At 52.7% G+C, this 57,671-nt stretch carries 48 protein-coding genes, 1 tRNA gene and 2 pseudogenes (1 of these 51 running past the window's edge); 24 read left to right on the top strand and 27 right to left on the bottom strand.

Annotated elements, in window-relative coordinates; all coding sequences use genetic code 11:
* Positions 1 to 1,894, top strand: partial view of a magnesium-translocating P-type ATPase gene (gene mgtA, locus BMI79_RS15140; protein WP_076942972.1) — the 3' portion only. 815 nt of this gene lie to the left of the window's left edge; only the last 1,894 of its 2,709 coding nucleotides appear in the window; its start codon lies off the left edge, out of view; the stop codon is at positions 1,892 to 1,894.
* Positions 1,895 to 1,918: 24 nt separating this feature from the next.
* Here the strand turns inward: mgtA and BMI79_RS15135 are convergent, their stop codons facing one another.
* Positions 1,919 to 2,848, bottom strand: a complete 930-nt coding sequence (locus tag BMI79_RS15135) for a LysR substrate-binding domain-containing protein (RefSeq protein WP_076942971.1) — start codon at positions 2,846 to 2,848, stop codon at positions 1,919 to 1,921.
* Positions 2,849 to 3,267: 419 nt separating this feature from the next.
* Here BMI79_RS15135 and BMI79_RS15130 point away from each other — a divergent pair, with 419 nt between their 5' ends.
* From BMI79_RS15130 to BMI79_RS15095, 8 genes are all read left to right on the top strand, one after another.
* Positions 3,268 to 3,873 carry an ankyrin repeat domain-containing protein gene (locus tag BMI79_RS15130; protein ID WP_076942970.1) on the top strand — a complete coding sequence of 202 codons (606 nt, stop codon included), beginning with the start codon at positions 3,268 to 3,270 and terminating at the stop codon, positions 3,871 to 3,873.
* 102 nt (positions 3,874 to 3,975) lie between these two features.
* Complete coding sequence (locus BMI79_RS15125; RefSeq protein WP_341865655.1) at positions 3,976 to 4,788, top strand: oxamate carbamoyltransferase subunit AllH family protein; 813 nt, start codon at positions 3,976 to 3,978, stop codon at positions 4,786 to 4,788.
* Positions 4,766 to 6,313: an acyl-CoA synthetase FdrA gene (gene fdrA / locus BMI79_RS15120; RefSeq protein ID WP_076942968.1), complete on the top strand. Its 1,548-nt coding sequence runs from the start codon at positions 4,766 to 4,768 to the stop codon at positions 6,311 to 6,313. The genes BMI79_RS15125 and fdrA overlap by 23 nt, the downstream gene beginning before the upstream one ends.
* Positions 6,313 to 7,731 (top strand): YlbE family protein, encoded by a 1,419-nt coding sequence (locus tag BMI79_RS15115; protein WP_076942967.1) that lies wholly within the window; start codon positions 6,313 to 6,315, stop codon positions 7,729 to 7,731. Before fdrA ends, BMI79_RS15115 begins: the two co-directional genes overlap by 1 nt.
* A gap of 135 nt (positions 7,732 to 7,866) precedes the next feature.
* A complete protein-coding gene (locus tag BMI79_RS15110) occupies positions 7,867 to 9,417 on the top strand; it encodes a xanthine permease (RefSeq protein WP_076942966.1) in 1,551 nt (516 codons plus the stop codon).
* Between the two features lie 544 nt (positions 9,418 to 9,961).
* On the top strand, positions 9,962 to 10,912 hold the full coding sequence (locus tag BMI79_RS15105) for a carbamate kinase family protein (protein WP_076942965.1): 951 nt from the start codon (positions 9,962 to 9,964) through the stop codon (positions 10,910 to 10,912).
* 13 nt (positions 10,913 to 10,925) lie between these two features.
* A complete protein-coding gene (locus BMI79_RS15100; protein WP_076942964.1) occupies positions 10,926 to 12,320 on the top strand; it encodes an amidohydrolase family protein in 1,395 nt (464 codons plus the stop codon).
* Between the two features lie 181 nt (positions 12,321 to 12,501).
* Positions 12,502 to 14,895: a beta-N-acetylhexosaminidase gene (locus BMI79_RS15095; protein ID WP_076942963.1), complete on the top strand. Its 2,394-nt coding sequence runs from the start codon at positions 12,502 to 12,504 to the stop codon at positions 14,893 to 14,895.
* 60 nt (positions 14,896 to 14,955) lie between these two features.
* On the opposite strand, the gene ridA is transcribed toward BMI79_RS15095, so the two are convergent.
* From ridA to argF, 9 genes are all read right to left on the bottom strand, one after another.
* Positions 14,956 to 15,342, bottom strand: coding sequence for a 2-iminobutanoate/2-iminopropanoate deaminase (ridA, locus tag BMI79_RS15090; RefSeq protein ID WP_076942962.1), 387 nt, complete (start codon positions 15,340 to 15,342; stop codon positions 14,956 to 14,958).
* 208 nt (positions 15,343 to 15,550) lie between these two features.
* Entirely contained in the window at positions 15,551 to 16,015 is a 465-nt protein-coding gene (gene pyrI, locus BMI79_RS15085; protein ID WP_076942961.1) for an aspartate carbamoyltransferase regulatory subunit, read from the bottom strand.
* A gap of 16 nt (positions 16,016 to 16,031) precedes the next feature.
* Positions 16,032 to 16,967, bottom strand: coding sequence for an aspartate carbamoyltransferase (gene pyrB / locus BMI79_RS15080; protein ID WP_076942960.1), 936 nt, complete (start codon positions 16,965 to 16,967; stop codon positions 16,032 to 16,034).
* Positions 16,968 to 17,256: 289 nt separating this feature from the next.
* On the bottom strand, positions 17,257 to 17,997 hold the full coding sequence (locus tag BMI79_RS15075; RefSeq protein ID WP_076943106.1) for an ABC transporter ATP-binding protein: 741 nt from the start codon (positions 17,995 to 17,997) through the stop codon (positions 17,257 to 17,259).
* Positions 17,984 to 18,820, bottom strand: coding sequence for an ABC transporter ATP-binding protein (locus tag BMI79_RS15070; protein ID WP_076942959.1), 837 nt, complete (start codon positions 18,818 to 18,820; stop codon positions 17,984 to 17,986). Before BMI79_RS15070 ends, BMI79_RS15075 begins: the two co-directional genes overlap by 14 nt.
* Positions 18,813 to 19,622 carry an ABC transporter permease gene (locus BMI79_RS15065; protein ID WP_425272358.1) on the bottom strand — a complete coding sequence of 270 codons (810 nt, stop codon included), beginning with the start codon at positions 19,620 to 19,622 and terminating at the stop codon, positions 18,813 to 18,815. The genes BMI79_RS15070 and BMI79_RS15065 overlap by 8 nt, the downstream gene beginning before the upstream one ends.
* 8 nt (positions 19,623 to 19,630) lie before the next feature.
* Complete coding sequence (locus BMI79_RS15060; RefSeq protein ID WP_076942957.1) at positions 19,631 to 20,686, bottom strand: ABC transporter permease; 1,056 nt, start codon at positions 20,684 to 20,686, stop codon at positions 19,631 to 19,633.
* Between the two features lie 11 nt (positions 20,687 to 20,697).
* Positions 20,698 to 22,266, bottom strand: coding sequence for an ABC transporter substrate-binding protein (locus BMI79_RS15055; RefSeq protein WP_076942956.1), 1,569 nt, complete (start codon positions 22,264 to 22,266; stop codon positions 20,698 to 20,700).
* A gap of 243 nt (positions 22,267 to 22,509) precedes the next feature.
* On the bottom strand, positions 22,510 to 23,529 hold the full coding sequence (gene argF, locus BMI79_RS15050) for an ornithine carbamoyltransferase (protein ID WP_076942955.1): 1,020 nt from the start codon (positions 23,527 to 23,529) through the stop codon (positions 22,510 to 22,512).
* Between the two features lie 162 nt (positions 23,530 to 23,691).
* On the opposite strand from argF, the gene rraB reads away from it, so the two are divergent.
* Together rraB and miaE are read left to right on the top strand one after the other, a co-directional pair.
* Entirely contained in the window at positions 23,692 to 24,111 is a 420-nt protein-coding gene (gene rraB, locus BMI79_RS15045; protein WP_076942954.1) for a ribonuclease E inhibitor RraB, read from the top strand.
* A 48-nt stretch (positions 24,112 to 24,159) separates the two neighbouring features.
* Positions 24,160 to 24,921, top strand: a complete 762-nt coding sequence (miaE, locus tag BMI79_RS15040; protein WP_076942953.1) for a tRNA isopentenyl-2-thiomethyl-A-37 hydroxylase MiaE — start codon at positions 24,160 to 24,162, stop codon at positions 24,919 to 24,921.
* Between the two features lie 4 nt (positions 24,922 to 24,925).
* Here miaE and BMI79_RS15035 read toward each other — a convergent pair whose 3' ends face one another.
* The 5 genes from BMI79_RS15035 to pepA all read right to left on the bottom strand — a co-directional run bounded on the left by BMI79_RS15035 (position 24,926) and on the right by pepA (position 32,812).
* Positions 24,926 to 26,533 (bottom strand): GMC family oxidoreductase, encoded by a 1,608-nt coding sequence (locus tag BMI79_RS15035; protein ID WP_076942952.1) that lies wholly within the window; start codon positions 26,531 to 26,533, stop codon positions 24,926 to 24,928.
* A gap of 543 nt (positions 26,534 to 27,076) precedes the next feature.
* A complete protein-coding gene (locus BMI79_RS15030; RefSeq protein ID WP_076942951.1) occupies positions 27,077 to 27,580 on the bottom strand; it encodes a GNAT family N-acetyltransferase in 504 nt (167 codons plus the stop codon).
* Between the two features lie 178 nt (positions 27,581 to 27,758).
* Complete coding sequence (locus BMI79_RS15025; RefSeq protein WP_076942950.1) at positions 27,759 to 30,635, bottom strand: valine--tRNA ligase; 2,877 nt, start codon at positions 30,633 to 30,635, stop codon at positions 27,759 to 27,761.
* 13 nt (positions 30,636 to 30,648) lie between these two features.
* A complete protein-coding gene (locus BMI79_RS15020; RefSeq protein ID WP_076942949.1) occupies positions 30,649 to 31,098 on the bottom strand; it encodes a DNA polymerase III subunit chi in 450 nt (149 codons plus the stop codon).
* A 202-nt stretch (positions 31,099 to 31,300) separates the two neighbouring features.
* The gene (gene pepA / locus BMI79_RS15010; protein ID WP_076942947.1) at positions 31,301 to 32,812 is read right to left on the bottom strand and encodes a leucyl aminopeptidase; all 1,512 of its coding nucleotides are present in this window, start codon (positions 32,810 to 32,812) and stop codon (positions 31,301 to 31,303) included.
* A 282-nt stretch (positions 32,813 to 33,094) separates the two neighbouring features.
* Between pepA and lptF the strand changes: the two genes are divergently transcribed.
* Both lptF and lptG read left to right on the top strand, forming a co-directional pair.
* Positions 33,095 to 34,189 carry an LPS export ABC transporter permease LptF gene (gene lptF, locus BMI79_RS15005; protein WP_076942946.1) on the top strand — a complete coding sequence of 365 codons (1,095 nt, stop codon included), beginning with the start codon at positions 33,095 to 33,097 and terminating at the stop codon, positions 34,187 to 34,189.
* Positions 34,189 to 35,259 carry an LPS export ABC transporter permease LptG gene (gene lptG, locus BMI79_RS15000; RefSeq protein WP_076942945.1) on the top strand — a complete coding sequence of 357 codons (1,071 nt, stop codon included), beginning with the start codon at positions 34,189 to 34,191 and terminating at the stop codon, positions 35,257 to 35,259. The genes lptF and lptG overlap by 1 nt, the downstream gene beginning before the upstream one ends.
* A gap of 127 nt (positions 35,260 to 35,386) precedes the next feature.
* Here lptG and BMI79_RS14995 read toward each other — a convergent pair whose 3' ends face one another.
* The 4 genes from BMI79_RS14995 to BMI79_RS14975 form a co-directional block, all read right to left on the bottom strand.
* Positions 35,387 to 37,303 carry a glycoside hydrolase family 28 protein gene (locus tag BMI79_RS14995; protein ID WP_279626679.1) on the bottom strand — a complete coding sequence of 639 codons (1,917 nt, stop codon included), beginning with the start codon at positions 37,301 to 37,303 and terminating at the stop codon, positions 35,387 to 35,389.
* Positions 37,304 to 37,448: 145 nt separating this feature from the next.
* Positions 37,449 to 38,834: a GntP family permease gene (locus BMI79_RS14985; RefSeq protein ID WP_076942943.1), complete on the bottom strand. Its 1,386-nt coding sequence runs from the start codon at positions 38,832 to 38,834 to the stop codon at positions 37,449 to 37,451.
* Between the two features lie 2 nt (positions 38,835 to 38,836).
* Positions 38,837 to 39,799 carry a D-erythronate dehydrogenase gene (gene denD, locus BMI79_RS14980; RefSeq protein WP_076942942.1) on the bottom strand — a complete coding sequence of 321 codons (963 nt, stop codon included), beginning with the start codon at positions 39,797 to 39,799 and terminating at the stop codon, positions 38,837 to 38,839.
* 35 nt (positions 39,800 to 39,834) lie between these two features.
* The gene (locus tag BMI79_RS14975) at positions 39,835 to 40,602 is read right to left on the bottom strand and encodes a DeoR/GlpR family DNA-binding transcription regulator (protein ID WP_076942941.1); all 768 of its coding nucleotides are present in this window, start codon (positions 40,600 to 40,602) and stop codon (positions 39,835 to 39,837) included.
* A gap of 487 nt (positions 40,603 to 41,089) precedes the next feature.
* Here BMI79_RS14975 and BMI79_RS14970 point away from each other — a divergent pair.
* Both BMI79_RS14970 and BMI79_RS14965 read left to right on the top strand, forming a co-directional pair.
* Positions 41,090 to 41,174 (top strand) — tRNA-Leu (locus tag BMI79_RS14970).
* A gap of 218 nt (positions 41,175 to 41,392) precedes the next feature.
* Positions 41,393 to 42,646 (top strand): tyrosine-type recombinase/integrase, encoded by a 1,254-nt coding sequence (locus BMI79_RS14965; protein WP_076942940.1) that lies wholly within the window; start codon positions 41,393 to 41,395, stop codon positions 42,644 to 42,646.
* Positions 42,647 to 42,718: 72 nt separating this feature from the next.
* On the opposite strand, the gene BMI79_RS14960 is transcribed toward BMI79_RS14965, so the two are convergent.
* Both BMI79_RS14960 and BMI79_RS14955 read right to left on the bottom strand, forming a co-directional pair.
* Positions 42,719 to 43,354: a hypothetical protein gene (locus BMI79_RS14960; RefSeq protein ID WP_076942939.1), complete on the bottom strand. Its 636-nt coding sequence runs from the start codon at positions 43,352 to 43,354 to the stop codon at positions 42,719 to 42,721.
* Between the two features lie 72 nt (positions 43,355 to 43,426).
* A complete protein-coding gene (locus BMI79_RS14955) occupies positions 43,427 to 43,681 on the bottom strand; it encodes a helix-turn-helix transcriptional regulator (RefSeq protein ID WP_076942938.1) in 255 nt (84 codons plus the stop codon).
* Between the two features lie 118 nt (positions 43,682 to 43,799).
* Between BMI79_RS14955 and BMI79_RS14950 the strand changes: the two genes are divergently transcribed.
* A complete protein-coding gene (locus BMI79_RS14950) occupies positions 43,800 to 44,060 on the top strand; it encodes a helix-turn-helix domain-containing protein (RefSeq protein ID WP_076942937.1) in 261 nt (86 codons plus the stop codon).
* Positions 44,061 to 44,273: 213 nt separating this feature from the next.
* On the opposite strand, the gene BMI79_RS24315 is transcribed toward BMI79_RS14950, so the two are convergent.
* The 6 genes and pseudogenes from BMI79_RS24315 to BMI79_RS14930 all read right to left on the bottom strand — a co-directional run bounded on the left by BMI79_RS24315 (position 44,274) and on the right by BMI79_RS14930 (position 47,911).
* Positions 44,274 to 45,362 carry a helicase RepA family protein gene (locus tag BMI79_RS24315; protein ID WP_241680040.1) on the bottom strand — a complete coding sequence of 363 codons (1,089 nt, stop codon included), beginning with the start codon at positions 45,360 to 45,362 and terminating at the stop codon, positions 44,274 to 44,276.
* A gap of 111 nt (positions 45,363 to 45,473) precedes the next feature.
* A pseudogene (locus tag BMI79_RS24310) lies at positions 45,474 to 46,310 on the bottom strand (primase-helicase zinc-binding domain-containing protein); the annotation flags it as partial.
* Positions 46,303 to 46,479 carry a hypothetical protein gene (locus BMI79_RS24305; protein ID WP_231566271.1) on the bottom strand — a complete coding sequence of 59 codons (177 nt, stop codon included), beginning with the start codon at positions 46,477 to 46,479 and terminating at the stop codon, positions 46,303 to 46,305. The gene BMI79_RS24305 and the pseudogene BMI79_RS24310, both read right to left, overlap by 8 nt.
* Before the next feature lie 66 nt (positions 46,480 to 46,545).
* Positions 46,546 to 46,833 (bottom strand): annotated as a pseudogene (locus BMI79_RS24300) (ash family protein); the annotation flags it as partial.
* Positions 46,830 to 47,030: a helix-turn-helix transcriptional regulator gene (locus tag BMI79_RS14935; protein WP_076942934.1), complete on the bottom strand. Its 201-nt coding sequence runs from the start codon at positions 47,028 to 47,030 to the stop codon at positions 46,830 to 46,832. The pseudogene BMI79_RS24300 and the gene BMI79_RS14935, both read right to left, overlap by 4 nt.
* A gap of 2 nt (positions 47,031 to 47,032) precedes the next feature.
* Positions 47,033 to 47,911: an integrase domain-containing protein gene (locus BMI79_RS14930; RefSeq protein WP_076942933.1), complete on the bottom strand. Its 879-nt coding sequence runs from the start codon at positions 47,909 to 47,911 to the stop codon at positions 47,033 to 47,035.
* 980 nt (positions 47,912 to 48,891) lie between these two features.
* Here BMI79_RS14930 and BMI79_RS14925 point away from each other — a divergent pair.
* From BMI79_RS14925 to tnpA, 8 genes are all read left to right on the top strand, one after another.
* Positions 48,892 to 49,251, top strand: coding sequence for a type II toxin-antitoxin system RelE/ParE family toxin (locus BMI79_RS14925; RefSeq protein ID WP_076942932.1), 360 nt, complete (start codon positions 48,892 to 48,894; stop codon positions 49,249 to 49,251).
* Positions 49,235 to 49,558 carry a helix-turn-helix domain-containing protein gene (locus BMI79_RS14920; protein ID WP_076942931.1) on the top strand — a complete coding sequence of 108 codons (324 nt, stop codon included), beginning with the start codon at positions 49,235 to 49,237 and terminating at the stop codon, positions 49,556 to 49,558. Before BMI79_RS14925 ends, BMI79_RS14920 begins: the two co-directional genes overlap by 17 nt.
* A gap of 162 nt (positions 49,559 to 49,720) precedes the next feature.
* The gene (locus BMI79_RS14915) at positions 49,721 to 51,025 is read left to right on the top strand and encodes an SIR2 family protein (protein WP_076942930.1); all 1,305 of its coding nucleotides are present in this window, start codon (positions 49,721 to 49,723) and stop codon (positions 51,023 to 51,025) included.
* The gene (locus BMI79_RS14910; RefSeq protein ID WP_076942929.1) at positions 51,025 to 52,746 is read left to right on the top strand and encodes an ATP-binding protein; all 1,722 of its coding nucleotides are present in this window, start codon (positions 51,025 to 51,027) and stop codon (positions 52,744 to 52,746) included. The genes BMI79_RS14915 and BMI79_RS14910 overlap by 1 nt, the downstream gene beginning before the upstream one ends.
* A gap of 295 nt (positions 52,747 to 53,041) precedes the next feature.
* On the top strand, positions 53,042 to 54,301 hold the full coding sequence (locus BMI79_RS14905; RefSeq protein WP_076942928.1) for a tyrosine-type recombinase/integrase: 1,260 nt from the start codon (positions 53,042 to 53,044) through the stop codon (positions 54,299 to 54,301).
* Between the two features lie 155 nt (positions 54,302 to 54,456).
* A complete protein-coding gene (locus BMI79_RS14900) occupies positions 54,457 to 55,554 on the top strand; it encodes a DUF4297 domain-containing protein (protein ID WP_076942927.1) in 1,098 nt (365 codons plus the stop codon).
* Between the two features lie 48 nt (positions 55,555 to 55,602).
* A complete protein-coding gene (locus tag BMI79_RS14895) occupies positions 55,603 to 57,270 on the top strand; it encodes a hypothetical protein (RefSeq protein ID WP_076942926.1) in 1,668 nt (555 codons plus the stop codon).
* Positions 57,271 to 57,521: 251 nt separating this feature from the next.
* The coding region (gene tnpA, locus BMI79_RS24600) for an IS66 family insertion sequence element accessory protein TnpA (protein WP_425272352.1) at positions 57,522 to 57,671 on the top strand (150 nt) is incomplete at its 3' end.

The following is a 57,671-nucleotide window of genomic DNA, read 5'->3' as shown; positions in this document are numbered from 1 at the left end:
GCAGCGCGTGATCGGCCAGGATGAGCAACCGAACGCTTTCCAGAGCGGTATCAGCAAAGTGAGCTGGCTGCTGATCCGCTTTATGCTGGTGATGACGCCGATCGTGCTGCTGATCAACGGCTATACCAAGGGGGACTGGTGGGAGGCTGCGCTGTTCTCGCTCTCTGTGGCGGTGGGGTTAACCCCGGAAATGCTGCCGATGATCGTCACTTCCACGCTGGCGAAAGGGGCGGTCAAGCTGTCGCGCCAGAAAGTGATCGTCAAGCGCTTGGATGCGATCCAGAACTTCGGCGCTATGGATATTCTGTGCACCGATAAAACCGGCACTCTGACCCAGGATAAGATCGTGCTGGAGCGCCACACCGATGCGTTTGGCGCCAGCAACGAACGGGTGTTGCGCTATGCCTGGCTGAACAGCTTTTATCAGACTGGGCTGAAAAATCTGCTGGATGTGGCAGTGCTGAACTGTGCTGATGAACGCCAACAGCCGGAGTTATTGCAGCATTACCGCAAGGTGGATGAGATCCCGTTTGATTTCGAGCGCCGCCGGATGTCGGTGATAGTAGAGAAAGACACCGAGTATCATGAGCTGATATGTAAGGGTGCGTTGGAAGAGATGCTGGCGATCTGCAGCCATGTGCGCCAGGAAGAAGCGGTGATCCCGCTCAGTGACAGCCTGCTGGCGCGCATTCGCCGCGTGACCGACGATCTGAATCAGCAGGGGTTGCGCGTGGTGGCGGTCGCCAACAAGATCCTGCCCGCGGCAGAGTACGAATACGGCGTGGCGGATGAAGCGGATCTGATCCTTGAAGGGTATATCGCCTTCCTCGATCCGCCGAAAGAGAGCACCGCTCCGGCATTGGCAGCGCTGAAACAAAGCGGCGTCACCGTCAAGATCCTCACCGGTGATAATGAGCTGGTGGCAGCGAAAGTGTGCAGAGAGGTGGGATTGGCGGCCGATCGGGTGCTGCTTGGCCGTGAAGTTGAACAGATGCATGACGACGAGCTGGCGCAGGCGGCGGCTCGTACCACGCTGTTCGCCAAACTGACGCCGTTGCATAAAGAGCGCATTGTACAACTGCTGCGCAAGCAAGGGCATGTGGTCGGCTTTATGGGCGATGGCATTAACGATGCTCCGGCGCTGCGGGCGGCGGATATTGGGATCTCGGTGGATTCGGCGGTGGATATTGCCAAAGAAGCGGCCGATATCATCCTGCTGGAAAAAAGCCTGATGGTGCTGGAACAGGGTGTGCTTGAAGGCCGTCGTACCTTTGCCAACATGCTGAAGTACATCAAGATGACCGCCAGCTCCAACTTCGGTAACGTGTTCAGCGTGCTGATTGCCAGCGCTTTTTTGCCCTTTTTGCCGATGTTGCCGCTGCACTTGCTGATCCAGAACCTGATGTATGACATTTCGCAGATCGCCATTCCATTCGATAACGTGGACGACGATCAGATCACCCAGCCGCAGCGCTGGAATTCCGGCGATCTGGGGCGCTTTATGGTATTTTTCGGGCCGATCAGTTCGATCTTCGATGTGCTGACTTTCTGCCTGCTGTGGTTTGTATTCAAAGCCAATACGCCAGAAATGCAGACGCTGTTCCAGTCGGGTTGGTTTGTGGAAGGGTTGCTGTCGCAGACGCTGATCGTCCATATGATCCGTACGCGCAAAATCCCGTTTATCCAGAGCCGCCCAGCCTGGCCGCTGTGCGTGATGACGCTGGTGGTGATCGTCACCGGTATCGGCCTGACCTTCTCGCCGTTGGCCGGTTTCCTGCAGTTGCAGGCGTTGCCGCTGAGTTACTTCCCTTGGCTGGCGCTGATTCTGGCCGGTTATATGGTGTTGACCCAGTGTGTGAAGGGCTGGTTCGTGCGCCGCTACGGCTGGCAGTAAACTTTGCGGGGGCTACGCGCCCCCTTAAGCGCGGTAGAGCAAGTCGGCATAAATCCCACTCAGTGCGCCATCCGGGGCGAACTGTTTTTTAATCCACTGCGTCACTTGCCCGGTTGCCGCATGCTGTGTGGCGAGTAACATCCGCGAATCCTGCCGCGGGTTATGAATGTTGCGGACGATCAGTAACCCTTCGGCCACCGCCTCGCGCACCATATACTCGGGCAGAAAACCAATCCCTTCCCCCAAAATCTGGCACTGGCACTTGGTGTTGAAATCCGGCACCAGAATCGCTTCTTGGCCGTGCAGCAGCCAGCCCACTTTCTTATTAATGGTGTGGGCGGTGTCTTCCACCATGATGTTCGGATACAGCCGAAGCTGGCTCTCGGAGATCGGTTCCGGCATAAACGCCAATGGATGATCCGGCGCAATGGCGAATACCCAGCGGATGGCACCAATTTCGGTGTAATCAATCCCACCGCCGTCCAGCAGAGTGTCTGGCGCGCCAATGGCGACATTGGCCTGATTATTAATGATCGAGTCCCAAACGCCGTTGTACACCTCGGTAGTTACCGTGATATGGCAGGTAGGGAACTGCTTTTTCAGCGCCTGTAACAGCCGGGCGGTATGCCACGGCGTATAGAGCAACTGATTGATGCAGATGCGCAACCGTGCCTCAATGCCTTGCGAAATGGTGTCGATGCCGCGTTTGATGGCGTGAAAATCGTTCAGCAGATCGGTGGCTTTACGGTAGAAGTAGAAACCGGATTCGGTAAGTTCAATGCTGCGGGTATTACGGTTAAACAGCACCACATCCAGCCCGGTTTCCATACGCTTGATGGTATAGCTGATGGCAGACGTCGTCAGCCCTAGCTCTTCGGCTGCCTTACTGAAGCTGCCAAAACGTGCCGTGGTGGTAAAAGCCAACAGGTTCTCTTCGGTAAAAATGGAGTTCATGCGTCGGGTTCCGAAGTTATCCTCATACTTGATGGAGGGGGCCAGAGAGTAAAACGGATTTGGCCGCATTGTTGAATGTATTTGTAATTCACCTGAGGGGCAACCAGTATTGAACGGTATTTAACAGTGGTGTTACAACTGGTTTGAGGAAGCTCACACTTCTGATCATTTGTTTGAAGCCAGATGTGGCAAGCGATGAGAGCCCACCGATCGCAGAGAGATTTACCCTGGCAAAAAAGTGAAAACAGCGAAGAAAGCCTGCGCTGTCGCACGCTCTGCTCTGATTGTTGAATACTATTCAACAATGTTTCCCTTTGCGATGAATGATTTTTAAGCGGATGTTTTTCTTTTGTGTCTGTTGCTATTCTCAGTGGCAGTGAAAAGTATCAAAAGCCCACAATAAAAGAGGGAGCCAGAATATGTCTGACCAAGAATTGCTGACTGAATTTCTTTTTGCTGCGGAACAAGGTGACACCGACGCGGTGAAAAAATGTCTGGCCGCCGGTGTAGATATTAATGCTACTAACCGCCAGGGCCGAACCGCTATTACGCTGGCCAGCCTGAATAAACATTACGACTGCGTGGCATTATTAATCTCTGCGGGGGCCGATATTAATAAGCAGGATCAAACCTGTTTTAATCCTTTCTTGATTAGCTGTTTAAATAATGATTTAACGCTGCTGCGTTTGGTATTGCCAGCCAAACCAGATTTGGATCGTTTAACCCGCTTCGGTGGCGTAGGGATCACTCCTGCCAGTGAGAAGGGCCACGTTGAGATTGTCCGTGAATTATTAACGCATACCGATATCAACGTTAACCACACCAATTTTGTCGGCTGGACACCGTTGCTGGAAGCGATTGTGCTTAATGACGGCGGGGCCAAACAGCAGGAAATCGTTAAATTGCTGCTCGATCATGGCGCCAATCCTCATATGACCGATAAGTACGGCAAGTCTCCGCTGACGCTGGCGCGGGAAAAAGGCTATCACCAGATCGCTGAGTTGCTGGTCGCCGCTGGCGCATAATAAAGGAGAAACGCTATCGCACCGCCACTCAGGCAGTGCATTACGGCGCTATCGGCGGAGGGGGCATTCCCCCGCCAGGAGCTAAGCGGGTATGTCGAACAGGTGTTTGCGCGTGCGGTTAACCTGTTCGTTCCAGAGCAGCAGATGCTCTATACGTTATTAAGCGATGAATACGATAACGCCCCCAATAGTTGCCGCATAGCGCTCCGGCACTGCGACAAGATATTTAGCCCCGGTGAACGGGTGCAGTTTTCACCCGGTGGCATTGAAATTGGCCAGAACAAGTGGATTGATTTTTCCCACTGCCAGCGGTGGCAACAGCCCGAACATGCTTTAACGGCTGAAAGCATAAAATATATTAACTGGCTGCAATGGGGGGCGTGGATTAATCAGCACGCGATATCCGGTAATTCACTTTTTCATTACCGTGGAGGGAATATATTTCATCGGGAAATTGCAAGATTATTACAGCAGCATCGTGACGCATTATTCATGGCCGTGCGGCGGAATGAAAAGCCTGACGAGGCGATACATTCCCTTATTGGCTTAGGAATTGGCCTTACGCCTTCCGGTGATGATTATCTGGTGGGGCTGTGCGTGATATTGCTTATTTCTGGCCATCCGGCACAAAAGTATCGCGCGAACTTTCTCGCCGTGTTGGAAAAGGCGAGAGAAAAAACCACGCTGTTGAGCGCAATAACCTTGGCGGAGGCTATCAATCAGCGCTATCGGCAGGTGATTAGCAACCTGGTAGCCAAAATAGTGCATGACGATTGCCACCGTATTATTCACACCATTAACGAGATTAAAAAGATCGGCTCAAGTTCAGGTTACGACATGCTGCACGGCATGGCGGATGCCTGCCTCTTGACCTCATATTTTGGAGAAAAATATGCCTATCAGGATCATGGTTAAAAAGAACACCTGGTTTGATTCCGTTTCACTGATGTCGATTTCGACTAAAGCCAACAAACTGGACGGAGTTGAGCAGGCGTTTGTGGCGATGGCCACCGAGATGAACAAAGGCGTGCTGCAGAACCTGGGGTTGTTAACCCCGGAACTGGAAGAAGCCAAAAACGGCGATCTGATGATCGTCATCAAAGGGGCCAGCGAGGAAGCTAACGAAGCCACGCTGCAGGCGATTGAAGCGTTATTCACCCATAAAGAGCAAGGCACCCGCCATGAGGCGCGCTACGCCACCTTGGCCAGCGCCAAGGCCCATATCCCCGAGAGCAACCTGGCGGTAATTGCGGTAAACGGCCTGTATGCGGCGCGTGAAGCTCGCCAGGCGCTGGAGAACAACCTCAACGTGATGTTGTTTTCCGATAACGTCTCAATTGACGATGAGCTGGCGCTGAAACAGTTGGCGCATGAAAAAGGGCTCCTGATGATGGGGCCAGACTGCGGCACCGCAATCATCAACGGCGCGGCGCTCTGCTTTGGCAACGCGGTGCGACGGGGCAACATCGGCATCATCGGCGCGTCCGGCACCGGCAGCCAGGAATTGAGCGTGCGCATCCATGAATTTGGCGGTGGTATTTCGCAACTGATAGGCACCGGCGGGCGTGATCTGAGCGAAAAGATCGGCGGCCTGATGATGCTCGACGCTCTGCAAATGCTGGAGGAAGACAGCGAAACTGCGGTGATTGTATTGATCTCCAAGCCGCCAGCGCCTGCGGTGGCGCACAAAGTGTTAGAACGTGCCCGCGCCTGCCGCAAGCCGGTGGTGGTGTGTTTCCTCGGCCGCAACGCACCGCCTGCCGACGAGGATGGGCTGCAGTTTGCCCGCGGCACCAAAGAGGCCGCGCTAAAAGCGGTGCTGCTCACCGGTATTAAGCAAGAGTCCCTCGATCTCCACCCGCTCAACTGGCCGCTGATTGAGGAAGTGCGCGCCAAGCTGACGCCGCAGCAAAAATACATTCGCGGCCTGTTCTGCGGCGGCACCCTGTGTGATGAGGCGATGTTTGCCGCCCTGGAAAAATACAGCGACGTTTACAGCAATATTCAACCCGATCCGGCGATGCGCCTGAAAGATCTGAACCAGAGCATAGCGCACACCTTCCTCGATTTTGGCGATGACGATTTCACCAACGGCAAACCGCACCCGATGATCGATCCCACCAATCGCATCAGCCGTCTGCTGCAAGAAGCGCGCGATCCTGAAGTTGGCGTGATCGTGATGGACTTTGTGCTCGGCTTTGGTGCCCACGAAGATCCGGTGGGGGTGATGATCGACGCCATCAAAGAGGCAAAGGCGATTGCCGCCCGCGAGCAGCGGCCGCTGGAGATCCTCGGTTATGTGCTGGGGACCGATCTTGATACGCCATCGCTGCAACAGCAGTGCCAGATGCTCACGGACGCGGGGGTGATCTGGGCGAGCAGCAGCACCAATACCGGGCTACTGGCGCGTGAGTTTGTCTGTAAAGGGGAGAAAGCCTGATGAGCCATACGTTATTTAACCAACCGCTGAACGTGATCAATGTGGGTCTTGCGATGTTCAGCGACGATCTCAGAAAACAGCACGTTCCGGTAACCCATCTGGACTGGACGCCGCCGGGCCAGGGCAACGTGGCGGTGATCGCCGCGTTGGACCAGATCGCCTCGCCACATCTTGCCGACAAGATCGCTGCGGCTAACCAATTGGCGCTGGAGCGTATTATTCAGTCGCACCCGGTGCTGGTGGGTTACGACCAGGCGATTAACGTGGTGCCGGGCATGACGCGCCACACCATTTTGCACGCAGGGCCACCGATTAGCTGGGAAAAGATGTGCGGTGCTATGAAAGGGGCGGTGACCGGGGCGCTGGTGTTTGAAGGGCTGGCTGCCAATCTGGACGACGCGGCCAAGCTGGCGGCCTCCGGCGAAATCATCTTTTCGCCGTGCCATGAGCATGACTGCGTGGGTTCCATGGCGGGCGTGACTTCCGCATCGATGTTTATGCACATCGTCGAGAACAAAACCTACGGCAACCGTGCTTATACCAACATGAGCGAGCAGATGGCGAAGATCCTGCGCATGGGGGCCAACGACCAGAGCGTGATTGACCGCCTGAACTGGATGCGCGATGTGCAAGGCCCGATGCTGCGCGATGCCATGAAATTGGCAGGGGAGATCGATCTGCGGCTGATGCTGGCTCAGGCGCTGCATATGGGCGACGAGTGCCATAACCGTAACAACGCGGGGACGTCGCTGCTGATCCAGGCGCTGACGCCGTGGATCATTCAGACCGGTTACCCGGTAGAACAGCAGCGTGAAGTGTTCGACTTTGTCGCCAGCAGCGATTACTTCTCCGGCCCGACCTGGATGGCGATGTGCAAAGCGGCGATGGATGCGGCACATGGCATTGAGTACAGCACCGTGGTGACCACCATGGCGCGCAACGGCGTGGAGTTTGGCCTGCGCATCAGCGGGTTGCCAGGCCAGTGGTTTACCGGCCCGGCACAGCAGGTGATCGGCCCGATGTTTGCCGGGTATAAAGAGGAAGACTCCGGGCTGGATATCGGCGACAGTGCGATTACCGAAACCTATGGCATTGGCGGCTTTGCTATGGCGACGGCGCCAGCGATTGTGGCGCTGGTGGGCGGCACGGTGGATGAGGCGATCGATTTCTCCCGCCAGATGCGCGAGATCACCCTGGGCGAAAACCCCAACGTCACCATTCCACTGCTGTCGTTTATGGGGATCCCGACGGCGATCGATATCACCAAGGTGGGCAACAGCGGCATTCTGCCGGTGATTAACACCGCCATCGCGCATAAAGATGCTGGGATCGGCATGATCGGCGCCGGTATTGTTCACCCGCCGTTTGCCTGTTTTGAGCAGGCGTTGCTGAGTTATCGCGATCGCTACTGCTCATAAAAATAACCGGGGCTAGCGATGTGTTAGCCCCAAGGTAGCAAACCAACACCAGAACCAGAATGTTGTTCACCTGCAGGACCGATAGCGATCCCGTGGATCGTAGAGCGTGTTTTAACGACCTGTGAAGGAAAGTCCATGAACAGAATAAAATTAGAATGGAAACGCGGTGACTGGGCGGCCTACTTCGGGCTGATGACCAATAACCTGACCAACCTGCTCACCATGATGGGGCTGCTCATCTTTGTGGTGGGTATTCCAAAAGAGATTGTGTATGGACGTATCGCACCGGCCTTCGGGCTGGCGGTGCTGACGGCCAGCATCTGCTACACCTGGTTTGGCCTGCAAATGGCGCGCCAGACCGGGCGCACCGATGTGACCGCGCTGCCGTCTGGCCCCAGCGCGCCGTCGATTTTTACCGTCACCTTTCTGGTGCTGATGCCGGTTTATCAGCAGACCGGCGATGCTAACTTCGCCATTCAGATCGGCCTGGTGTGGTGCTTTGTCGAAGCGCTGATCCTGGTAGGCGGTTCATTCCTTGGTGAAACCATCCGCAAGATGATCCCACGCACCGTGCTGCTCTCCTGCCTGTCCGGCCTGGGGCTGCTGCTGCTGGCGATGAACCCGATGCTGCAGGCGTTCGAAGCGCCGACCGTCTCGTTTATCGTGCTGCTGCTGATCTTTATCAACTGGTTCGGTAAAAAGCCGATCTTCGCGCGTATTCCTACCGGTTTGCTGTTGCTGTTGGCCGGTACTGCGCTGGCGTGGATCTCGGGCCTGCAAAGCCCGGAAGCGATTAAGGCATCGATGTCTTCCTTTGGCTTCAACCCGCCAGGGGTACACGTCGACAGTTTCCTGCAGGGCCTGCCACACGCGCTGCCGTACCTGGCTTCCGCCGTTCCTCTGGGGTTAGCGAACTACATCTTTGACCTGGAGAACATCGAGAGTGCGCACGCGGCGGGTGACAACTACAACACCCGCAAAGTGATGATGGCTAACGGCCTTTCTTCAATGCTCGGCTGCCTGATGGGTAACCCGTTCCCAGTGACCGTTTACGTTGGCCACGCCGGTTGGAAAGCGATGGGGGCCAGCATTGGCTACACGCTGGCTTCTGGCGTCACCATGTTTATCGTGCCGTTATTCGGACTGGGGGCCTTTATGCTGGCGGTGATCCCGATGACCGCGATTGTGCCGATTCTGGTGTTTATCGGCGTGGTCACCGCTAACCAAGTGGTGAGGGAAACGCCGAAAGTGGAGGTGCCGGTGATCTTCATCTGCCTGTTCCCGTGGATCGCCAACTGGGCGCTGACCATGGTCAACAGCGTGATGGGGGCGGCTGGCACCTCGGCCGCTAAACTGGGTGCCGAGCTGTTGCACAGCAAAGGCGTGTATTACCAAGGGTTGGTGCATCTGGGGAACGGTGCGCCGCTTGCCAGCATGCTGTGGGGCTGTATTGCCATTTTCGCCATCATGAATAAACCGCTGCGCGGTGCGATCGCGGCAGCAACCGGCGCGCTGCTGGCGTTATTCGGTGTGATCCACTCGCCAATGGTCGGCTTTGCGGAAGGTAACTCCTTACTGTTCGTGGTGGCTTACCTGATGATGGCGGGCATGTTTGTGGTGAAACATTTCCTCGATAGCCGTGAGGAGGCACCTGCGGTAGCCCCGGAGCCTAGCAAGACTGCGTAATTTCAGTAGTTCCCCCCCTCACCCCAGCCCTCTCCCCGTGGGAGAGGGAGCCGTCAGGGGTTGTGGTCAGGAACCCATGCTAATTTGTGGCACGTTCAGTTCCCTCTCACCCCGGCCCTCTTTACGTGGGAGAGGGAGCCGTTAGGGATTGTGGTCAGGAACCCATGCTAATTTGTGGCACGTGCAGTTCCCCCTCACCCCAGCTCTCTTCACGTGGGAGAGGGAGCCGTTAGGGGTTGTGGTCAGGAACCCATGCTAATTTGTGGCACGTTCAGTTCCCTCTCACCCCGGCCCTCTTTACGTGGGAGAGGGAGCCGTTAGGGGCTGTGACCAGGAACCCATACTAATTTGTGGCACGTTCAGTTCCCTCTCACCCCGGCCCTCTTTACGTGGGAGAGGGAGCCGTTAGGGGTTGTGGTCAGGAACCCATGCTAATTTGTGGCACGTTCAGTTCCCTCTCCCTGAGGGAGAGGGTTAGGGTGAGGGGCAAATCACCCGGCCCTACCTTGAACGGATAGGCGACATTTTTTATCGGATAAAGCAGATGAAAGAACTCATGGTGGTTGCCATCGGTGGCAACAGTATTATCAAAGATAACGCCAGCCAGTCGGTGGAGCATCAGGCCGAAGCGGTGAAAGCGGTGGCAGAATCAGTGCTGGAGATGCTGGCAACGGATTATGACATTGTGCTTACCCACGGCAACGGCCCGCAGGTGGGGCTGGATCTGCGCCGCGCGGAGATTGCTCATGAGTACGAAGGGTTGCCGCTGACCCCGCTGGCCAACTGCGTGGCGGATACTCAGGGCGGCATCGGCTATCTCATTCAGCAGGCGCTGAACAACCGGCTGGCACAACATGGTGAACAGAAAGCGGTAACGGTGGTGACGCAGGTGGAAGTGGATAAAAACGACCCTGGTTTTGCGCACCCCACCAAACCGATCGGCGCTTTCTTTAGCGCTGAACAGCGTGATGAGTTAATACAGCAACGGCCATCCTGGCGTTTTGTAGAAGATGCCGGGCGCGGCTATCGCCGGGTGGTGGCTTCGCCGGAACCCAAGCGCATTGTCGAAGCGGATGCCATCAAGGCACTGGCGAAACAGGGGTTTGTGGTGATTGGCGTGGGCGGCGGCGGTATCCCGGTGATCCGCGATCCGCAGGGCGACTATCAGAGCGTGGACGCGGTGATCGATAAAGATCTCTCGACCGCACTGCTGGCGCGGGAGATTCGCGCAGATGTTTTAGTGATCACTACCGGGGTGGAGAAGGTGTGCATTCACTTCGGCAAGCCGAACCAGCGGGCGCTCGATCGGGTGAATGTGGCGGAGATGACGCGCTACATGGAAGAAGGGCATTTTCCTCCCGGCAGCATGCTGCCAAAGATTGCGGCCAGCCTGGCATTTTTACGTGACGGTGGAAAACGCGTGGTGATCACTACGCCAGACTGCCTACCTGCCGCCTTGCGCGGTGAAACCGGTACCCATATCGTCAACCTCTGAAAGGGAAGAACAGATGAATGAGAATAAAAGCCGTCGTGAGTTTTTAAGCCGTAGCGGCAAAATGGCTGCCGCCTGTGCGCTGCTGGGGGCAACTGCCTCGGTCGGTTATGCTGCTACCAGCAAAACGGCCAAGGCAGAGGCGGGAGCGCAGATGAAAATCACTGACTCACACTATTATCTGGATAACGTGCTGCTGGAGGCGGGGTTTGAATTTGAAGGGGCGACGCCGGTCAGCACCCGTACCGAACTGAAAACCCTGGAGATCAATCAAGGCAAGATCGTTGCCATACGCGATAACCGCCAGCATCCGAACGGCACGCTACCGGCGTATGACGCTGGAGGCAAGCTGATGCTGCCAGCGATGCGCGACATGCATATCCACCTGGACAAAACCTTTTACGGCGGCCCGTGGCGCGCGCTTAACCGCCCGGCGGGCACCACCATCAAGGATATGATCGCGCTGGAGCAGAAGCTGCTGCCTGAGCTGCAACCCTTTACCCAAGAGCGGGCAGAGAAGCTGATCGACCTCATTCAGTCGTTCGGTTCCACCACTGCCCGCAGCCATTGCAACGTTGAACCTACCTCGGGGCTGAAAAACCTGGAAAACCTGCAGGCGGTGCTGGCGCGCCGTCAGTCTGGTTTCAGCTGCGAGATTGTGGCTTTTCCACAGCATGGCCTGCTGTTCTCCAAGTCTGAACCATTGATGCGTGAAGCGATGCAGGCGGGAGCACATTATGTGGGCGGGCTGGATCCTACCAACGTCGATGGAGCGATGGAAAAATCGCTGGATACCATGTTCCAGATCGCGCTGGACTACAACAAAGGCGTGGATATCCACCTGCACGAAACCAGCCCGGCTGGCATGGCGGCGGTGAATTATATGTTGAGCACCGTGGAGAAAACCCCGCAGTTAAAAGGCAAGCTGACCATCAGCCACGCCTTTGCGCTGGCAACGCTGAATGAGCAGCAGGTTGATGAGGTAGCAAACCGTATGGCGGCGCAACAGGTGACGATCGCCAGCTCGGTGCCGATCGGCACGCTGCATATGCCGCTTAGCCAGTTGCGCGACAAGGGCGTGTTCGTGATGACCGGCACCGACAGCGTGATCGACCACTGGTCGCCGTATGGCCTGGGGGACATGCTGGAAAAGGCCAATCTTTATGCCCAGCTCTATATTCGCCCGAACGAGAAAACCCTGTCGCGCGCGCTGGCGGTGGCTACCGGCGATGTGCTGCCGTTGAACGACAAAGGCGAGCGCGTATGGCCAAAAGCCCAGGACGACGCCAGCTTTGTGCTGGTGGACGCCTCCTGTTCCGCCGAGGCGGTGGCGCGGATTTCACCGCGAACCGCTACCTTCCACAAGGGGGAAATGGTGTGGGGTAACGTCGGGCGGGGCAGCAAAGCCTGATAGGCACACCTTCTCTATAAATAGGGGTTGGCGTAAGGGGCAACGTTCCCACCTTCCCAACCCCTAAATTAATCTGTGATCAAAGCCCCCTTTTTTGCCCTCGCGGTTGGACATCCCCACGCTGCTCGGTCTTTATCTACTTCCTTGTTTATTTTGATTTTTTTCCTTTGAGGAGTTTCTGATGCATAGACCCTTCCGTTATACGCTACTGACTGCTTCGCTATTATTTTCCCTCAATGCTGCTGCGCTGCCTGCGGGTGATTTGCCGCTGATGCCTTGGCCGCAGCGGGTTGAGCTGGCGCAGCCGCAAGGCAAATTGCCGCTGGATTATCGATTAACCCTCAGCATACAAGGGGACGATCTGGCAGAAGCCTTACCCCGCTGGCGCGAGCGCATTGAGCGCCAAACCGGCTGGACGCTGGCCCCACAGGGGGAGCAAAACGGGGCGGCCACCGTTGCTATCATCATTAAACAGCAGGTGGCACCACAGCCTATGCCGGATAGCGACGAAAGCTATCAACTGCAGGTGACGCCACAGGGCGCAACGCTTACCGCCAACACCCGCTTTGGTGCGTTACGCGGTATGGAAACGCTGCTGCAACTGGTGCAGACCGACGGTGAGAACACTTTTATACCGTTGGTGAACATTACCGACGTGCCGCGCTTCCCGTGGCGCGGTGTGCTGCTGGATTCGGCGCGCCACTTCCTGCCGGTTGCGGATATTCTGCGCCAGATTGACGGCATGGCGGCGGCGAAACTCAACGTCTTCCATTGGCACCTGACCGATGACCAGGGCTGGCGTTTTGCCTCTGAGCGTTACCCCAAACTGCAACAGCTGGCCAGCGACGGCCATTTCTACACCCGCGAGCAGATGCAGCAGGTGGTGGCCTATGCCACTGCGCGCGGGATCCGCGTGGTGCCGGAGATCGATCTGCCCGGCCATGCCTCCACCATTGCCGTGGCTTACCCGGAGCTGATGAGCGCACCGGGGCCGTATCAGATGGAGCGTGCCTGGGGCGTGCATAAGCCGACGCTCGATCCCGCCAACGGCGAGGTTTATCAGTTTATCGACAATATCGTTGGTGAACTGGTGGCGATCTTCCCCGATCCTTACCTGCATATCGGCGGCGATGAGGTAGACGCCAGCCAATGGCAAGAGTCGCAAAGTATTCAGGCCTTTATGCAGCAAAACCAACTGGCGGACGCCCATGCGCTGCAGGCTTTCTTCAACCAGAAGCTGGAAAAGATCCTCGAGAAGCACCAGCGCCGCATGGTGGGCTGGGACGAGATTTATCACCCGGCCTTGCCGCATAGCATCGTGATCCAATCCTGGCAGGGGCCGGATTCTTTGGCAGCCAGCGCACAAGACGGCTACCAGGGGATTCTTTCTACCGGTTTCTACCTCGATCAGCCGCAAAGCACCGCCTATCACTACCGCAATGAGATTATGCCGCAGCCGTTGGGAGTGGTAACGGAGGTGCAGGAAGGGGAAAAAGCGCAGAGCTGGCAGTTCAGCATGCCACGCTTTAAAGGCAGCGCGGTTGAAGGCTCTTTCACGCTGATTGAAGGTAAAGCGGGTTGGCGCGGATTTATTGATTTCAAAGGTAAATCACGCCGTGCGGTGCAGGGTATTGAATGGCGCACGCCGCAGCAGGTGACTTTCTGCATCGACAGCTGGATGGGGGAAACCTGCCCGGTACTGACGCTGCAGCAGGATCAACTGAGCGGCTACACGCGGGTGGGCAACGTGCGCTACCCCACCACCGGCAGCAAACTGGCGGCAATCCCGGCAGGTAAAATGCCGGTGGTACCGGATGAGCAGCATCAGGCCAATATCTTGGGCGGTGAAGCCGCCTTCTGGGCGGAAAACATTCGCGCGCCGATCCTCGATATCAAAATGTGGCCACGCACCTTTGCGGTGGCCGAGCGCCTGTGGTCGGCGAAAGAGGTTACCGATGAAGGAAAGATGTATCAGCGCCTGGCAGCGGTGGATGCCTGGTCGGTGGTGTCGGTCGGGTTACAGCAGCATGCTGCAAGCGCGCGCGAGTTCACCCGCCTGGCTAACAGCGTCGACATTACTCCCTTGCAGATCCTCGCCGAAGCGGTGGAACCGGGGCAGTATTACACTCGCAACCATCTGAAGTTTAAAGCCGGTCATTATCACCAGTTTGAACCGCTCAACCGCTTTGCCGATGCCTTACCGGCGGAAAGCGCGGCGGTGCGCGATTTGCACGCCCAGGTGGCACTGCTGCTGCAAGACAAAAACCACCCGGCGGCAGCCCAGGCGATACGTGAACGTTTGCAACATTGGCAGCGTAACGGTGCGCCAGTGCAGCAAGCGATCGCGGGCAACGTGGTGTTGAAGGATCTGGCTCCGGTGGCGCAGGACGTCAGCGCGCTTTCGGATCTGGGGCTGATGCTGTTGGAGCGCTATCAGCATGGCAAACCATTGAGCCAGGCCGAAGCCGCACAGGCGCAGCAGCAACTGGATGCCGCCGCGCAGATCCGTGATGAAGTGGTGATTGCGGCAGTGTATCCGCTGGAAGCGCTATTGCGCGCGGTGGCGGTGCAGTAGGGGGATCTTTTAGAGCAAAAACGGCCAGCCAAGGCTGGCCTTATCAGCTATCGCGGGGGATTAACGACGAACGGCGATGGCTTCGATCTCAATCTTCACGTCTTTTGGCAAACGCGCCACTTCCACGCAGGAGCGGGCCGGGAATGAGGCCTGGTGTTCGGTGAAGAAGGCTTCATAGGTGGCGTTAACGGTGGCGAAATCGTTCAGATCTTTCACAAAAACGGTGGTTTTAACGATATCGCCCACTTTCAGGCCAGCGGCTTCGACGATCGCTTTGACGTTTTCCAGTGACTGGCGGGCCTGTGCGGAGACGTCGTCAGCCACGGCACCGGTTTTCGGATCGACCGGGATCTGGCCGGAAGTGATGATCATGCTACCCAGATCAACGCCCTGTACGTAAGGCCCAATGGCGGCTGGCGCGAGTTCAGTGCTGATATTACGTGACATTTTCTCTCCTAACTCGAGGGTTTCTTTTCAGAAATTCCATTATACACCCAAAATAATTCGAGTTGCTTGTAGGCGGCCAGCAACGGAGACCCAGGAGCATAGTCCACTATGTGACTGGGGCAACGGTGCGCAGCTAACACCCAAACAACTTGAAGTATGACGGGTGTAGGGAGTGGCCGCCAGATTAACAGCGCCACTCGTGGGGAAATCAGTCGGCCTGTAACACCACCTGATGCTCGAACTCTTTTTCGCAGTAGCGGCATTTCAGGTGTACTTCACCCGCGCGGGATTTCACGCTGAAGCTGGACGCCACCGGTTCGCTGCGGCTGATGCAGTTGCTGTTCGGGCAGGTCAGCACGCCGTCGATATGATCCGGCAGGCTGAGGTTCAGCTTCAGCACCACTTCGTAATTGTCGATGCGGTTAACCGTGGCTTTGGGTGCATACATCGCCAACTGGTTGGCCTGTTGCTCGGTCAGGAAAGTATTCTCGATCTTGATCAGATCTTTGCGGCCCAGCTCGCGTGAAGGCAGGTTCAGCCCGATGGTGATGCGCTGATCGGTGTCGGTCAGTTTGAACAGCGACAGCAGCTTAAAGCCGACGCGCGCCGGAATATGGTCGATCACCGTGCCGCATTTGATCGCTTCAACCTGGAGTTTATTATCGTGAGTCATGACGGTTCCCCTTAAATTAAAGAGCCAAATCGGCGTTTAATACCAGTGCCAACAGCGCCTGCCGGGCGAAAATGCCGTTGCCCGCCTGCTGGAAATAGTGCGCGTAGGGCGTTTTATCTACTTCGGTGGTGATCTCATCGATCCGTGGCAGCGGGTGCAGCACTTTCATGTTGCCGCGTGCGCCCGCCAGATCGCTCGCCCGCAGTATAAACTGTGCTTTCACGTTGGCGTATTCAGAAGGATCGAGGCGCTCTTTCTGCACGCGGGTCATGTACAGAATATCCAGCTCCGGCACCACTTCCTCAATGCTGTTGTGGTGGCTGTAGGTAATGCCTTTTTCTTCCAGCATCTTCAGCAGGTAACCCGGCATCGCCAACGCCTCCGGGGCGATGAAGAAGAAGTGATTACCCTCGTATTTAGCCAGCGCCTGGGTGAGCGAATGGACGGTGCGGCCATATTTCAGGTCGCCCACCATGGCGATGTTGATGTTGTTCAGGCGGCCTTGGGTCTCTTGAATGGTGAACAGGTCCAACAGGGTTTGAGTCGGATGCTGGTTAGAGCCGTCACCGGCATTCAGCACCGGGATACCGCCAGCGAACTCCGCCGCCAGGCGCGCCGCCCCTTCCTGCGGATGGCGCATTACAATCGCATCCACATAGGTGCTGATCACCGAGACGGTATCGGCCAGCGTTTCGCCTTTTTTGCCAAGGGAGGTGTTGCTGCCGTCGGAAAAGCCCACCACCGACGCCCCCAGGCGCTGCATGGCGCTTTCAAACGACAGGCGGGTGCGCGTTGATGCCTCAAAAAAGCAGCTGGCGATCACCTTGTGTTTCAGCAGTTCCGGCTGCGGGGTGGCTTTCAGGCTGGCGGCAGTGCGCAGCACCAGTTCCAGATCCTCGCGGCTGAGATCGTTAATAGAGATGATGTTTTTGCGATACAGCGGGTTGGCCATGTTCACTCTCCTCAAGTCGAGTCGTTCTTAAGGCAAAAAAAAGCCCCTCAATGAGGGGCTTAAATAATGAGATCATGCAATAGGAGAAACAACGGCTGCAGGCTGCCGATGGGCAGTGGGTTCTGTCGATGATCGCGAACAAAACAAGCGGCGTTTTTCATGCTTTCTCCTGGCAAATTGTCGCGCATTATACTCGCGCTTTTCGTCACTGCAAGCGCTAAAACATCACTTTTTGCCATTTCGCAACCGATTGGCTGTTGAGAGAGGGCTTAGCCAATATGGATGTTGGCTATTTTTTAGGCTGAGAAAGATGCGTATGATAAATGTGCTTGCCCGCCTGCAAATCCCCCCGGCTGAAATGGCGCACAATATGGCCGTTTTCCATCAGCGCGGCACGTTCAGACATATGGGCGATCACTTCACCGTCGTGGCTCACCAGCAGATAGGTCATGCCATGTTCGCGCTTCAGGTGATTAAGCAGGTTAAGGATCTCTGCCTGCACCGACATATCCAGTGCCGAAGTCGGTTCATCCAGCAATAACAGCTTAGGCCGCAGCAGCAAAGCGCGGGCGATCGCCACCCGCTGGCGTTGACCACCGGAAAGCTGGTGCGGATAACGTTCGGCCATCGCTGCGTTCAAACCGACCTGTTGCAAGGCCTGGTTGATACGCGCCGGAATGTGTTTTTCGCCGTGGATCTTCAGCGGTTCCCCCAGCGTGCGGCCAATCTTGTGCTGTGGGTGCAGCGAGGCGTAAGGATCCTGAAACACCATCTGTACCTCGCGGCGCAGCTGGCCGGTAAAACGCTGTAGTGGCTGCAGCGTCTGGCCGAGCAGCCGCACTTCGCCGCACCATTCGCGTTGTAGGCCCGCCAGCACGCGCAGCACGGTGGATTTACCACAGCCGGAGGCGCCAATCAGGCTGAAGGTTTCCCCGGCCTCGACGGCAAAACTCACCGATTCGACGGCGATTTTATGGCCGATGCCCTGCGGGAAGCTGACCTGTAGGTTTTCAATTTCAATCAGCGCCATGTTCGCTCCGGGTAAAATCGATGCTGCGATCCAGCACCGGCAGTTCCTGGCCATAGGTGGCCGCACTGGGGCGGCAGGCCCACAGCGTGCGGGTATAAGGATGGGTGGCTGACGGCAGATCGGCGGCGAGGCCCTGATCCACCAGCTTACCCTGATACATCACCAGCACCCGGTCGCAGCGGGTGGCAACCAGCGGCAGATCGTGGCTGATCAACAGCAGGCCCATATTGCGCCGTGTGGTTTGTTCGACGATCAGATCGAGGATCTGGTTACGCAACCGGGCATCCAGCGCCGAGGTCGGTTCGTCGGCAATCAGCAGTTGCGGATCGTTAACCAGCGCTATCGCCAGCATGGCGCGCTGGCCCATGCCGCCGGAAAGCTGGCCGGGATAGCTGTGGTAGATATTCTCCGGCAAGCCGACGGCCGCCAGAGCATTCAGCACTCGCTCATGGCGATCGGCGCGGGTCAGAGAATGATGCAGCGTCAGGGACTCTTCGATCTGCTTGCCGATGCAGCGCACCGGGTTCAGCGCGTAGCGCGGATCCTGCAATACCATGGCGATTTTAGCGCCGCGCACCTCGTTCCACTGGCGTGGTTTCAGCGTCAGCAGGTCGGTTTGGCGGTAGCACAGGGTATCGGCGCTGACGATGCCCGGGTTACGCACCAGCCCCATCAGCGCGCGGGCGGTCATCGATTTGCCGGAACCCGATTCCCCGACCAGGGCCACCTTTTCCCGGCCAATCGTCAACGACAGGTTATCCACCACCGGGTGGCCGTTAAAGTTGATGCTGAGATTGCGTGCTACCAAGAGTGGCTCAGTCATGATGCGGATCCAGTAAGTCGCGCAGGCCATCGCCCAGCAGGTTAAACGCCAGGCTGCTGATCAGGATCGCACAGCCGGGGATCGCGGCGATCCACCATTGATCGAAGATCACCTGCATGCCGTCGGCCACCATTGAGCCCCATTCGGCCATCGGTGGCCGCGCGCCCAGGCCGAGAAAGCCCAGCCCGGCGGCGGCGAGAATGATGCCCGCCAGATCGAGCGCCAGCCGCACCACCGCCGAAGGCAGGCACATGGGCAGAATATGGCCCCACAGCAGGCGCGGCCCCTGAATGCCCATCATTTCGGCGGCGGCCAGATAGTCGCTTTTGCGTAGCAACTGGATTTCAGCCCGCGCCTGACGGGCATAGGCTGGCCAGGTGGTGAGCGCCAGCGCCAACGCGCCGTTAACCAGCCCCGGCCCGAGCATCGCCACAAAGGCAAAGGCCAGAATCAGCCGTGGCATCGACATCACCACGTCGGTAAAGCGCATCAGCACGCGTTCCAGCCAGCCGCCGTAATAGCCGGAAAGCACGCCGATCAGCAGGCCGAGCGGCAGGGTAATCACCGTCACCAACAGCACCAGCCCAAGTGTGGGACGCATGCCGTAGATCAGACGCGAAAGCACGTCGCGGCCATAGCCGTCGGTGCCGAGCCAGTGGCCTGCGCCCGGTGGCAGCAGGCGGTTGGCGGCGTTCTGCCAGTTGGGATCAACCGGTGCCAGCCAGGGAGCGAACAGGGCGATCAGCACCAGCGTCAGCAGGATCAGCGAGCCACAGGTGGCGGCCGGGGAACGTTTGAGCATGGCGATCGTCATCTTGGCCGCGTCCTTGGGTCGATCGCGCGGACCAGCAGATCGGTGAGGGTGTTGATCAGCACAAAGCACAGGCCGATCAGCAGGGTGCCGCCCATAATCGCGGTGGTATCACCGGCAAACAGCGCGGTAGTGAGGTAACGGCCAATGCCGGGCCAGGAGAACACCGTTTCGGTCAGCACCGCGCCTTCCAGCATGCTGGTGTAAGACAGAGCGATCACCGTCAGCAGCGTGCCGCCGATATTCGGCAGTACGTGGCACAGCATTATGCGCATCTCGCTGGCACCCTTGGCGCGCGCCAGCGTGACATATTCTTTATTCAGCTCACTCAGGCAGGCCGAGCGCGTCAGGCGGGTGATGCTGGCCAGCGAGTAATAGGCCAGCAGGCAAACCGGCAGCACCAGGTGCGCCAGCGCATTGCGCACCGCGCCAAGGTCGCTGGAAAGCCAGGTATCGATCAGCGCGAAGCCGGTTTTGCTCTCTACGCTGTATTGGTAGATATCGTCCAGCCGCCCCGGCCCAGCGCTCCACTGCAGTTTGGCGTAAAACAGCAGCAGCATCAGCAGCCCCAGCCAGAAGATTGGCACCGAGTTGCCGAGCAGGGTGATGAAACGCACGATGATATCCAGCCTGCTACCGGCAAAGCGGGCGCAGAGCACGCCAAACAGCACGCCGAGCGTTGCGCCAATGATCAACGATAGCGTGGCCAGTTCCAAGGTGGCGGGGAAGGCGTGCAGCAGATCCTGCAACACCGGCTGACCGGTGGCGCTGGCGGTGCCGAGATCGCCGTGCGCCAGCCGCTCCAGATAGTGCCAGAACTGCACCGGCAGAGAGCGATCCAGCCCGAGCTGATGCTTGACCTGTTCATAGGTGGCGGCGCTGGCGTGATCGCCGACGATCTGCAATACCCGATCCACCGGCGACAGCGCCGAGAGCAGAAAGGTGATCAACAGCAGGCCGAACAGGGTCAGCGCCAGCGTAAGCAGGCTCTGGGCCACCCCTAAAATATGACGCCGGGAAGGGCTCCCCAGCGTGGGTTTTATTGCTACCGACATGACAATCCTGATTATTTGCTGACGCGATCGTAGTAAACCATATCCGCATTCAGGCCCTGTTGATAGCCTTTCACGTTATCGCGCAGCACCACCTGCGTTTTGGCCTGATCGATAAACACATAAGGTGAGCTGCGCTGCAGCTCCTGCTGCATGGCGGTGTACAGTGCGCTGCGCTTGGCCGGATCGGCTTCAGCCACCGCCGCCAGCGTTTTCTTATTCAGATCGGGGATCTGCCAGCCGTTCAGGCCAGCCACCGTGCTGCTCTTGCCGTCGTTATAGGCAAAGGCGCTGGCGTTGGAGTGCGCGTCGAAGTAATCGGGGATCCACAGGCGGATCGCCGCCTGGTGCTGTTTGGCACGCACGCGCGCATACACCTGGCTACCCGCCGCAGGTAGCAGCTCGAGCTTCACGCCGCCCTGGGCAAAGCTGGCCTGCAACGACTGGGCAATGGTGATAAACGGCGGTTTGTTTTCCACGTCTAACGTCAGGCTGGCGTTAGCGATCCCGGCTTTTTCCAGGATCGCCTTGGCCTTGGCCGGATCGAAACTGAACGGGTTATCTTCCAGCGCACCCGGCAAGCCCACCGGCAGGAAGCTTTGATGCACGAAGTATTGACCTTTCAGCAGATCTTTCGTGATGCCCTGATAATCCACCAGATAGCGCGCGGCCTCCCAGAATGCCGGGTTATTCAGCAGCGGATTGGCCTGGTTGCCGCTATTGAACACCAGATAGTTCTGCTCGGCGGAAGGGATTTCCAGCACCTTCACGCCCTGCTGGGTTTTCAGCGCGGCGGTCTGGTCCGGGCCCAGTTCACGCGCCACGTCGGCATCGCCTTGCTGGATCAGCAGACGGCGCGCGCTGGGGTCTGGCACGTTTTTGATGATGATGTTGCTGAGCAGCGGCTTATCGCCTGGTGAAGTTGGGTTGGCGTCGAGCACGATCGCCTGATGCGGCTGATAAACGCGCATCTTGAACGGGCCGCTGCCGGCGGAGTGCATTTTCAGCCAGGCGTTGCCGAAGTCGTCGCCTTTCACGTTTGGTTGCACCGCTTTGCTATCGACGATCGAGGCGATCGGCGTTGAAAGAATATTCAGCGCCACCGCCGGGCTGACGTCCGCCGTCCAGCTCAGTTGTATAGTATGATCGTCGATTTTCTTCAATTGTGTAGCGATATTGTCCGGCTGCCAGCCGAGCACGTTGAGGATAAACGCCGGTGACTTATTCATTTTCACCGCGCGCTGATAAGAGAAGATCACATCGTCGGCGGTTAACGGGTTGCCAGAAGAGAATACCGCCTGCGGGCGCAGCTTGATCGTCAGAGTTTTGGCGGCGGCGTCATCCTGCCAGCTTTCTGCCAGCACCGGGATTACCTTGGCCGGGTTGTCACGATCGGCCTGCACCAGCCGCTGATACAGGCTGGGTACGGTCTGAATGCTGGAAAGCTCGTTGGCTTCAGCCGGATCGAGGCTGACAATATCATCCAGCGATTGGACGACCACCAGCGTATTGGGCGGCGTGGCGGCGAAAGCGCTGCCTGAGAGCGCGGCGAGAATGAACAGCGGTAACACTTTGGCTTTCATAGACGTTTCCCTTGAGTGTGCTGGTAAACCAGAACGGAGAAGAGGTTGTTATCGTTGATTTTTTACGGTATTTCCACCGCCAAAGTGCCACGGTAGAACGTTCGTAAAAAGCAGGCAAAGGCTAATCTGTTATTTGATATGACGAAAAAGACTATATGACGCGGGGAAAGGGTTTGCCAGCAAAAGCCCCTTATTTTTGAAGGGGCTTTGGGGGGCTTGAGTCATTATGGGCTTATAGCGTAATCACAATGCTTTACTCAGCGTGGCCACCATCACCGCCTTGATGGTGTGCAGGCGATTTTCTGCCTGATCGAACACCACGCTGTGGGCAGATTCGAATACCTCGTTGGTGACTTCCATCCCACCGTGCAGGCCGTACTGTTCGGCCATCTGCTTGCCCAGGGTGGTTTGATCGTCGTGGAACGCGGGCAGGCAGTGCAGGAATTTCACCTGTGGGTTACCGGTGAGTTTAACCATCGCCATATTGACCTGGTAAGGCAACAGCTGAGCAATACGTTCCTGCCACACCTCTTTCGGTTCGCCCATCGAGACCCAGACGTCGGTATACAGGAAGTCAGCACCTTTCACCCCTTCGGCGATATCTTCCGTCAGCGTGATTTTGCCGCCGGTCTGCTGCGCCAGCGCCTGGCATTCTGCCACCAGTTCCGCCTGCGGCCAGCAGGCTTTAGGTGCCACCAGGCGCAGATCCATGCCCACCAGCGCAGCGGCTTCCAGCAGGGTATTGCCCATATTGTTATGCGCGTCACCGATGTAGGCGAATTTCACTTCGCTCAGCGGTTTGTTGGGCAAGTGTTCACGCACGGTGAGCAGATCTGCCAGCAACTGGGTGGGGTGAAACTCGTTGGTTAAGCCATTCCACACCGGGACACCGGCGTGGTTTGCCAGCGTTTCCACCAGGTGCTGGCCAAAGCCGCGATACTGAATACCGTCGTACAGGCGGCCCAGCACGCGAGCGGTGTCTTTCATCGACTCTTTATGGCCGATCTGGCTGCCGCTTGGGCCAAGATAGGTGACCTGCGCCCCCTGATCGAATGCGGCAACTTCGAAAGAGCATCGGGTGCGGGTTGAGTCTTTTTCGAAGATGAGCGCGATGTTTTTGCCTTGCAGGTAGCGGGTTTCCTGGCCTTGCTTTTTAGCCTGTTTTAAATCGGCGGCCAGTTGCAGCAGAGATTGGATCTCGGCGGGGGTAAAATCCATTAACCTCAGAAAGTGACGATTGTAAAAGGGGTTCATCTGGTTCATCTCCATATATCCCTAACGTTTTAATTGAATTAAAATTCACTTTATATGTATGAATATTCAATTTCAACCCCAGGAAAGAAATCTTTCACGTTTATCATGGCAGCAGTGACACTGGTGTGTGAAAATAGAGGTATTGAAAGCCATTTTATTGAGGATAGAGGCATGGCAAACCGCGAATTGCTGGAAGAACAACGTGAAGAAACCCGCCTGATCATCGAAGAACTGCTGGAAGACGGCAGCGATCCGGATGCGCTCTACACTATTGAGCACCATTTCTCTGCCGAAAAGTTTGAAGTGCTGGAGCAGGCCGCAGTCGAAGCCTTTAAGCTCGGCTACGAAGTGACCGATGCCGAAGAGCTGGAAGTGGAAGATGGCTCACTGGTGATGTGCTGTGATGTGATCAGCGAAGTCGCGTTGAATGCCGAGCTGATCGACAGCCAGGTGGAGCAACTGGTGGCGCTGGCAGAAAAATGCGGCGTCAACTACGACGGCTGGGGCACCTACTATGAAGATCCGAACGGTGAAGATGACGACGAAGACGGCGAATTTATCGATGAAGATGACGACGGTAAGCGCCACTAATTAACCTCTGGGCCGGGTTCCCGGCCCTTTGCTCCTGTATAAGCTCAAATGACATACCATTCTTTGTTAGCCCCAATTCTGAATTTCCTGCATTGCGAAACCCCCGATGGCTGGATTGACGCGGCGCGCCGCGCGGAAAACCTGCCGCTGTTGCTGACCGACCATATGGTTTGCGAACTGAAAGCCGCACAAACCGGCATGTGGTTGATCCGCCGTTATGTGGCGGACAAAGAGAGCGGTGATGCCTTGCTGGCATTGCTGAAGCCCTACGAAGCCTTTGTGCATGAGGAGCAGGGCGTGCCGGAGGCGTTGTTCCGCCAGAGCGCTTTCACCAAAAAGATCCTGCCGAAAAACGGTTCGGCCTACGGGCAGGATCTGGTGGATAAAATGGTGCTGCTGATTAAGGAAGAACTGCATCACTTCTCGCAGGTGTTGGAGATCATGCAAGCGCGGCAGATCCGCTATAAAAAGATCACCGCTAGCCGCTATGCCAAAGGCATGATCCGCGAAGTGCGCACTCACGATCCGGCTACCTTGATCGATAAGCTGATCTGCGGTGCTTATATCGAAGCCCGCTCCTGTGAGCGTTTTGCCAAATTGGCACCGTTTCTCGACGATGAGCTAAACCGGTTTTATGTTTCGTTATTGCGTTCTGAAGCGCGCCATTATCAGGATTACCTGACGCTGGCGCAGCAGATTGCCGAGGGTGATATCAGCGAACGTGTGGCGCATTTTGGCCGCGTTGAAGCCGAACTGATCCAGTCGCCGGATAACGAGTTCCGTTTTCACAGCGGTGTGCCGGTGGGGTGAGAAATTACGCTCTCTCGCCCAAAATCAAATCCGCCGCCTTTTCCGCCAGCATAATGGTTGGGGCGTTGGTGTTGCCGCTGGTGACCTGCGGCATAACCGAGCAGTCCACCACCCGCAGGCGTTCGAAGCCGTGCACGCGCAGCTGCAGATCGGTCACCGAGTCCACTGGCGACTGGCCCATGCGGCAACTGCCCACCGGGTGATAGACCGTCTTGCAGAAGTTACGCACGAACTCCTCTAACTGCACGTCGTCGTTGGTCCACTGTGGTTGCGGCATCAGCAGATCTTTAATCAGCGGTTTAAGGGCGGCGGTTTCTAAGAAACGCAGGCCAAATTTAACGGCGCGAATGCTACCGGCCAGATCGTCCGGGTGGCCAAGGTAGTTGGCCTGTAGCTTGACCGGATCGCTTGGGTTGCGGCTGCGCAGTTGCACTTGGCCGCGTGCTTTGGGCTGCAGATAGCCGACTTTCAGCGTCATGCCGTGGATCGCGGGCAGCGGTTCGCCAGGCACGTCGTCCCAACTGTCCAGCAGCGGGAGGAAGTGGATTTGCACGTCCGGCCGACCATCGCTCAGGCTGTCGGTAAAGGCGGCACCTTCGAGCACGTTGGAGCTCAGCACGCCGCTGCGGAACGCCATCCACTCGGCGCCGTGGCGCAGCGCCTGCCAACCGCGATCGGCACCGAACAAACTGACAGGCTCGCGCATGCTGACGTTGATCGACATATGCAGATGATCGTGGAAGTTCTTGCCCACCGGCAGATCTACCAAGGGCGTAATGCCTAAGGATTCCAGATGTTCGCGGGGACCAATACCGGACAGCATCAGGATCTTCGGTGAACCGACTGCGCCAGCGCTGAGGATCACTTCCTGACTTGCCCGTGCGGTAATTTCGCTGCCGCCGTTCTGGCTGTAAACCACACCGGTCGCCACGTTGTTTTCGAGGGTGACGCGGTGAACCAAGGCATTGAGCTTCACTACCAGCCGTGAGTTATCACGCACCGATTTCAGGTAGGTGCGTGCGGTGCTGGCGCGTTCGCCTTTGTGGGTGGTGGTCTGGTAGAAACCAACGCCATGCTGGCTTTCACCGTTGAAGTCGTTGCGGTAGGGCAGGTTCAGCTCCTGGCCTGCGCGGATAAACGCCATACTGAGCGGATGCCGATAGCGGTTCTCGCTGACCGGCAGCAGCCCGTCATCGCCGTGATAGCCGTCGGACAGGCTCTCGTTGGCCTCGGCGCGTTTAAAGTAGGGCAGGACGTCCTGATAGCTCCAACCGGTGCAACCGAACTTTTCCGCCCAGTCGTCGTAATCCTGCTGTTGACCACGGATGTAGATCATACCGTTCACCGAGCTGCTGCCACCCAGCACTTTGCCTTGGGCGATCTGCATACGGCGGTTGTTGGCATGAGGTTCGGGTTCGGTTTCATACGGCCAGCTTTTTTTGGCGATGATCTTGGCGACGCCAGCGGGCATCTTGATAAACAGATTATTGTCGTCACCCCCTGCCTCCAGCAGCAGAACACGTGCCTGAGTACGGCGGATCAACTGTGCTGCCAGCACGCAGCCCGCTGAGCCTGCGCCGACGATGATGTAATCGAAGGTATTTTCCGACATAAGTGTTCCCTGTGCGTGATGGCTGGTTATTGCAGAGTAGCGCAGCAAAATGGGTGGTCAATTTGTAATCGTTAATTTATTAACGAATATCACAATAATTTTACATTACAGTGTTTTATTCAGTTTATCTGTCTGAAATATAAAAATGTCATGTGGTTTTTTGAATGATATTGATGTTAATGATTTTTTTGTGGGGGAGGGGCGTGGCGTTCATGATGCACATACTCGTTCTGTTCCCCTCACCCCAACCCTCTCCCCGAGGGAGAGGGGGCTGGCAGGGTGCTGTTGTCAGGTGCGGGTGTAAAGCTTTGGCACATTCGGTCTTCTCATTACATATACCCATCCTGTTCCCCTCACCCCACCCCTCTCTCTGAGGGAGAGGGGGCTGGCAGGGTGTTGTTGTCAGGTGCGGGTGTAAAGCTTTGGCTTCTCATTCTGTGGGAGAGAGTTGACGGGGTATTGCCATTAGACACAGAAGTAAGGCTGTGGCACGTTCGGTCCCCTCTCCCTGCGGGAGAGGGTTGGGGTGAGGGGCGGCAGAGGTTACAGCGTTTTCAGCATAGTGACTTCACAGTCGCCGTGGCCGGTACAGCCCATGGCGTGATTGATATGCTCGAAACCAAGGTGCTCATACAGGCCGATCGCCTGTTGCAGGGTGGCGGTAGTTTCTAAATAACAGCGCTGGAACCCCTGTTGGCGGGCAAACTCCAGCGCCTGCAACGCCAGGCGCTTGGCCAGGCCTTTGCCGCGTAACTCCGGCAGGAAATACATTTTCTGTAATTCGCAGACGTCTGCTTCACCGCCCTGCAGTGGCGCAACCCCGCCGCCGCCAGCAACCTGGCCGTCTAGCTCAACCACCCAGTAGGCGCTGCGTGGCTGGCTGTAGATCTGGTATAACGTGTCCAGATGAGGGTCAGAAACGGTGTAACCTTTATCTGCCGTTAAACCGTGCTCGGCAGACACTTCGCGAATGACGTGAGCAATAGCGGCATTATCTTCAGCCGTTATTGGGCGCACCAGAAGACGCACTGGGGTTGCTGTGGTCATATTTTTACTCGCCAATGAGAGAAACCAGGAAGGCTAAGGCATTTTGTTGTTATTACAGAATATGCCGTACTAATACTTTTTAATACCATTTAAGGCCGACTTTTGGCAATGCTGATAAAAAAACAGCGGGGAAATCACCCGCTGTTTTTGATCGGTTTGCTCGGCTATACGGGCAACGTTACAGCGCGGCGATAGTTGCCTGCTGTTCTTGTAGCTTCACTTTGCCTTCCTGGCAGGCGGCCAGGCGCTCGCGCTCTTTGGCGACAACCGCCTCCGGCGCACGGGCGACAAAGCCTTCATTCGACAGCTTGCCTTCGATAGAGGCGATTTCTGCGTCCAGCTTGCCCATCTCTTTGGTCAGGCGGGCGATCTCGGCGTCTTTGTCGATAAAGCCCGCCATCGGGATCAGCAGTTCCGCACCTTCCACCAGTTTGGTGACCGATACCGGGCCTTTCTCACCCGCAGGCAGCAGGCTGAGAGACTCCAAGCGCGCCAGTTTTTCGATAAAGCTCTGGTTTTCCTGCACGCGCCGCTGGGCATCGCCGTTGGCGTTACGCAGCAGCACTTCCAGCATTTTGCTAGGCGCGATGTTCATCTCGGCACGGATGTTACGCACCGCGGTGATTGCCTGCTTGATCCACTCCAGATCGTTCAGCGCCTGCTGATCTTCCCGCGCGGCGTCGTAAGCCGGGAAGGGTTGCAGCATGATGGTGTCTGCCGTTTCGCCGGTCAGTGGCTTAACGCGCTGCCAGATGGTTTCGGTGATAAATGGAATGATCGGGTGCGCCAGGCGCAGCAGTGCTTCCAGCACGGTGATCAACGTATGGCGTGTGCCACGCTGTTCCGCTGCGCTGCCGTTGCTGACCACCGGTTTGGTCAATTCCAAGTACCAGTCGCAGAACTGGTTCCAGGTGAATTCATACAGGATGCCCGCGGCGATATCGAAACGATAGGTATCCAGCGCTTCGCGGTAGGCTTTCACCGTGCGGTTGAATTCAGCCAGGATCCAGCGATCGGCCAGTGAAAGCTGCATCTCGCCACCGTTGAAGCCACAGTCGTGCTCTTCGGTATTCATCAGCACAAAGCGGCTGGCGTTCCACAGCTTGTTACAGAAGTTGCGGTAGCCTTCCAGGCGCTTCATGTCCCAGTTGATATCACGGCCGGTAGAAGCCAGCGCCGCCAGGGTGAAGCGCAGGGCGTCGGTGCCGTGCGGCTCGATGCCGTTCGGGAACTGCTTCTCGGTGCGCTTGCGGATCTTCTCTGCCAACTGCGGCTGCATCATGTTGCCGGTGCGTTTTTCCAGCAGATCTGCCAGCGAGATACCGTCCACCATATCCAGCGGGTCGATCACGTTGCCTTTCGACTTGGACATTTTCTGCCCTTCGTCGTCGCGGATCAGGCCGGTCATGTACACGGTCTTGAACGGCACCTGCGGCTTGCCATTTTCATCTTTGATGAAGTGCATGGTCAGCATGATCATGCGGGCAATCCAGAAGAAGATGATGTCGAAGCCGCTGACCATCACGCTGGTCGGGTGGAAGGTTTTCAGCGCGTCGGTCTGCTCTGGCCAACCCAGCGTGGAGAAGGTCCACAGGCCGGAAGAGAACCAGGTATCCAGCACGTCTTCATCCTGGTTAAGCGCAATGTCTGCACCCAGGTTGTTTTCGCGGCGCACTTCTTCCTCGCTGCGGCCTACGTATACGTTGCCGTTGGCGTCGTACCAGGCCGGAATACGGTGGCCCCACCACAGCTGACGCGAGATACACCAGTCCTGAATGTCGCGCATCCAGCTGAAGTACATGTTTTCATACTGCTTCGGCACGAACTGGATTTCGCCCTGCTCAACCGCTTCTACCGCCACTTTCGCCAGCGGCGCGGTGCGCACGTACCATTGATCGGTGAGCATTGGCTCGATCACCACGCCGCCACGGTCGCCGTAAGGCACGGTCAGATCGTGCGGTTTGATCTCGTCCAGTAGGCCGAGCTCGTCAAAGGCGGCTACCACGGCTTTACGCGCGGCAAAACGCTCCAGGCCGCGGAACTGCGCCGGGATTTCGCTGCTGTAGGCGGTGCTGGCTTCACCCAGGGTATCGAACACTTCTGCTTCCTGGCGGATATCACCGTCGAAAGTCAGAATGTTGATCATCGGCAGGCCGTGGCGCTTGCCCACTTCATAGTCGTTGAAATCGTGCGCCGGGGTGATCTTCACGCAGCCGGTGCCTTTTTCCATATCGGCGTGCTCGTCACCGACGATACGGATGCGGCGGTTAACCAGCGGCAGGATGAGCTCTTTGCCAATCAGATCCTTGTAGCGCGGATCTTCCGGGTTGACCGCCACGCCGGTATCACCCAGCACGGTCTCCGGACGGGTGGTAGCAACCACCAGGTAATCTTTGCCTTCGGCGGTGGTTGCGCCATCGGCCAGCGGGTAACGCAGGTGCCACATGGAACCTTTCGATTCGCGGTTTTCCACTTCCAGATCGGAAATAGCGGTGCGCAGTTTCGGATCCCAGTTCACCAGGCGCTTACCACGGTAGATCAGATCTTCTTTATACAGACGGACAAACACCTCTTTCACCGCGTTGGACAGGCCATCGTCCATGGTGAAGCGTTCGCGCTCCCAATCCACCGAGTTGCCGAGGCGGCGCATCTGGCGGGTGATGGTGCCGCCGGATTCAGCCTTCCACTGCCAGATCTTGTCGATAAAGGCATCGCGGCCGTAATCGTGACGGGTTTTGCCTTCTTCTGCGGCGATCTTGCGCTCAACCACCATTTGGGTGGCGATCCCGGCATGGTCAGTCCCCGCTTGCCACAGGGTGTTTTTACCCTGCATACGCTGATAGCGGATCATGGTGTCCATGATGGTTTGCTGGAACGCGTGGCCCATATGCAGGCTGCCGGTAACGTTCGGCGGCGGGATCATGATGCAGAAACTTTCCTGGCTGGTATCGCCATTCGGTTTGAAATAACCCTGGCTTTCCCAGTGGTCGTAAAGCTTCTGTTCGATCTGTGTTGGGTCGTAGGCGGTATCGAGATGACTGTTTGTCTTTTCCATTGTGCTTCGTTGTTCAGTAAGTTGGCGGCGTGGCCGTGGTCAAATGGAAGCCGACGCTGCGATAGGCTTTGTAACGTTCGCGCGCCAACTGTTTCAAGGTGTCTTCGTAAGGAACGAAGTCTACCACTTCATGGAAAGCAGTAGCAAAATCTGCAAACTGCGGCAGCAAGGCGATCAGCAGATCGCGCGGGGCATTGCCGCGTTTACCGGGCCAGCACAGCTCGACCGGCGCGCCGTAGTTCGGCCCTTCGCCCGCGAGGTTATGCGGCACAAAGTGGTGCGGCTCGCGCTGCCACAGCGCTTCGTCCAGCCGCTGGGCCTGCTCCTGGCTTTCACAGGCGATCAGTACCCGCTGGCCAGCACGCCAGCGTTTGGCGGCAACGGCGCAGGCCAGCGCCTCGTGTGCGCTGAGCGCACCAGCGGGGTCTGGGTGTTCAAGGAGGTAGAACGTTGCCTGTTTCATATACCCTTCATCTTTCAAGCCGCAGCTGTGTTGGCTGCCCTCCCTCACCCCAGTCACTTACTGATGTAAGCTCCTGGGGATTCCTTCGGTTGCCGCCTTGCTGCAACTTGAAAGCTATTGGGTATAAGCCGGGTGCCTGTAAAAAATGCAAGGGCACAGCAAGCTGTGCCCTTGGTAATTATACCTGATTTACCGCGCGGATTTAATCGTCGCCGTTCAGACCTGCTCGATTGAGTAGAAACTGTGCCAGCAGCGCTACCGGGCGGCCGGTGGCCCCTTTATTCTTGCCGGAGCGCCAGGCGGTGCCAGCAATATCCAGGTGTGCCCAACTGTATTTACGGGTAAAGCGCGACAGGAAGCAGCCGGCGGTAATGGCACCACCTGGACGACCACCGATATTGGCCATATCGGCAAAGTTGGAATCCAGTTGCTCGTAGTACTCGTCCGCCAGCGGCAAGCGCCATGCGCGATCGCCAGCCTGTTCGGAAGCGCCGATCAGCTCGTGAGCCAGTGGATTGTGGTTCGACATCAAGCCGGTGAGGTGATGGCCGAGTGCGATCACGCAGGCTCCGGTCAGAGTAGCGATATCAATCACCAGTTCTGGCTCGAAACGCTCCACATAGGTGAGGGTGTCGCACAGCACCAGGCGGCCTTCGGCGTCGGTGTTCAGCACTTCAACCGTTTGGCCAGACATGGTGGTCAGCACGTCTCCTGGGCGATAAGCGCGCCCGCCCGGCATGTTTTCACAGCCTGCCAGCACGCCGATCACGTTCAGCGGCAGGTTCAGTTCCGCCACCACGCGCATCACGCCATACACCGTGGCGGCACCGCACATGTCGTACTTCATCTCGTCCATGCCGTCGGCCGGTTTGATCGAGATACCGCCGGAGTCAAAGGTCAGCCCTTTACCTACCAGCACGATCGGCTTAGCGTCAGGGTTGGGATTGCCTCTATATTCCATCACGGACATCAATGATTCGTTTTGCGAACCGGCACCGACCGCCAGATAAGCGTTCATCCCCAGCTCTTTCATCTGCTGTTCACCGATAACGCGGGTGGTGATGTGGCTGCTGAAGGCATCCGCCAACTGACGTGCCTGTGATGCCAGATACCCGGCGTTACAGATATTCGGTGGCATATTGCCGAGATCTTTGGCAGCTTTGATGCCGGAAGCGACAGCCAGACCGTGCTGGATGGCACGTTCGCCGCTGGTGAGTTCGCGGCGCGTTGGCACGTTGAACACCATTTTACGCAGCGGGCGGCGTGGCTCTACTTTGTTGCTTTTCAACTGATCGAAGGTGTAGAGCGTTTCTTTGGCGGTTTCAATCGCCTGGCGCACCTTCCAGTAAGTGTTACGGCCTTTGACGTGCAGTTCGGTCAGGAAGCAGACGGCTTCCATGGAGCCGGTATCGTTAAGGGTATTGATGGTTTTCTGAATCACCTGCTTATACTGGCGTTCATCGAGCTCGCGCTCTTTGCCACAGCCGATGAGCAGGATGCGTTCGGAGAGAATGTTCGGCACATGGTGCAGCAGCAATGTCTGCCCGACTTTGCCTTCCAGTTCGCCACGGCGCAGCAATGCGCTGATATAACCATCACTGATTTTGTCGAGTTGTTCTGCGATAGGTGATAGGCGGCGCGGTTCGAAAACGCCGACGACAATACAGGCGCTACGCTGTTTTTCCGGGCTACCGCTTTTTACACTGAACTCCATGCACTACTCCTGAATCTTAAAGACAACGGCGGTAGCTACGGCTAGAATGAACCACTTCGTAACGTGCTGCCGTCATTGAGTTAACTGATGATGTTAACCTGAACTGCGTAAATGTTCTGTTTTGGCGACTATAGGGCTGTTCCTACAGGGCACCCAAACGGCTTGATGTATTAATACTATTTTAGCTGTGAAAGGTTGCCACATGATGATAAAAAATGGCGGATTAGCGATGAAACTAGCGATTTTCCTGCAAAAAGACAAGTTTTCACAGGCGTAATAAGCGTGATCATCATTAGATATCTGGTACGGGAAACGCTGAAGAGCCAAATTGCCATCCTGTTTATCCTGCTCCTGATCTTTTTTTGTCAGAATCTGGTCAGGGTGTTAGGCGATGCGGTCAACGGTAATATCCCGACAAACTTAGTATTATCCCTGCTTGCATTAGGTGTACCAAAGATGGTGCAACTGATCCTGCCTTTAAGCCTGTTTCTTGGCATTTTGATGACGCTTGGGCGGTTGTATACCGAAAGCGAAATCACCGTGATGCATGCTTGCGGCCTGGGAAAACGGACCCTGATCATTGCCGCTATGGTGTTAGCGCTTTTCACTTCTGTTCTGGCGGCGGTGAACGTGTTCTGGTTGGGGCCATGGGCCTCTAGCCAACAGGATGGCGTGATTGCGGAAGCCAAAGCCAACCCCAGCATTGCCGGGCTGGCGGAAGGGCAGTTCCGGCCTTCGCAGGACGGTAACGCCGTGCTGTTTGTCGGTAATGTGAAAGGGAACACTTTCGATGATGTGTTCCTGGCGCAGTTGCGCCCGAGCGGTAACAAGCGGCCTTCGGTGGTGGTGGCAGAGCATGGTGTGATCAACCAGAACCGCGATGGTTCACAGGTAGTGACGTTGGACAAAGGCACCCGTTTTGAGGGCACCGCCCTGCTGCGTGATTTCCGGATTACGGATTTCAATGATTACAAGGCGGTGATCGGCCACCGTTCGGTCACGCTGGATAACACCCAGACCGAGCAGTTGTCGATGCGTACGCTGTGGGAGTCATCCGATCCGGATGCCAACGCCGAGTTCCATTGGCGCCTGACGCTGGTGGTTTCTGTGATACTGATGGCGCTGCTGGTGGTGCCGTTGAGCGTGGTGAACCCTCGTCAGGGCCGGGTGCTCAGCATGCTGCCAGCCATCTTGCTCTATCTTATCTTCTTCCTGGTGCAGACATCGCTGCGTTCCAACGGCGGTAAAGGCAAACTGGATCCAATGCTGTGGATGTGGGGGGTGAACGTGGCCTACCTGTTGATGGCGCTGGTGCTGAATTTGTGGGACACCGTCCCTGCGCGCAGACTGCGTGAACGCCTGAAAGGAGCGGCCTGATGTTTGGTGTATTAGACCGTTATATCGGTAAAACGATTTTCAATACCATCATGATGACGCTGTTCATGCTGGTATCGCTTTCCGGCATCATCAAGTTCGTTGAGCAGTTGCGTAAGGTGGGCCAGGGCGACTACACGGCGCTGGGGGCGGGGGTATTTACTCTGCTCAGCGTACCGACAGATATTGAGCTTTTTTTTCCGATGGCGGCGTTGCTGGGGGCTCTGCTGGGCTTAGGGACGCTGGCCACGCGCAGCGAACTGGTGGTGATGCAGGCCGCAGGCTTCACCCGCTTACAGATCGCCGGTTCGGTGATGAAAACCGCCATTCCGCTGGTGTTGCTGACCATGGCGATTGGCGAGTGGGTGGCACCGCAGGGTGAGCAGATGGCGCGTAACTATCGTGCGCAGCAGATGTACGGTGGTTCGCTGCTGTCTACCAAAAGCGGCTTATGGGCGAAAGACGGCAATGATTTCATCTACATCGAGCGCGTTTCTGGTGACACAGAGCTGTCTGGGGTGAATATCTATCACTTTAACGATCAGCGCAGGCTGGAGAAAGTTCGCTATGCCGCCAGTGCCAACTTTGAAGACGGTGAGTGGAAACTTTCACAGGTGGATACGTCCGATCTGACCAACCCTAAGCAGGTGACGGGCACCCAGACGCTGGCCGGCGTCTGGAAAACCAACCTGACGCCGGACAAGCTGGGGGTGGTGGCGTTAGATCCGGAATCGCTTTCGATCAGCGGGTTGCACAACTATGTGAGATACCTGAAGCAGAGCGGCCAGGAGGCCAACCGTTATCAGTTGAATATGTGGAGCAAAATCTTCTCGCCGCTCTCCGTGGCGGTGATGATGCTGATGGCGCTGTCGTTTATCTTCGGCCCGTTGCGCAGCGTGCCGATGGGGCTCCGTGTGGTGACCGGTATCAGCTTTGGTTTCCTGTTCTACGTGCTGGATCAGATCTTTGGGCCGCTGAGCCTGGTCTACAGTATGCCGCCGATATTGGGGGCGCTGTTGCCGAGCCTGCTGTTCCTGCTGCTTAGCATATATATGCTGCTGAAGCGCAGATAGCCCTATCCATATCGCTTGGTGAAGAGCGAGCAATGCCAGTCAGTTAAGTCACTGACTGGCATTTTTTATTTCTATCACAGAGAGATAAATGAACAGAGTGGGGGAAAGCTCCCCACTCGTTGAGCGTTTAAAGGGCGGATGCGGCGGAAGGGAATAGCGCAAATGCCTGGCTGCAATCATAGGGCGCTTCTGCACTTTCTGCTGGTGCATCACGGTTATCCAGCACCTCAAACTCCGGTGCACCGTTTTCCACTGCGGCCAGCAGCAGGCTGGCAAAGGATACCGGGCCTGGCCCCATGGTGATCTGGGCATAAGACGGCGATGCTGGTATTTTCCCCAAGGCTTTATTGGCTAACTGCGGTGCGCTGTCAAACACCGTGTTATTGAGCACGATATTCTTCAGCGGCAGGTCTTGCCCATCGGAACTGAAGCCTCGCAAGGTCACCCGAACGTTGTCGCCGTTATAAATGGAATTCGCTGTATCCACATAGTGGTAATTCTTGATGGTGATATCGTGAATATCCGGGTAAGCCTGGCCGGTTTTGCTGCTGTAATAGGTATCGATAGTCAGCGCTTCCTGGGCGCGGCGGATGCATACGCCATCATAGCTGACGTTTTTCACCTCTCCCCCGACGCTCATATCCGTTTTGATACGCACGCCCACGGCAAAGGCAGCATCATGACCGTCGATCGTCAGATCGCGGATTTCCACATCTTTGATCGCACAGTCGGTTTCGCTGCCGATCGACATCCCGTGGGTAAAATAGAGCCGGTTATGCAGGATCTTAACGTTGCTGACGGTGTAAATCGGCAACAGCCCCAGATACTTATCAGCAATTGGCGCAACGCAGGCGCTGCTGTTGTGGGACTTGATGGCAACACCATCATCACCCGTGCTGATATGGTTATAGGCGATCAACACGTTTTGTGATTGACCAGGATCGATCGCATCGGTGTTTTTGGTGGTATCCGGGGTAAAGCAAGTGCTGGCCCGGGTATAGTTGGGGGAGCCCGACGTTGTCGGTGTGGTGCCTTCCGGGCAGTCATAACCCGGCACCGTATAGGCCAGTGACGGGGTTAACACCTTCACACCCCAAACGGTGACCCCATTCACCCCACTAGGGACAAAGTGGAATTTGGGCGCATTTTGCAACGTGATCTTGTACAGAGTGAAGTTTTTGCTGGTCGGTTTGGCGGAGTTCTTGTTGGTGACCTGAATCAAGCGCGGGTTGTTCTGGTTGGCACCTGAAACCGTCTTGGTGAGTGCGCCAACGTCCCACCAGGTGAGGGTATTGGCATATTTCCCCGTGGTGATGACTGCACCGCCGCGCCCATCGATAATCCCTTCGCCAACTACGCCACTGTTCACCGCGTCGGTGGCGGTAATCAGTGCGTTACAGCCATTATCGGAGCTGGCGGTTTCACCGCAGTTATTTTTATCGGCAATCTGATAATCTGCCGGGCTGCGTGAGGCAAACAGGGTAACACCCTGATCCACCCACAGCGTCACGCCACTTTTTAGCGTCAGTGGGCCGCTCAGGAACGCATTTTCCCCATTGCTGCCGGCAATCAGCTTAACGGCGCCGCTGCTGCAGGCGTTGATGGCTGCCTGAATACGGCTGGCATCGGGCTGCGAGTTATCGGGATCGGCGTCGATAGCGTCATCCAACAGCCCTTTAGCGTTCTGCGTCAACTCGGCCGGGAGCGTTTGACAGACCGTGGGTATGACCGGCTCTTTGCCGACCAGCTCGGGATCGTTAAGCGCTGCGGCGGGCCAACTGCCACTGCGATCTGCCGGTGTCACGGGTTCAACGGGGTCAACAGGCGCGACGGGTTCAACAGGATCAACGGGGGCGACAGGCTCTGAAGGGTCTACGGGAGTGACCGGCTCAACCGGTACAGCAGGATCAATAGGGTTAACGGGGCTAATGGGTTCGGTTGGTGGGGCGGGATTGGTTGCTGAAGCGGTAGCACTCTCCGAGTTATCGCACCCCGTCAGGGTAACAAGAAAAGTAACTATAAAAAATAATGACTTAATATTCATTTTTATATCTTCCCTCATAATGAAACAACGTTCCAGAATGAGATATTGCTCCTGCAATATGCGCGATTGCAACGACTAATTGATATAAATATTTACTCAGAGCAGGGAATGCCGGACGTGAGTAATAGCGCCCGGCGAGTGGCAGTTACAGCCACCAATCCAGGATCAGGATACCGCATAGGCTGATCGCCCAGGCGATGGTGGTGGGCACCGACCAGACCATCATCTGTAGCTTGACGTCTTTGATCCCCATCATACGGTTCACCACCCAGAACATGCTGTCATTAAAGTAGCTGAAAAACAGCGCGCCCATGGTTGCCGCCTGCGCGGCAGCGAGCATATTCACTCCGGGCAACTGGCTGACGATTGGGGCAGAAATAGATGCGGCGGTGATCATGGCTACCGTACCTGAACCTTGTATCAGCCTGACAAGCGTTGCGATGAAAAAGGGAATCAGTACCGGCGTCAGCGGCAGGTTGGCGACATGCTGAGCCAACAAGGTTCCAGTGCCGCTTTCGCGCAACACCGCCCCGAGTGCGCCGCCCGCACCGGTGACCAGCAGGATGATCCCTGCGGTCTGCAACCCTTCCTCTAGCCGTTCCAGCGTGTCGTGCTTATCGACCTTGGGCATCAGGGTGTAGACCGCCAGCAACACGCTGATTGTCAATGCGATAATCGGCGAACCCAGAAAGGCGAACGCCTGCCCCCAGAGGCTCTCGCTCAGCCAGACCATATCCTCGGCTTTTGCCAGCATATTGTTCACCGCGTTGATAAAGATCAGCACGATGGGGGCGACGATCGGCAGCAGTGATAACGTTAGGCTAGGCAGTGCCTTCGCTTCTTTTTCAGCCAGATAACGCTGGTGGGCGGCGTGCCGATCCTCTGGCGCGTCATCCCGGTTTTCCGGTTCGAAATCCGGGTAGCGGCTGCCAAGCCAACGGGCATAGATAACCACGCCGATCACGCAAGGAATGGCTAAGACCAGGCCTGCCATCATCATGGCACCAATATCAACCCCGAAGATTGCTGCTACCCCTAATGGGCCAGGAGTCGGGGGCACGGCGTGGTGGGTAAGGATCAGCCCGCCCGCCAGCGCCACCCCCAACGTCAGCAGATTGCGTTGGCCTTTTTTGGCCAGCGCCTTTACCAGCGGATAAAGAATGACGAAGGCAGAATCGACAAAAATCGGGATGCTGACGATATAGCCGGTAATCGCCAAAGCCCATTCTTCGCGCCTTTTACCCAGCCATTTAATGAAGCTGTAGGCGATCTGTTCCGCTGCGCCAGAGACTTCCAGCACGCGGCCCATCATCACGCCTAAGCCGATAACAATCCCGATGCTGCCGAGCGTGCTGCCGAACCCTTTGCTGATGGTATCGACCGTCTGTACTGCCGTCAGCCCGCCGGAAATACCGGCGATCGAGGCGGCTATCAGCATGGCAATCAGTGCGTGAACCCGGGTGCACAGCACCAGAAAAACCAGCACGAATACGGCCACTGCCAGGCCGATGATGGGGGTATAAAGCGCCATAATCAGCTCCCCGCCTGCAACATGTCATCGCGCATAAAAGCGCTGATGATCTGCTGGAAGTCTTCATCGACAGAGAACCCTAACGCCAGCGCACGGCGAACGTCGAAGTGACCCGGCCAACTGGCGACGATCCGATTGATAGTGGCATCCGGCACAAAACTCACCCGCGCACGGGCCTGCTCACCGGCCACCGCGCCCAGCGCGTGCAACATCTGTTGAACGGTGACGCTGATGCCGGGCAGGTTAACGGTACGAGAGGTACCGAACTGCGCGGCAGAAAGCTGAGCGGCATGAATAAAGTTATCGATCACGGTACCGGGGCTTGATAACCACAGGGCCAGATCGGGGGAAACCGGGCAAATCGACGATTCGCCATGAAGCGGTTCACGGATGATGCCGCTGGCAAACGACGAGGCCGCTTTATTTGGCTTGCCGGGGCGCACGCTGATGGTCGGCAGGCGCAATACTCGCCCGTCAACAAACCCTTTACGTGAGTAGTCGTTGATCAGCAGTTCACACAGGGCCTTTTGCGTGCCGTAGGAGGATTGCGGCAGTACAGCGCAATCATCGCTGACCATCGGCGGGAGCTGGCCGCCAAACACCGCCAGCGAACTGGTGAAGATAAACTTCATTGCCGGAGCATGATGCCGCGCGGCTTCTAATAGCTGGCGAGTGGCGTCGAAGTTGACCTGCATACCGAGATCGAAATCGCTTTCTGCATGGCTGCTGACGATGGCGGCCAGGTGGAACAGCACGCTGCAGTGCTTATCAATAAGCTGGCTGGCGGCACCGGGCTGCGTCAGATCCAGCGCCAGGCAGCGCACGCGCGGATCGTCCACTGGCGCGTTGGGCCGCTGGATATCTGCCAGAATCAATTCACGGAAGGGCAGCACATTCTCCCGCAGTAATGCGGTAGCTAAACGCTGACCCAGAAAACCTGCTCCACCGGTAATGATGACCTTCATGGTGTTGTCCTTTCCCTATAGGGAGGTTGTTGTTATCAGAGGTTGATGTTGTGCAGCCGCAAACCGCGTTCTTTAAGCTGTTGCAGTGCATCCGGCGGCAGCGCGGCATCGCAGACGATGTCGTCGAGCGCCGTTAAGGGGCAGACGCGGAACATGCCGTACTTGCCATATTTACTGCTGTCGGAGACCAGCACTTTGCGCCGAGCCACGTCCAGCAGTGCCTGTTTCACCAGGACTTTTTCTTCATGGGGTGTAGAAAGACCATGCTCCAGATCCCAGGAACTGGTGCTGATAAAGGCGATATCGATATTCAGGGTGCGCAGCAGCATCGCGGCGCTGCTGCCTGCACAGGAAAAATTGCGTTGATCAACACGCCCGCCGGTATGAAACAGGTTGAGCTGCGGGCGATTCATCAGGTGCTGGATAATGGAAAAGTCATTGGTGACGACGGTCAGATTGAAGCGTTCCGCCAAATGGCGGGCGATCTCGAAGCTGGTGGTGCCGGCATCCAGATAAACGACCTGGCCATCTTCCACCATTGCGGCGGCATACTTGCCGATGGCCCGTTTCTGGCGGTGATGAAGCTGGGCTTTTTCTTTATAAGCCAGCTCCTGACGCAGCGCGTCGCTAAGGCGCACACCACCGCTGACGCTGATCACTTTGCCTTCTTCTTCCAGTTGATGAATATCGCGCCGAACAGTCATGTGTGAAACGCTCATCAGCTCTGCCAGCGCCACAATGGTGACCAACTGATATTCATGTACATGGCGATAGATAAAATCGCGACGTTCCGATGGGATCATGTTCTCTCCTCGGCAGCGGCGGGCTGGAGCGATGTTGCTGCGCAATGGCTGTTATTTTTTGTTATGGAAGTTAATGTTTAATCATTTTGTTTAACAAATAAACGATGGCTATCACAGAAGCTTAGGGCGGGGTTTTTAATAAAAAAGTTTATATTCAATATGTTAAATGGTTATCTGGCACTTCCTCGGGTCACATAAAGCTGTGATGAATAATGTGATGTGTAACAGCAAGGCGTCATGCCGCGCCGGTTGCGCGGTGAGGATGATTGCCGGCCTTCAGCGTTTGGCAACGGCATTGTTGTTACCCACGGCATTCTTTCGGTTGGTGAACGTACAAGCAAAATGGGGGTGATAAATAAGCAGAGAGTGCAGAGAAAGCCACCGGGTGACGTTTTTTTCAACATTCAACTCATTGAATGCTTGATAAGTGTTGCGTGCGAGAAGCGGGAAGGTATAATGCCCACGTTTTCCGCATACTGCTTCCTGTGCCGAAGTGGCGAAATCGGTAGACGCAGTTGATTCAAAATCAACCGTTGAAAGACGTGCCGGTTCGAGTCCGGCCTTCGGCACCATAGTATGAAATTAAGTCACCTTAGGGTGGCTTTTTTTATGTCCATAATCCTCCATTAACGTCCATATCTTATTGTTAAATAACGTATTTAATACGCCATTGCACTTCCCTGAGCTGTCTACTTTATCCACGGTGGTCTTTTTTCGTCCATTGACATCCAGATGATTTGGGGGTCAAGATGAGGGTCAACCCACTTCGATAATGAGTTGACCCCCAATTATGGCCCTGACAGACGTTGTAGCTAGAACCGCCAAGCCTCGCGAGAAAGCCTACAAACTCGCGGATGCGCATGGCCTGTATCTTTTGGTAAATCCTAACGGCTCTAAGCGCTGGTATCTCAAGTACCGTTTTGCCGGTAAGGAGAGCCGGATTGCTTTTGGTGCCTATCCGCTGATCTCGTTGGCCAAGGCCAGAGAGAAGCGCGATGAGGTACGGCTGTTGTTAGCCGATGGCATCAACCCGGCAGAAAAACGGGAAGTAGAAAAAGAAGAAGCGCAGGTTGCGCTGAATACCTTCGAAAAAGTGGCGCATGACTGGTTCCAGCAAATTAGTCAGAATCGCTGGTCAAAAACGCATGCTGAAAGGGTATGGCGTGACATGGAACGCAATATTCTGCCGGCGATAGGGCAGCGCCACATTGCTGACCTGAAAGCCAAAGACTTGCTTGAGCCGTTGAAAGTGGTGGAGCAAAACGGCCATCTCGATTTGGCGTCACGGCTGCGTCAGCGGGTGACCGATATAATGCGCTACGCCGTACAGAACGATCTGATAGAGCGTAATCCCGCCCAAGATCTCTCTGGGGCGTTAGCTTCGCCAAAAGCCACCCATCGACCTGCTTTGAAACTGGAGAGGTTACCGGATTTTCTGGCAAGGATTGAGCACTATAAAGGGCGGACGTTGACCACCTTAGCCTTAAAGTTAACGCTATGTGTCTTTATCCGCTCCAGCGAACTGCGCTTTGCCCGTTGGACTGAAATCGACTTTAAACGTGCTATGTGGACCATACCGGCTGAACGTGAAGCGATACCGGGTGTAAAACACTCTCAACGTGGGGCAAAAATGCGTACCGAGCATTTGGTGCCTTTATCCCGGCAGGCTTTAGCACTGTTGGAAGAGATCAAGGCGATTAGCGGCAACCATGAGCTTATTTTCCCTGGCGATCATCGTCCTACCAAACCCATGAGTGAAAATACCGTCAATAATGCATTGCGCGTCATGGGATATAACACCACAACTGAGTTGTGCGGGCATGGTTTCCGCACCATGGCCTGTAGCGCACTGGTTGAGTCTGGGCAGTGGTCAAAGGACGCAGTAGAGCGGCAAATGAGCCACCAGGAACGCAATAGCGTGCGGGCGGCTTATATCCATAAGGCTGAACACATCGAAGAACGTAAGCTGATGCTGCAATGGTGGGCGGATTATCTGGATGCGAACCGCAAGGCGCATGTGGTGCCATATGAGTTTAGGAATTAAATTAAAAGGTTGAAAAAATCAAATACCTTACTTTTTCAACCATATAAGAACGATAAGAGGTTAGCGAGATTCCTATTCGTTATCCCGCTGACTCTCTTCAAGCATTAGCTTTATGTTTTTGATTTTTGATTTGGTTAAGCTTGCTTTCCAAATGTACACTCCAAATATTATGCAAGGCACAAATATAATTAATAAGAGCAAGAAAATGTGAGGTTTTATTTCATCATGAAAAATTGAATATGTAACTATGAAACTACTCTGAGATATTATCATGATTGAAATTACTCGAGTGAATAACCAATCAAATAGCCAAAATGTCCATCCGGTGTCGAGTGTAAGCTTCCCATTTTTATTATTTATATATTGACTTGATTTTTCGAAGAATTTAACAGGAAGATCCTGCTTCTTTATAATCTCGAACAATGGAATTACCTTGTTAACATTCCTTATGTTTGTTAATTTCCGCAATGCTAGTTTCCGTTGCTCTTGCTCTATTTTCTTTTTATCATCATCATGTAATGATGTAAATTTTAATAGATCCTCAAGATATTTTATTTTCTTTGTGCGTAGATGCTCAATAATATTTAATGTTTCTTTCGGTGAGCTGAAAATAACTTTGAGAAACCAAAGAGCTAAAATTAATATTACAATGTCTGCGCTTAATTTATTTTCCATTACTGAATTAACAAAATCCATTTCTGCTATCATTTTTATTAAATTCCCTTAATAAGTTTATACTCCTAAAGAATGCTTCTCTCTGCTATTAACCTTAAAATAATATTAAACAGTTCGCGATTTATAATACGCAAGTATCATATCCGCCAGATCGTCTTCCACCGCATAGAAATAGCAGGCTGGAATATCCAGAACTGATGCTAACCGGCAGGCTAGCTCAAAGTCTGGCGTGTGCGTACCGCGCTCATATTGATTCATACGGGCGCTGGCTGTCGCCTCATCTATCCCAGCAAGGATACCCAGGCGTTCCTGTGACAAACCAGCCTTTAAACGTGCAGCTTTTAAGCGATGAGGCAACATAAGAATCCTGATTTTTAACGTGACTTGTCGCGATTCTCATCTTTGCGCCTTGAAAATATACTAAGTAATCCTTAGTATTTAGGGTGTACGTTTACTTGAGATCTTAACGGGAGCAGGTATGACACCACAAAAAGATTGGCATCAGGCAGATATCATTGCCGCATTACGGAAAAGAGGGACCACTATGTCAGCGTTATCACGTGCGGCAGGGCTAAGCTCGTCAACACTCGGCAATGTTCTTTCTCGCCCATGGCCGAAAGGGGAATGGCTTGTGGCAAACGCACTTGAAATACACCCTGCGGAGATCTGGCCCAGTCGTTATTTTGATGATTCGGGGAGATTACTTGATAGAAAGGCCAGAGTAGAAAAGGGGGAATGATAGGTGAGCGATCAGAAAGAGTTTCCCCCACTTTATCCCCCACTTAAGTGTGGGCCACTTCTTCCCCCACCTTGTTTCCGAGTTTAACTTAAAAGTGTTATTTATTAGATGGTTAGTTTATCTCCCCCACTTAGCGTATATATACATTTGGGAAGTGGGGGAACATGCTGGATATTAAAACCCGATAGCCAGATTCCCCCACATCTCCCCCAGTTAATCCCCCACTTTGTTTCGGTGCGGTAACGGTGTGATGTGCTCACCGTCGAATGCGATCAGGCCGTCTTTTTCCAGCTTGTCTAGCCAACGGGCAAACTTCTTGGACACATCAAATCCCATCGCTTTCATATCGTCTCTAACCAGGGCGCGGGTGCAGCTATCACCGCTGGCCGTGCGTGAACGAATGGCTTGCCACAGGGCGACATGATTTTCCGTCAGCCGAGAAATACCGGCTAAATCGGGATCGTTAGCGACATCATCTTCCCTGACTTCGCGGCCTTCATCGTTCAGGACCAGTGAGGTGATCAGGTCACCGTCATCGTCAACGTATAGGTCGACAGAATTCAGGTCATAGGCGCGTCGTGACGGCTCTTCTGCATCTTTCATTTTGGTGCAACTGAGGATCAACGCGCCGCCATCACCCTCACGGCGCACGTTGAACTCCACATCCAAAGCGGCCCGAAAGGCGCTGGAGCCGCGTGCGCCTTTGTCCTGATCTTTACCTGAGTGGTGAATAATTAACACCGTGGCCTGCGTTGCCGCTTTGATGTAGTCGCACCCTTGAATGAAAGCGCCCATGTCTTTGGCAGCGTTCTCATCTGAACCACCAAAACAGCGGGCGAGAGTATCCAGAATGATCAGGCGAATTGGCATACCGGTTGCGGCCTTAACATCGCTGGCGGCTTGTATCACCTGTTGCACGCTCTCCGGGCTAGCCGGAAAGATGGGGCAGTCGACGCGATAAAGCGCATCAATTGGGCTACCGCCGTTAATCGTCTGCTCCCATGCCCGGATACGGCGGGGAACGCCGATCCCACCTTCACCGACGACATAAATCACGGCTCCCTGTGTAACCGGTTTGCCAGCCCAGGGTTTGCCAGTGGCGATATGGCATCCCCAAGATACAGCCAGGAAGGATTTATAAGACCCGCTGGCACCGTAAGCACTGGCAACAGACGAACTGGGTAAATAGCCTTTAATCAGGTAATCCTGCCGCGTATCAAAGCCGTCAGAACCTTTACGCAGAGGAAGTGAGGTGTTGAATTCCGGTGCGGTGTAGTCAATGCGGGTAAGAGGTATCGGCATGATACTTGGTTTATAGCGTTGTTGGTTGAAAGCGGTTTTGGTGGCTTCAAGGCCGTATTGTTGGCGAAAATCATCCCAGTCGCAGAGAGTAGTGGCAGGGGGTAATGAAACCCAGCCATCCACGGCTAGCGCGGCCTTTTCTGCCAGCTCTTTACCGATGTTGGTTGAACCATCGGTGTGAATGTCATGATCGCCCGCCAGAATAATGGTGGCCTCGGGATACTCATTGCGTAAGGCTTTGGCGACATTCATCAGGTTGTTGGCAGAAACCGCCGCGACAACTGCCGCTGTTGTGGTCTGGCTGAGAGTAAGGCCGGTAGCGTAACCTTCAGCGATCACGATGGTTTCAGGTGCTTTTGGGAAACTTACCGTGATAAAAGCACCTTTTAACTGAGAGCCTGGCATTAGCCGTTTCTCCCCGCTGGCATTGATCAATTGTGCGCCGGTGAGCTCACCGGAAACACGATGCAGCGTTAGCAGAAGGCTACCTTCATCGAATGTAATGCCGCTGATTTGCATTTTTTGTTGTGCTGTCAGGCAGGGAAGAATGGCGGATAGTCCTTTGGCTTTCAGATACGCGCTTTTACCACTGCTTGCATGGGCCAGCATATGCTGGATTTTTTCCTGAGGTGGTAAACGGTTAACAGCTTTTTCCCTGGCTGGCGCTGTGGATGCTGGTAATGTCAGACTCGCCACCAGTTTTGCAGCGGCTGACAGATCGCATTGCTTTACCAGGGCGATCAGATCGAGCCCATCACCATGACCACATTGATTACAGAACCACGTTCCCCGGCCTTGTTTATCGTCAAAGCGGAAGCGGTCTTTCCCACCGCAGGCAGGGCAAGGGCCGTGTTTTCCTCCTGGTAGAATCGAGATATTCAGCGCAGCAAGAACAGACGGCCAGCGGTGGCGGCATTTAGCGGCGATATCCGAGACAAATTTACTCATCGTTAGGCACCTCTGCTTCCAGTGATTGGTCCAACTGGTTGAGACGCTCCCACAGGATAAACGTCAGCAGTTCTTTAGCGAGGGGATTACTCAGTTCGATAATGGCATAAGCCAACGCCCTGCATTGATCGATGAGTTCTTGCAGCGTAAGCGGTGTGGGGTCATACATGATGCACCCCCGCAGAAGAAATGAAGAATTGCGGGTATAAAAAAGGAAGGGTAGTAGCCATAGGGCCGCCTCCGTTGGGGTATTTTTTACGCTACCACCAGAGACGCCAAGCCCATTGGGTGGTAGCCCGAACAGGGTTGGCGTACCGGCCCCAACGGATACCGGCCTTCCTTTCGGAAGCCCTGCCCGGACTACCATAGACAACAGGTGTGCACGAGCATTTCTCAAATACACTCTGTGTGCGTATTTGAGAACCGTCAGGGGATTCGGAACGCCAATTCCGGCTGCGGATTTTGCCTCAGCATCGGCATTATATCGTAAATGGCCCGCCAGAAAAAAATAAGAATTTATCATTTGAGCGACTCCTCGCGTTTGTTGATACGCTCAGCAATCCATGCGTTCACTTCGCTTTCCACCCAAGCTACAGAGCGGGAACCGATTTTGACCGCAGGAGGAAAACCGCCCTGATTTATCAAAAGGTAAATCCATGATTTCTTGAATCCGGTTTTTTGCATCACATCCGTTAAGCGCAACAACTTGATATCCGCCATGATTAGTCCTCCTTCCTGCTGTAAACGCGCTCAACGTAGCGCCCTCTACCATCACCGTGCCCAAGATCCATTGACGTGAGCGCCCTGGCTTCACTGCGAGAGAATCCCTGTGACAGGTAGAAACGGATAGCGTCCTGCGCCCATGCGTAGCGCAGGCTGTGTGGGGAATAATGGCCGGTGAGCCCTAAGCGTGCGGTATGAGAGCGCCAGAAGTTCATGGCGGTTTTTAAATCGGGTTTATCGATCAATTTGCCGTTACGTGTTTGAGCAACCAGTAAAGCGTCTTTTACCGCCTGCTGAACCGCCTTGCGATCGATGATCCGCGTTTCACGTGGCCTGCCACCTTTCGTACCAAAAACAACGGTGAGAGTGGATTGATTGCGCTCAAGCTGTTTCTCCCATTTTTTCAGTGAGCTAGCACATTGCACCGCCTCTTGGGAACGTAACCCCAGCAACCGGGCAAGTTGAAGAGCACAAGCCAGCCCTTTGTCATGCTGTTTTGCGCTTTGTAATACGGCCTGGAAACGTTCTTCCGGGATCGCGAACTTGGTGCCTGCTCGGCTCGCTCCGCTTAATCCCAGTGCTTTATTGGTCAGACGTTCAGACATGGCTAGCTTTTCCCTACCCGCCATCTGAAACACCGTGCGCAGTGCCGACATTTCGTTATGAAGGGAACGGATCGCGATACCTGCCGATTGGCGAGCGGCAATATAGCTTTCGATATGCTTGGATTTTAGATGTTGAACATCACGAACCTGAATATTGAGCGCAAGCAGGTGACGGCAAAATCTATCCATAATGCGGGTACGATCATGCACGGTTTTAAAACTACCGCCGACTTGCTTCGCCAGCATTTTCATTTCACGGCTTAATTTACTCATAGCAAACTTCTCACAATATCAACACGCTGCATTTCTCTGGCGCATGGGCTAAACGGCAGAAGCATCAATATGATCTGCCTGGAACGATACCTGTGCGCCAGAGCGGCAGCAGTTGAGGTATGGCGGGGTATCGGTAATGCACTCTGTGCAGCCTCCTGCGATGCAGGTATCCCCTCAGGCCGTTGTGGCCTGCCTCGGTATCAGTTCAACTCTCCTGTAAAAAATGGTCAGCCCGACGTAGAACATGTGTGTCAGATGCATGACTTTTGTGTGAAGTTGCGTATCTCTAAGGCTGAAGTGGGTCCGTGCTGCGGCGTCACTTTCACAAGTAAAAGTGACGCCGTGCACCAAACGCAGCAGGGCAGGCGCTAGCAGATGCCTTTCGGCATAGCAGAGCGCAGCCAGCAGCGTTTATTGGACGCTAGAGATTTTGGGTATAGATAACCTGAGTTGCAGCGGAGCAACCCGGATTAAGGATGTGATGACAGTTGCGCTTTAGCAGGTCTGGCTTAGAAAGCCGTTGCCTGATAATGGCTAGTCGTCACTTGGTTGAAAGCCAATCACAGTATCCTCGGCTGGCAATACTGGCGGCTAAGAAATGCTTGTTGTTAGCCATTTCACTGGGATAAGTATACCTTCATCGCATTTACTGCGATCCCCGCTTTCAAAGGCTCAGGGGGGTTACCGCTCTTAAAGCGCTTCCTTTCAGGTTTCGGTAGCTTTTTAGTGGTCGCTCGAAAGCGTCAGTCTCAGACCACACTCCATTCCTTATGACTTTGGGTTTGTGACCACCCGAAGGCGTTTCTCGCAGATCACTCGTATCATCCTGATACTGGAAACATTGGCTGCTGTCATCGACAGCGAAGTAACGTGGATAAAATTACGACAAAGCTTTACTGACTTCAAGTGCTTTTATTCTGTGATTAAAGAGAGTAATCTAGCACCAAGTGCTATAGTTAAGGTGACAGGATGTTAGCCTAATGCGTGTATTTAAAACCAAATGGTTCACCAAAGCTGCTAAATCCCATGCTATTAAAGATAGTGATTTGTGCCGGGCTATTGATGCGGTAATGGAAGGGAAAGCCGACGATCTCGGTGGTGGAGTTTACAAAAAACGCCTGAACCAGAATCGCGATCGCGCCATCATCCTTGCTAAAGGTGGAGATCATTGGTTTTATACCTTTCTTTATGCCAAACAGGACATGGCAAACATCGATGATAGCGAACTGTCTGGATTCCGAGAGTTGGCAAAGCATTATGCGTGTCTTGCTGACGAAAAGATTACGGTATTGATCAAGAATAAAGAACTGGTGGAGATTTGCCATGACCGCAAAAACTAAATTCAAAAGTCCTGCATTTGAAGCAATCCACAGCGCGGCTTCTGGGTTATTCAGCGTTGATGCTATTCCACAGGAAACCATGCGCAACTTTGATAAAACATGCCTCAATAGTGTGGAGGATCTTCAACCCCTTGAGATAAAGGCACTGCGTGAGAAGCTGAACGTCAGCCAACCCGTTTTTGCCAGCTACCTGAATACCAGTGTATCGACGGTGCAGAAATGGGAAAGCGGCGTCAAGCGCCCTAGTGGGTTATCGCTGAAATTGCTTAGTGTGGTGCAGAAACATGGGTTGAAGGTGTTGGTATAATCTGTATTAAAAAATGGTTATATATAATGTGGTAATTAAATTGATTTTTAATGAAAATATAGATTCATATTTGAGTATATTAATTGGAAGTGTTTTTTGATTTCTTTCAATTAATTTTGTGAAATAACTCTGAAAAAATCACATACATTCAAGGGGTAGTAGATGGAAACCAATCCTGATGGATATATCTCTTTCATGAAGCCAGGAAGCAAAAAATGGCTGCCGTTAGATGATAGCTCATTCATTTTTTGGCGAGATCAGAAAGTTGATATTGGCTTAGACTTGATTGGTGATAATGATGAATTTATACCGCCAGCGCCACTAACGGATTCAGATAAGGACATTATTAAAGATAACCGAAATTATTTTAATGATATTCTACTTCGCTCTCTCCAGTTACCAAATTTATCATTCTTTGCCGGTAGTGGGACTTCTTTAGGGGAGGTAGGTGGTCCAAGCATGTGGGATCTGTGGGTTCAAGCTATGTGGAAGAACCCATCAGCAAAAAAAGATGATGTTGATTATGGCTGCCTGAAAGAAACGGCTTTTAAAGTATGTGATAAAGTAAAATATTCTGAAAAAGAATATCCTAATATCGAACATTTCTTATCACAATGTGATGCTTATTTATCGTTTCATAACGATAAAGCCGTGTCTGATTTTTTAAATGAAGTTAAATCTATAATATTAGATCAATGTCAAAAATTCATAACTTCAGGAAAAAGTAACTTATCATCATATATGATGTTATTGCAGAAAATGGCGAGGCGTCGAGTAAGAGACCCTCGATTAAAAGTCTTTACTACAAATTATGATATGACTTTTGAAACATCTGCATCTGATCTTGGTATGATGGTGATTGATGGGTTTTCATATACAGGGAAAAGAAAATTCGATGGTAAATATTTTAATTATGATGTTATAAAGAGGGATGAGAATGAGCACGAATTTATAGAGGGTGTTTTTCAGTTATATAAACTACATGGTTCAGTTAGTTGGTCGAGAAATGATGGTGGAATATATGAGAATAATGAACCATCAGCAAGTTCTGTATGTTTAATTTATCCTGCAAAAGGAAAGTATCAGCAAGCGTTTATACAGCCTCATCTTGAGTTGTTGTCAAGATTTCTTGATTCATTAAGGGGAAAAAATAGTTGCTTAGTGATTTCTGGTTTTGGGTTTAATGATGATCATCTTTCAGAACCTATTTACTCAGCTATAAAATCAAATCCTAGCCTAAGATTAATTGTTGCTGATTTTAAGTGCGCCACACATATTGAGAATGACGGGGAGAATGGCTCAAGTAAATATTGGAAACTCTTTTCAGAATTAGCATTGAATGGGTATGATATATTTTTCGTAAATTCCTCATTTAAGGATTTTGTTCGCTTGATACCTAACTTAAAAGCATTGACTCCCGCTGACCAGTTAGCAAAAGCAATAAAGCAAGCAGGGGGAGAACGATAGTGGATAATCAAGATTTCATTTCTACAGGAATACTGCGTAGTGATCTAAAGGTTGGCGTTGTATCTTCGGTTTCAGCTCAGGCGGTCAGAGTAAATCTGACTCATGCAGGAAGTGTAAGTGGAAGTTATATTCATGGAAACAGATATGGTAAAGGTGAGGTTGGTGAAATATTATTAATTGAAGGTCAGCAGTCAATCATTCTAGGTCGGATGATTGAAGTGAAACTACCTGAAAGAGATCGTAATGAGGTTTCTGAGCGTTCAACAGGGAAAGATAATATTGATGCAATAGGCTACATACAACTACTTGGTTCTATTAATATATCAGATCTGAAAGTAGAGTCTGGTATAAAGTCATTCCCTAGACTCGGGGATAGAGTTTTTTCTGCCCCATTAGAGTTTATTTCACTAATTCCTGAGTTAATAAATAAAGGAATTAATGAAGCAGATAATAATAACATTTCTATTAATTTAGGTGTGATTTCTGGCGGGATAGATAGTTTTGTTCGAGTTACTCCTGAGAAGTTATTTGGTAGGCATTGTGCTATCTTAGGGGCAACTGGAGGTGGTAAAAGTTGGACAACATCCAAGATCATAGAAGAATGTTCAAATTATAAAGGTTCAAAAATAGTTATCATAGATGCTACAAGTGAATATAGATCTTTTGATTCAGATAATGTCATCCACTATCATATTGGTAACCCTTTAAATTCTCATGATAATTCTATCGAATTTCGGATACCTCCAACTGATTTTGTTGAATCAGATTTTATCGCAATGTTTGATCCTTCAGGTAAGGTTCAGGGACCAAAATTAAAAGAAGCCATTAAAAGTTTACGTCTAGTTACACTTGATCCAAGGATAGCAACTAATGGGGTTTTAATTAAAATAAATCAACCTAAAACAGATTACCGAAGGGCATTAAATACTAGTGGTAACTCCAAGTTGGTTGATAATCCATCTCAACCATTTGATGTGACAAAAATAATACCACAAATAATTCAAGAATGTTGTTGGGATAATCAAGATTCGTGGGGGGCGGCTAATAATGATCTTGGCTATTGCTCATCACTTCTGACTAGAATTCAGGCTGTAATTTACTCACCTTCTTTAAAGTCAGTATTTCATGGGGATGAAACTCTTAGTAGTCTTGGTGAGGTTTTTGATGATTTTTTAAATGGAGATAAAAGAGTTTTACGTCTTTGCCTTAGTGATGTTAGTTATGAATTTTATGCCCGTGAGATATTAGCTAATGTTATAGGAAGAAAGTTGCTTATATTAGCTAGATCTGAATCATTTCGAAAGCAGCCATTATTAGTTATCGTTGATGAGGCCCATAATTTCTTAGGTAAAAGAGTTGGCTCAGAGGATCACTCGGTAAAATTAGACGCATTCGAAATGATTGCTAAAGAAGGTAGAAAATATGGCCTGAATATATGTCTTACAACGCAGAGGCCAAGAGATATTACTGAAGGGGTTTTAAGTCAAATTGGAACGCTTCTCGTTCATCGATTAACTAATGATCGAGATAGAGAGGTTGTTGAAAGAGCTTGTGGAGAAATTGACAGGGCTGCGGCAGCATTTTTACCCAGTTTAAAGCAGGGAGAAATTGCTCTTGTTGGCGTCGATTTTCCTATCCCTATGACAATACAGATAGGAAAACCGGTATATCCTCCAAAATCTGATTCTCCTAGTTTTCAAAATATTTGGAGCAAAAATTAATCAAATTCATATGGTGCGAGGTATTCTGGGGGTCAAATTGGTGGTCGATTTTATTTTTTATTAAGATTAATTAATGAAAATTAGTACATTATATGATAATGACGAGTCCGGCCTTCGCACCATTAAGTAGTTCGAGAACGTACGTAACAGTCCATAAGTTATTAAAAAGAAAGCCGAAAGGCTTTTTTTTTGTCCTAAATAGTCCGAGCACATCCGTTGCAATCCGGCTACCACTGGGGGCATAATCGGGGGCATAATCGGGGGCATTCAACTTCGATTAGAAATGTGCCCCCAAATGAAGCTCAATGCCAGACAGGTCGAGACCGCCAAGCCCAAAGACAAAACCTACAAATTGGCCGATGGTGGCGGTTTGTATCTTGAGGTTTCGGCAAAAGGCTCCAAATATTGGCGCATGAAATATAGACGCCCCTCTGACAAAAAAGAAGATCGTCTCGCTTTTGGTGTTTGGCCTACCGTGACGCTTGCTGAGGCAAGAGCAAAGCGCGATGAAGCTAAAAAGCTACTAGTGCAGGGTATCGACCCAAAAGCCGAACAGAAGGAAGCTCAGGCTGAGAATGCTGGAGCATATACTTTCGAAACCATCGCTCGCGAATGGCATGCTAACAACAAGCGGTGGAGTGAAGACCATCGATCGCGCGTTCTCCGTTATCTTGAGCTTTATATCTTTCCTCATATCGGTTCGTCTGATATTCGTCAGCTCAAAACCAGCCACCTGTTAGCCCCGATTAAAAAAGTTGATGCCAGCGGTAAACATGATGTTGCACAGCGCCTGCAACAGCGCGTCACGGGTATAATGCGTTATGCTGTGCAGAACGATTACATCGACTCTAATCCAGCTAGTGACATGGCCGGTGCATTATCGACAACCAAAGCGCGGCACTACCCTGCGCTACCTTCTAGTCGTTTCCCTGAGTTTCTTGCCCGTCTTGCTGCATTTCGTGGTCGTATGATGACGCGGATCGCTGTCGAGCTTTCCTTATTAACTTTTGTGCGCTCTAGTGAGTTACGCTTCGCGCGTTGGGATGAATTCGACTTTGATAAATCTCTTTGGCGTATACCGGCAAAACGAGAAGAAATTAAAGGCGTGCGTTACTCGTACCGTGGCATGAAGATGAAAGAGGAGCATATCGTTCCTCTTAGCCGACAGGCGATAGTTTTGTTAGAGCAGCTTAAACAAATCAGTGGTGATAAAGAGTTGCTTTTTCCAGGGGATCACGACGCGACTAAGGTCATGAGTGAAAACACCGTAAACAGCGCATTGCGTGCTATGGGATATGATACGAAAACTGAGGTCTGTGGGCATGGTTTTAGGACGATGGCACGTGGTGCGTTAGGTGAGTCAGGGTTATGGAGTGATGACGCTATTGAACGGCAGTTGAGTCATTCAGAGCGTAATAATGTACGTGCGGCATATATTCATACCTCTGAGCATTTGGATGAACGTAGATTGATGGTGCAGTGGTGGGCCGATTATCTTGAAGGTTGTCGTCAATGTCAGATCGCACCATATGAGTTTGCACGAGGTTATAAATAATAACCCTTTTATATCATTGAGTTAGGTTTTTCGATAAAAATTTTAGTAGCTATGCTGTGAGTTGGATAGATAAACGATCTTTTTTTCTTCCAAATCCAGTTTTTCTTGATAGTCTTTTTGAATGACACATTGAGTTAAACGTTCGAGGAAATGTGATGGATAGCGAAATAGAAATGGATAACCCACTTGCATCACCTCAGCGAGAGTCCGCTGGTTCTGACTCCTATGACCGTTTTGAATATCAATATCATTGGGCTTTATGTCAGGCCTTTTCAGCGTACAGAAATGCTAAAGATTTCGCTGTATTCATGGAATATCATGAAGATATAATTATTGCAGATTCTCTCGATAAAGAAAAAGTTAAGTTCACTTTTAATCAAGTTAAAGCCAACTCTTCAGGTAGTTATACGATTAATAATCTTACTAAACGAGATAAAGGGAAAAACGGTGAAAAACCTTCTCTTTTAGGAAAATTATGCTCTTCCGTCCATAAAAAAGGTTATTTGGGGAAAGTTACTGAATTAAATTTTGTAAGCACAATAGGTTTCAATTTTTCTCCTAAAGATGGATTGAAATTGAGAGCTATGGGCTTGTCTGAATTGAACTCAGCTGATTTATCTTCGATTACAAATAATCTAAATAAAGAAATTGATGAGTTCGATTCTTTCCCAAAAGAAATAATTAGGTTTATTTATTCTGATATACCACTTCAAAGTTATTATGAACACACAATAACAAGAATTACTGATAGTGTTGAAGTTGTATTCCCTAAACATTTACTGAAACCAAAAGATATTTATAGGGTTTTAATGGATGCGCTTAGAATTCGAGGTAAAGATACTTTTGATTATGATAAATGGGATGAAGTGCTTGTTAAAAAAGCATTAACTTTTGATGACGTACATAAAGTAGTGACAAAGGGTATATCTGGAGAAAATTCTGGAGTCGATCTTGAGGCTGCCAAATATATTATTAATGACTTGGCTATTAGTGGTTTAGAAAAGGGTAAGTTATTAAAAGAGGTTAATATATATTCTTTGCGAGTTTTATCCCCCTCATTAGCAATGTTAGAAGTTCAAAAGAGCATCCAAGAAGTTATTGTTAACAATCGAAGCAAGTTAAGTGATAATATAACATACGACTCCCTCCAAAGACTCTATGTTGAAATACCAAAGAAAACAATATCTTTATTTGACTCAGAAAGATCTTTGATAGCTGCAATTATATATGAAGTTATATCGAGTGAAATGTAATGGAAAAAAACTATAAATTATTGATTAGGAATTTAAGGAAGAAATTATATGAGAAAATTAATTTTAGAGAAAATAACAATAATATCTCATTCAACAAAATCCGCGAGGCAATTCGAGTTCGGAAGGAATCTGACTCTAATAACAGCTGATGACGGTAATAGCGTTGGTAAATCGACGTTAGCTAAAATGATTTTTTGGTCATTTGGTTGTGAGCCTTTTTTTTCCAGTGGTTGGAAAGAATTGGATTGCTCATCCATTATTAGCTTTAGTATTGATGGTGAGCCATATTCTATTCACCGTTATAAAAATGAAATAAGCCTTCGAAAATACGGCCAACCATTGAAAGTTTATGATAAAATTACAGGTTATTTTGCGGCGATATTCGCAGAGTTAGTAAATTTTGATGTATTACTGCCTAAAAAAAATAGTTTTGATTTGGAAATTCCTCCTCCCGCATATTATTTTTTGCCTTTCTATATTGACCAGAAAAGAACATGGGTAAAACCCTGGGATTCATTTTCAAATCTGCAGCAGTATAGTAAATGGGCACAGCCTGTAATATCGTATCATAGTGGCCTTATTTCGAAGGAGCATTTCGTCATTGAAGAGGATATCTATGAAGTTAAAGCGCAAGTGGATGAGGTTGAAAATAATATTAATGAATTGTCAAGTGCTGTTGCGATTTTAAAAAACAATATCATTCAGCAGGATTATACTGCTGATTATGAAAGCTTAGCTAGTGAGATGTTAAAGTATGAAGAGTTGATTAAATATAACTTAGAAGAATCATCCAAATTAAAAGTTGATATAATTGGCCTTGATTCGCAATTAAAACTTGCTGAGTCCATAATCAGAGAGTTGGATAAAGATTACATCTTTTCTGTGGAGAATATGAATGAAGGAAGTATTGAGTGCCCTACGTGTGGAACAATTCACGAGAACTCTATAGCTCACAGAAGTAGCATTCTTATTGACAAAGAAAAAGCTGAAAGACAATTATCTTTACTACTGAATGAAAAGTTACACCTTCAAGATAATTTGACTGATTTAAATAGGATGCTTTTAGAGCTAAAAGAAAAACTATTAAATGTGCAACTAGCATTCGAATCAAGTAATTCGAAAGAGTTTTTAGAGTTTACAACTAATAATGTAGATAAGCAAGTTGAAGTTATTGTTGAAAAAAAAGCGGCTGTTCTTGAAACCAAAAAGGTAAAAGAGAAGGGATTAAAAAAGACTCAAAAAGATTTAATCACAAAGGAAAAAAGAAGTGCCATAAAAGAAAATTTTGCGAACACATTCTTTAAGTACATAACAAAATTAAAGGTTAATATTGACGCATCTCTTATAAAGAGTCCACTCGATTATAACAAAATATATGAGGTTGGAGGTGCTGCTGAAGATGCAAGAGCAGTTTTAGGATATTACTTGGCTTTATATGAGCATATTTCAGAGCATTGTCATGAAATGGTTCCGCCTCTTGTTATTGACACCCCTAATCAACAGGAACAATCTACTGAGAACTATAATAAAATAGTTGAGGCGATTGCTAGAGGGGTTACTGAGAACAAGCAATACATTATTTGTGCAATGCAACATAGTGCGTTGGCGACTCTTTCAAAAGATGCAAAAATCATTCGTCTGGACGAAAGGAAAATACTTTCAGCTTCTGAGTATGAAGAAGCAAAAGACCTTGAAGATCAATTTCTTTTTATATGATCAATCTCAATTGAAAGGTCTTTTATATCCAACGCATGGCGATATGTAGATTAATTGCTTGAAACAGGCTGACGCGTAATGCTATCCCCGCCACGCCTGCCCGCTTCATAGGCCGCTTTTAATGCAGGTGCATGAAGGCACCAACGCCGCGCCAGCGCTGGCACGGCGGGAAGAAAAATAGTCACAATAAACAGGCAAAATCATGGTAAGCGTCCGGCGAACTCATATTGTTAACAAAACTCTGCTGCCACATGCTGCCTTCATTCAATACAATGAACCTGAGGCAAAATATGACAAAACAGTATTCTCACAGTGAACGGCAACAACATCTCGACGCCTGGCAACAGAGTGGATTGTCTAAAAAGCATTATTGCCGACTGCATGACCTGAACCCGGCCACC

The organism is Serratia oryzae (assembly GCF_001976145.1).
Classification (GTDB): domain Bacteria; phylum Pseudomonadota; class Gammaproteobacteria; order Enterobacterales; family Enterobacteriaceae; genus Chania; species Chania oryzae.
Note: the sequence above shows the minus strand (reverse complement) of the source record. Positions and strands in the feature narration are given on the sequence as shown.

What these genes read in the sequence shown, in the direction of transcription:
- BMI79_RS15135 (WP_076942971.1), bottom strand. Translation starts at nt 2,848, where the DNA reads ATGAACTCCATTTTTACCGAAGAGAACCTGTTGGCTTTTACCACCACG.
- BMI79_RS15130 (WP_076942970.1), top strand. Translation starts at nt 3,268, where the DNA reads ATGTCTGACCAAGAATTGCTGACTGAATTTCTTTTTGCTGCGGAACAA.
- fdrA (WP_076942968.1), top strand. Translation starts at nt 4,766, where the DNA reads ATGCCTATCAGGATCATGGTTAAAAAGAACACCTGGTTTGATTCCGTT.
- BMI79_RS15115 (WP_076942967.1), top strand. Translation starts at nt 6,313, where the DNA reads ATGAGCCATACGTTATTTAACCAACCGCTGAACGTGATCAATGTGGGT.
- BMI79_RS15110 (WP_076942966.1), top strand. Translation starts at nt 7,867, where the DNA reads ATGAACAGAATAAAATTAGAATGGAAACGCGGTGACTGGGCGGCCTAC.
- BMI79_RS15105 (WP_076942965.1), top strand. Translation starts at nt 9,962, where the DNA reads ATGAAAGAACTCATGGTGGTTGCCATCGGTGGCAACAGTATTATCAAA.
- BMI79_RS15100 (WP_076942964.1), top strand. Translation starts at nt 10,926, where the DNA reads ATGAATGAGAATAAAAGCCGTCGTGAGTTTTTAAGCCGTAGCGGCAAA.
- BMI79_RS15095 (WP_076942963.1), top strand. Translation starts at nt 12,502, where the DNA reads ATGCATAGACCCTTCCGTTATACGCTACTGACTGCTTCGCTATTATTT.
- ridA (WP_076942962.1), bottom strand. Translation starts at nt 15,342, where the DNA reads ATGTCACGTAATATCAGCACTGAACTCGCGCCAGCCGCCATTGGGCCT.
- pyrI (WP_076942961.1), bottom strand. Translation starts at nt 16,015, where the DNA reads ATGACTCACGATAATAAACTCCAGGTTGAAGCGATCAAATGCGGCACG.
- pyrB (WP_076942960.1), bottom strand. Translation starts at nt 16,967, where the DNA reads ATGGCCAACCCGCTGTATCGCAAAAACATCATCTCTATTAACGATCTC.
- BMI79_RS15075 (WP_076943106.1), bottom strand. Translation starts at nt 17,997, where the DNA reads ATGGCGCTGATTGAAATTGAAAACCTACAGGTCAGCTTCCCGCAGGGC.
- BMI79_RS15070 (WP_076942959.1), bottom strand. Translation starts at nt 18,820, where the DNA reads ATGACTGAGCCACTCTTGGTAGCACGCAATCTCAGCATCAACTTTAAC.
- BMI79_RS15065 (WP_425272358.1), bottom strand. Translation starts at nt 19,622, where the DNA reads ATGCTCAAACGTTCCCCGGCCGCCACCTGTGGCTCGCTGATCCTGCTG.
- BMI79_RS15060 (WP_076942957.1), bottom strand. Translation starts at nt 20,686, where the DNA reads ATGTCGGTAGCAATAAAACCCACGCTGGGGAGCCCTTCCCGGCGTCAT.
- BMI79_RS15055 (WP_076942956.1), bottom strand. Translation starts at nt 22,266, where the DNA reads ATGAAAGCCAAAGTGTTACCGCTGTTCATTCTCGCCGCGCTCTCAGGC.
- argF (WP_076942955.1), bottom strand. Translation starts at nt 23,529, where the DNA reads ATGAACCAGATGAACCCCTTTTACAATCGTCACTTTCTGAGGTTAATG.
- rraB (WP_076942954.1), top strand. Translation starts at nt 23,692, where the DNA reads ATGGCAAACCGCGAATTGCTGGAAGAACAACGTGAAGAAACCCGCCTG.
- miaE (WP_076942953.1), top strand. Translation starts at nt 24,160, where the DNA reads ATGACATACCATTCTTTGTTAGCCCCAATTCTGAATTTCCTGCATTGC.
- BMI79_RS15035 (WP_076942952.1), bottom strand. Translation starts at nt 26,533, where the DNA reads ATGTCGGAAAATACCTTCGATTACATCATCGTCGGCGCAGGCTCAGCG.
- BMI79_RS15030 (WP_076942951.1), bottom strand. Translation starts at nt 27,580, where the DNA reads ATGACCACAGCAACCCCAGTGCGTCTTCTGGTGCGCCCAATAACGGCT.
- BMI79_RS15025 (WP_076942950.1), bottom strand. Translation starts at nt 30,635, where the DNA reads ATGGAAAAGACAAACAGTCATCTCGATACCGCCTACGACCCAACACAG.
- BMI79_RS15020 (WP_076942949.1), bottom strand. Translation starts at nt 31,098, where the DNA reads ATGAAACAGGCAACGTTCTACCTCCTTGAACACCCAGACCCCGCTGGT.
- pepA (WP_076942947.1), bottom strand. Translation starts at nt 32,812, where the DNA reads ATGGAGTTCAGTGTAAAAAGCGGTAGCCCGGAAAAACAGCGTAGCGCC.
- lptG (WP_076942945.1), top strand. Translation starts at nt 34,189, where the DNA reads ATGTTTGGTGTATTAGACCGTTATATCGGTAAAACGATTTTCAATACC.
- BMI79_RS14995 (WP_279626679.1), bottom strand. Translation starts at nt 37,303, where the DNA reads ATGAATATTAAGTCATTATTTTTTATAGTTACTTTTCTTGTTACCCTG.
- BMI79_RS14985 (WP_076942943.1), bottom strand. Translation starts at nt 38,834, where the DNA reads ATGGCGCTTTATACCCCCATCATCGGCCTGGCAGTGGCCGTATTCGTG.
- denD (WP_076942942.1), bottom strand. Translation starts at nt 39,799, where the DNA reads ATGAAGGTCATCATTACCGGTGGAGCAGGTTTTCTGGGTCAGCGTTTA.
- BMI79_RS14975 (WP_076942941.1), bottom strand. Translation starts at nt 40,602, where the DNA reads ATGATCCCATCGGAACGTCGCGATTTTATCTATCGCCATGTACATGAA.
- BMI79_RS14965 (WP_076942940.1), top strand. Translation starts at nt 41,393, where the DNA reads ATGGCCCTGACAGACGTTGTAGCTAGAACCGCCAAGCCTCGCGAGAAA.
- BMI79_RS14960 (WP_076942939.1), bottom strand. Translation starts at nt 43,354, where the DNA reads ATGATAGCAGAAATGGATTTTGTTAATTCAGTAATGGAAAATAAATTA.
- BMI79_RS14955 (WP_076942938.1), bottom strand. Translation starts at nt 43,681, where the DNA reads ATGTTGCCTCATCGCTTAAAAGCTGCACGTTTAAAGGCTGGTTTGTCA.
- BMI79_RS14950 (WP_076942937.1), top strand. Translation starts at nt 43,800, where the DNA reads ATGACACCACAAAAAGATTGGCATCAGGCAGATATCATTGCCGCATTA.
- BMI79_RS24315 (WP_241680040.1), bottom strand. Translation starts at nt 45,362, where the DNA reads ATGCCGATACCTCTTACCCGCATTGACTACACCGCACCGGAATTCAAC.
- BMI79_RS24305 (WP_231566271.1), bottom strand. Translation starts at nt 46,479, where the DNA reads ATGTATGACCCCACACCGCTTACGCTGCAAGAACTCATCGATCAATGC.
- BMI79_RS14935 (WP_076942934.1), bottom strand. Translation starts at nt 47,030, where the DNA reads ATGGCGGATATCAAGTTGTTGCGCTTAACGGATGTGATGCAAAAAACC.
- BMI79_RS14930 (WP_076942933.1), bottom strand. Translation starts at nt 47,911, where the DNA reads ATGAGTAAATTAAGCCGTGAAATGAAAATGCTGGCGAAGCAAGTCGGC.
- BMI79_RS14925 (WP_076942932.1), top strand. Translation starts at nt 48,892, where the DNA reads ATGCGTGTATTTAAAACCAAATGGTTCACCAAAGCTGCTAAATCCCAT.
- BMI79_RS14920 (WP_076942931.1), top strand. Translation starts at nt 49,235, where the DNA reads ATGACCGCAAAAACTAAATTCAAAAGTCCTGCATTTGAAGCAATCCAC.
- BMI79_RS14915 (WP_076942930.1), top strand. Translation starts at nt 49,721, where the DNA reads ATGGAAACCAATCCTGATGGATATATCTCTTTCATGAAGCCAGGAAGC.
- BMI79_RS14905 (WP_076942928.1), top strand. Translation starts at nt 53,042, where the DNA reads ATGAAGCTCAATGCCAGACAGGTCGAGACCGCCAAGCCCAAAGACAAA.
- BMI79_RS14900 (WP_076942927.1), top strand. Translation starts at nt 54,457, where the DNA reads ATGGATAGCGAAATAGAAATGGATAACCCACTTGCATCACCTCAGCGA.
- BMI79_RS14895 (WP_076942926.1), top strand. Translation starts at nt 55,603, where the DNA reads ATGAGAAAATTAATTTTAGAGAAAATAACAATAATATCTCATTCAACA.